Source organism: Lebetimonas natsushimae, from assembly GCF_002335445.1.
In the GTDB taxonomy this organism is placed as follows: domain Bacteria; phylum Campylobacterota; class Campylobacteria; order Campylobacterales; family Nautiliaceae; genus Lebetimonas; species Lebetimonas natsushimae.
Genome location: NZ_BDME01000007.1, coordinates 1 through 57671, shown reverse-complemented (window position 1 = coordinate 57671; position 57671 = coordinate 1). Strand labels below are relative to the sequence as shown.

Here is a 57671-nt window from a genome sequence, read left to right as displayed (position 1 = left end):
GTTAATCTGGCTAAAAGCTTAATTTTAAAAAGTGGATTTAAAGAGCTTATAGAAGTGCTTGAGAGAAAAAAATATTTGACTCATTTAGATAGCTTTTTAGATAAGGCAAGAGAAAAAAATATTAAAATGGAAGTTAAAAAACTTGCCACTACTTTTAGAGATGGGGGAATATACGAAGTAAAGATTAAAAAATGAAAAAAAGAGGCTTAATTGAAATGTTTACTGCCGCTTTTTTATGGGGCAGTACTCCTATTATGTCTATTCTCTCACACCTGCCAAGCGGTGTTTTTGTGTTTTTGAGGGTTATTTTTGCCTTTCCATTTTTATTATATTTTGCAATTAAAAAAACCGGATTTAAAGAGCTTTTAAAATTAAAACCTTTTTGGCCTGTGTTTCTCTCAGGTGTAATGCTTAGTCTTAACTGGATTTTTCTTTTTTGGGCGGTAAATTTTATAAGCATTTCAACTGTGATTGTTATGTATTATACGGGGCCTATTTTTACTATTATTTTGTCTGTAATTTTTTTAAGGGAGAAACTCACAAAAAACCTGATAATCGCAGTATTTTTGGCTTTTTTAGGAGTGCTTTTCAGTGTAAAAGGTGAAATTGAAATAAACAAGTATGTTTTAATTGCCATTTTTTCAGGGGTGTTTTACGGGCTTTTGGGATTTTTTTCTAAAATTGCCACAAAATATCACAAAGCTATTGATGTTACCGCCTGGCAGGTTTTTATATCCATTTTTTTAACATTTCCATTTTTATTTATAAATGATTTTAATCTTACTACTGAGGCAGTAATTGTTTCTGCTATTACCGGAATAGTTCATACAGCAATAGCGCTTTTTTTATGGTATGATTCACTTAATTATATAAAAGTTACAACCGCTTCAATTATTGCTTTTTCTGACTTGTTTTTTGCAATATTGCTTGCCTGGATTGTTTTGGGGCAGGTGCCAAATGTGTATCAAATTATCGGTGGGATTTTGGTATTTTTTGCCGGTGTTTTTATGAGTGTGGGGGAGATTAAAAAACCGGTACTCCGTAAGTTTGTTTTGGAGGAGGGGAAAGAGGGGTGAAGAGCTCTTTTTTGCCGTTTGGCAATATAAAAGTTTTAACTTTTTTTGGTTTTTTGAAATGACGAGTCAGTTCAGGGTGTATTTTTAAAAGATTTTGATAAAAATATTTAAATGCGGGTGCGCTTACCCTTCCCCCTGTCATTGATTTGCCTAAACTTGTATAATCGTCATTTCCAAACCAGACAAGTGTTTCACTGTCCGGTGTGAATCCGCAAAACCAAGCATCTGTATAATTATTGGTGGTTCCTGTTTTTCCTGCTATTTCAATACCGTTTATTCTTGCGTTTCTTCCTGTTCCCTTTTTAACAACATCTTTTAGGATATCTATCATCAAATATGCCTGATAATCCGGTTCGATATATTCATATTTAGGTTCCATTCTTATAACCATTTCATCTTTTGGCATAACTATTTTTTTTACGATATGTAAATAACTTTTTGTTCCGTAATTGCTAATAATTGTATAATTCTGGGCGAAATTCCACATAGGAATACCCACACTTCCTAGGGCTATACTTAAATTTTTTGGAAGGTTGTTAAATCCGAGGTTATAAAGTTCTTTTAAAACAGTATCAAGACCTATTGATAACACAAGATTAATGGTAGCAAGATTTCTTGAATGAACGAGGGCTTCTCTTAAAGTTATAAGTCCTAGGGTGTTTTTTTCATAGTTCTTTGGTTTCCAGTATTTGTCTTCTTCTGGTGTATCGGTTGGAATTTTAAAAGTTCTTTTGATGTCGGGAATAAGGCTTGCAGGATTATAACCGATGTTTAAGGCTATTTGATAAATAAAAGGCTTTATGGCGCTTCCAACACTTCTTTTAGACTGGGTTACCCTGTTGAATTTACTTTTTTTATAATCAACTCCCCCGATTAAAGCTAAAACTTCCCCGGTTTTTTGATTTATATTAATTAACGCTCCATTTAAATTTGATTTATTAAGCTCCGGGTTTAACTGTAATAGTCTTTTTTGATTTTGTAAAAGGGCTTTATTTGCTATTTTTTGATAATCTAAGTCAATTGTTAAATATATATCGTATCCTCTACTTAATAAATTGTGATATTGTTTTGAGAGTCTGTTTATTGCAGTATCTATCGCATATCCAACTAAATTTTTAATTTCAGGGGCTATCATGTATTTATAAACTTTTGGATGTGCTAAAATGGCTTGTTTGTATTCGTCCGCATTAATCCAGCCAAGAAGATACATTCTTTTGACAATGGAATTTGCCCTTTTTAAATTGAGTTCATAATGTTTGGTCGGATCGTAAAGGCTTGGACCTTTAGGAAGGGCTATAAGCATTGCTATTTCTTTTAGACTTAAATCTTTTAATTTTTTGTGAAAATATCCATAGGATGCTGTGGCTATTCCATAGTATCCGTGACCGAAATAAATCTGGTTTAGATATCTCTCAAGAATTTGTTCTTTGGTTAAAATATGTTCTACTTTCATGGAAATGATAATTTCTTTTAATTTTCTTTTTAGTGTTTTTTTTCTGTTTAAATAAATATTCCTGACTAACTGCTGTGTTATTGTGGAGGCTCCTTCAACTTTTTTCCCTGCTTTTATATCTTTTATGAGTGCCCTTAAAATGGCATTTATGTTTATCCCTTCATGTTCGAAAAAAGAAGTGTCTTCTGTGGCGATTAAAGTTTCTATCACTCTTCCCGGTATATCTTTATATTTTACATAGAAACGGTTTTGTTTTGAAAATCTCACATCAATAAGTTTGCCGTTTCTGTCATAAAATCTGGCTGAAATTGGAGGATTGTAATAAATGATTTTTGAAGCTACAAACCTTGTATCATTATATAAATAAAATAAATATCCAATTCCAGCTAAAATAATTAAGCTTAAAATCATTAAAAAAAAGGTAAAAATCTTTTTTATCATTTATCTCCTAAAAAATTTAAAGTTTTAGAAATTATATCAAGATTTACATTCGCTCTTAAAATAACCCTGTAAATTGGATTCTTAACTGTTGGGGGGCGAATAGCGCCAATTAAAATATTTTTTTCTAAAAGTTCTTTTTGTTTTTGAAGCAGTGTTTCATTGTCTTTTGCAGGAATTATTTTTATAAGCGAATCAGTGTTAAAAAGTTCTTTTCTTTTTTTGATTTTTTCTTTAAACAAATTCAGGTTATTTTCAATTTCTTCCAAACCGTAATATGCAATCAGTGAATCGACAGGGCTTAAGGCGGTTGTATAAATTACACTTCTTGCCTTATTAAGTAAAAATTCAATTACTTCTTTTTTTGCCAAAATATAAGCCCCGTAACTTCCAAGTGCTTTTCCTAAAGTTCCCATTTTTATGGTTTTGTTCGGATTTAAATTATATTCATCAGTAATTCCCATTAAATTATTTCCAATTACACCTACACTGTGGGCTTCGTCTATTATCAGGTGTCCTATTTCCTGGGCGTAATCTGTTATTTCTTTTTTTACCTTATCTCCCATCATAGAGTAAATCCCCTCAACCACTGTAAAAACTCTATTGTACTTTTTATAATCAACTGAGATTTTTTTTAAGTTTTCAAAATCATTATGTTTAAAAAATTTAACTTCGGCACCAGTTAGTTTGCTTCCGATTATTCCGCTTGCGTGGTATTCTTCATCCACATAAAAAATATCACCTTTTCTGCCAAGTTCAAACAAAGCCATATTTGCTAAAAATCCGCTGCCAAGAATTAAAGCCTCTTCAAAATTATTAAGATTTTTTAATTTGTCTTCAAGTAGTCTATGTGCCCTATGGTAGCCGTTTACAAGCATCGATGCTTTTGCTGAGTGTGATTTAAATTCTTTAGCTTTAGAGCAGGCTTTATCTAAAATTTTTTTATTTTCTGCAAGTCCCAGATAATCGTTACTTGCCAAATCTGTTATATTGTCAGGATAAAGATTCCTTTTACGGAGTCGGTTTTTTTTCTTTAAAATATTTAATTCTTTTTCATACATTTGTTGTTTTTCACTTTAAATTTTTAATTTAAAAATATTTTTCCATTTTTTGTTTTTTTTAGTTAAAATTTTATCAAAAAAGGCCATTAATGGATATAAGAAAAGAATTTTTAGATTTTTTTGAAAAAAAGGGACATAAGGTTTATCCGTCATCCCCGCTTGTGCCGGATGATCCGAGTTTGCTCTTTACAAATGCGGGAATGGTTCAGTTTAAACCTATTTTTACCGGGGAAAAACCAGCCCCTGAGCCTCCTAGGGCTTGTTCAAGCCAGCTTTGTATGAGGGCCGGCGGAAAACACAATGACTTGGAAAATGTAGGATATACAAACCGTCACCATACGCTTTTTGAAATGCTTGGAAACTTTTCTTTCGGGGATTATTTTAAAGAAGAGGCAATTGCATATGCATGGGAATTTGTGACAGAAGTTCTTAAACTTGATAAGGACAGACTCTGGATTACAATCCACGAAAGCGATGATGAGGCCGGGAAAATTTGGGAAAAGTATGTTAGTAAAGATAGAATTGTAAAAATGGGGGATAAGGACAATTTCTGGCAAATGGGAGATACAGGTCCATGCGGGCCATGCAGCGAGATACATTACGACCAGGGAGCCGATAAGTTTAATTCACCCGAAGATTATTTAGGAGGAGAAGGGGACAGATTTCTTGAAATCTGGAATTTGGTTTTTATGCAGTATAATAGAGATGAAAAAGGAAATTTAACGCCGCTTCCAAAACCAAGTATCGATACAGGAATGGGGCTTGAGAGAATAACTGCCATTAAAGAAGGGGTTACAAGCAACTATGAAACTTCTATTTTTAAACCCTTAATAAACAGGGTTGTAGAAATTACTGGAAAAGAATATTTTACAGATAAAAGAGGGGCATCTCACAGGGTTATAGCAGACCATATAAGAGCTGTTACTTTTCTTTTAGCCCAGGGTGTAAGATTTGACAGGGAAGGCAGGGGATACGTTTTAAGGAGGATTTTAAGAAGGGGCGTAAGACACGGTTATATGCTCGGAATGAAAGAACCTTTTATGTATAAAATCGTTGATACCCTTGTAAATCAAATGGGACATCAGTATCCATATCTGATTGAGAAAAAAGAAGCTGTAAAAGACGCTATGAAAATGGAAGAAGAGAGATTTTTTGCCACTATTGATAAAGGAATGGAGTTATTTAAAGAAGCACTTGCCAAAACAACAGGCGATATATTCAGCGGTGAAATTGCATTTAAACTTTATGATACATACGGATTTCCTCTTGATTTAACCCAGGATATGTTAAGGGAAGTTGGAAAAAGAGTGGATATTGAAACTTTTGAAAAACTTATGAACGAGCAAAAAGAAAGAGCTAGAGCTAATTGGAAAGGCAGCGGGGATAAAAAAATAAATCTTAAAGACCTAGAAAAATACGGGGCAAATAAATTTGTAGGATATGAAAAAACATCTCATAAAACAAAAATAAAAGCCCTTTTTGATGAAGAATTTAATGAAGTAAAAGAACTTAACGGTTCTGGCTGGGTGATGTTAGAAGAAACTCCTTTCTATGCAGAAAGCGGAGGGCAAATAGGAGATAAAGGTATTATTAAATGCGGCGATGAAATTTGTGCAAAAGTAGTGGATACTAAAAAATTTGATGAAAGAAACCTCTCAAAAGTGGAAGATGCAAAACTAAAAATAGGCGATGAGGTTGAGGCAATTGTTGATGAAATGAGACGTGAAATTGCAAAACACCACTCAGCTACCCACTTGCTTCACGCAGCACTTAGAAAAGTATTGGGAGAACATGTAACTCAGGCTGGAAGTTTGGTTGAAGCTAACAGGCTTAGATTTGACTTTACCCATCCAAAAGCGCTTACTAAAGAAGAACTTGATAAAATAGAAGAAATGGTAAATAATGTAATAGCAAGAGGAATTAAAGGCGAAGTAGCCGAAATGCCAATTGATGAGGCTAAAAAACTAGGGGCTATGGCTCTTTTTGGTGAAAAATATGGCGATATTGTAAGGGTGGTAAAATTTGGAGATTTTTCAGTTGAGCTTTGCGGTGGAATCCACGTAAAAAATACGGCTGAAATCGGAAGTTTTTATATAACAAAAGAAAGCGGGGTCAGTGCAGGTGTTAGAAGAATTGAGGCGGTTGCCGGGCTTAGTGCATATAAATATGCAAAAGGTTATAGAGACTTAGTGGAAGAAATTAAGGCAGAAAATAAAGCAAAAGATATAAAAACATTTATTGAAAAGCAAAAAGAGGAAATTAAAAAATTAAAAGAGGAAATTAAAACTCTTCAAAAAGCGGCGGTTAAAGAGATTAAACCGATAGAAAAAAACGGTATCAATTTTGTAATTGAAAGAATTGATAATGCAAATCTCAGGGAAATTGCAACAGACTTAAAAGGTAAAATTGATAATCTGGTTGCATTTTTGGCTGGAGTTAACAATGGTAAAGTTTCTATTGTGGCTGTAAGTAAAATACCTGAAATTAAAGCAGGTGAACTTATCAAAGAATTTGCTCCTATCGTTGGCGGGAAAGGCGGTGGAAAACCTGACTTTGCACAGGGCGGCGGAAAAGATGAAAGCAAAATAGATGAAATGATGAATAAAGTAAAAGAAAAATTTTTATAAAAGGAGAAAAAGGGGGATGAATTTATTAATAGTGGAAGATGATTTACCTTTGGCAAATGCCCTGAAAAAGGTTTTAGAAAAAAATAATTTTAGTGTAAATATAACTGGTGACGGAGAAGAGGCTTTTAATGAAATTTTAGAAAATGATTATGATGTTTATTTGCTTGATATAAATTTGCCGAAACTTGACGGGCATAAGTTATTAAAACTTATCAAGCATAAAAATCCTGATGCAATAGTGATTATGATAACAGCATCTGCTGAAATTGAAGATATAGAAAAAGCATATAATCATGGATGTAATGAATATATTAAAAAACCTTTTCATGCAAAGGAACTTTTAATTAGAATAAAGAATTTATTAAATAAACAAAAAGAAAATAATAATGATGATGAAATTATCATTGACAATCTAAGGTTTATAAAAAGTACAATGGATCTATTTATTGATGATAAACCAGTTGATCTTAGAAAAAAAGAAAGAAGACTTTTGTATATTTTAATTACCAATTTAAACAGAACTGTTCCTAAAGAAGAAATTATAAATTTTGTGTGGGAAGGTGAAAAAAAGGAAAATTATCCGTTAAGACAATTGGTTAGTTCATTAAAATCAAAATTAAACAATAAATATATTGTAAGTGTTGTTGGTATAGGGTATAAATTTGTTAAAGCATAAATTTTCTATTAATGAACTGCTTTTTTTCTTTTTCTTTTTCTTTTTTTTGATTATCAGTTTAATAGTGTATGCTCAATATTTTAAAGCAAAAGAAATTTTATTTAACAATTTTGTAAATAAACATAAAATAGAAGCTTTGACTATAAAAGACAAATTTAAAAACATATTTGATAAATCCCTTTATATTTATAAAATACATGAAAAAATAAATATAAAAAATACGTTTAGGTTAAATGGATTTTATAAAAACGGTAAATTTAATATACAAAAAGCTTCCAAAATTTTAAATTCCACTTTGGATATTGGAAAATATGAAATTTTTCAGATAGACAGAAATTATAAAATAATAAACGGTACATATACTCCCGATATTGGATATGATTTGGGAAAATTTCCGGCTTTTAGAAAAATTTTAGACGATGTTTTTAATGAAAAAAAGAAAATAGATATTTCACCTATTTATTTAGATGTTGCTTCTAAAAATCTGAAACAGTATTATTTAACACGTTCATATGATGGAAAATATTTACTTCAGCTGGCTTATGTTTTGGATATTTATCCCAAATTAAAAGAAATATATCATTTTGTAAAACCTGCAATTAAGGATTTAAAATTATATTTAGTTAGTAAATATTTAATTTATCCTGTCAATTTTGAAAAAAGATTTGATAAAAAATTACCTTTAAATAAAATATGGGCATTTTCAAAAAATTTTTTATTGTATTTCAGTGAAGATAAAGATATTGCCAAAAAAAGCAGTATAGAAATAATGGATTATATTATAAATATTTTTAAAAAGCATAATAATATTATTTATAAACTGGAAGATAACAGTTTAAAAATGTTTGTATTAGTTAACGGTATTGTTAACAATAAAGACAACAGGTTAATAATAGAGATGGATTTTGACTTGACAAGTTTAAAACAATCACAAAAAAAATTATTTGAAAATTTTTTGATAATTCTTATTTTGATTACATTTTTTATTTTGTTTTTTTATTTTTTTGCTAAAAAATATTTTATTAAAAATATCAATCTATTAGTTAATGCATTTAAGGAAAGAAAAAAATGCCAGATGAAAGATTCTTTTATTAAGGAATTGGCTGAATTAAAAAGCAATTATAATATGTTGTTTAAACAGTTAAACGACGAAATAAATAAAAATAGACAGCTTTTATATTTAAACAGACGTTTTATTGTAGATACCATTCATCAAATCAGAACCCCCCTTAATGTAATTTTGTTAAATATAGAATTATTAAGGGATTCCTGCAATGAGGAGGAAATTTTAGATGAAATAGATGCGGCTGTTTCTATGCTTAGCAATTCTTATGAGGATTTGGCATATATTTCTTCTAATAATGTTGTTGAATATAAACCTGAAAATATCGATGTTTCAGAAGTTTTAAAGGAGAGAATCGATTTTTTTGGCAGGATTGCAAAATCACATAATAAAAAATTTATCTGTGAGATTGATAATAATCTGTTTTTTATTATAAATAAAATAGAACTTGAAAGAATTATTGATAATAATATTTCAAATTCAATTAAATACTCAAAAGGCGAAGATATATTTATATCTTTAAAAAAAGAGAAAAATAAATATATATTGAAATTTGAAACACTAGGGGATAAGATAAAAGATTCAAAAAATATTTTTGAAAAAAATTACAGAGAGCATACTCATAAAAGAGGACTGGGGATCGGACTTAATATAGTAAAACAGATATGTGAAAAATATAATATTAAATATATGCATTATTATCAAAATTCAAAAAATGTTTTTGAATATCATTTTATGTTAAAATTTTAATTAAAAAGGTTTTTATGATTATACTCTGTTCTTCATCGAGCACCAGGGCTGAATTATTAAAAAAAACAGGGATTGAGTTTATTCAGAAAAGCTGTGATTTTGATGAAGAAAAACTTAATTTTACAGATCCTTACGAATTTGTAATAAATGCTAGCTGGGGAAAATTCAAAGAATGTGTTAAATGTTTTAATGATGAAATAATAACAGCCGATACTGTGGTAACTGACGGTAAGAATATTCTAAGAAAGGCAAAATCACGTGAGGATGCCAAAAAATTGCTTTTAGCGCAAAGCGGAAAAGAGATAAAAATTATAACTTCTATGTGGGTTAAAATCAACGGTAAGGTTTACGGAAGATGTGATGAGACTATATATGAGTTTTTTGAATTTGATGAATCAGATTTAGAAAAATATTTAGATTCAAATGAATGGCAGGGGAAAGCCGGAGCATGTATGGTGGAAGGGTTTTGCAAAAAATATATAAAAAATGTAAAAGGTTATGAATCTACAGCCATGGGATTGTGTATAGAAGAGTTGATTAATATTTTAAAGGAAGAAAAATGTATATAAAAGAAATTCAGGAATTTCAGAAAATCCGTAAAGAAGCCAGGGCATATTTTTGTTACTTAATGCAAAGAAACATACCAAACAGACTTCCAAATATCGGAGTGGATGTAGTGTATGAAGGTTTGCTTAGAATAATTAATGAGCTTCCCGAAGCAAATGTTGCATATATTCTTGATGCAAACGGCAAACAGATAAGTAAAATGATTACAAATAAAAATAAATTTAAAGAAATAAATATTGAATTAAACCAGTCAAACAGAACATATTTTTATAAAGCCGTAAAAGAGAAAAAATGTATTATAACAGACCCTTATCCAAGTCTGGTAGGGGGAGAAATTGTAATAAGCGCCGCGTATCCCGTTTTTAATGATAGGGGTGATTTACTGTATGTCGCTGTTATAGATATTCCACTTGAAAAAATTTTAAAATTTATCCACAAGGAAAGAGGCGACGTATGGTTTATTAATTTCAATAAAGTAATTTATGCCATTTTCAGTGCAGCTTTGTTTGCCATTGTGGTACTTCTTTTTTATTACGGGGTTAAAATGTTTTTTACTTATACCATCAGTAATATAGATGTTAAGAAAATGTTTGAGTCAACTATTTTAATTACCCTCTCTCTTGCTATTTTTGATTTGGTAAAAACTATTATGAGTGAAGAGGTCGTCGGAGAAAAAGAAGAACATCCTTTCGCCATACATAAAACAATGATTAAATTTTTGGGAAGTATTATTATAGCTTTGGCCATTGAAGGGCTTATGATGGTGTTCAAATCCGCAATGGTAGCACCTGAAAAATTAAAATATGCGGCTCTTTTACTTATATCCGTCACGTTGCTTTTATTTGCGCTTGCATATTATATGAAAAATGTAGGTAAAGATATAAAATAATGGAGAATGTATAATGGATAAAGGAAAATACAAAATCGGTATAGTCGATTATAATATGGGAAATTTAGCAAGTGTGAAAAACGCTTTTGATAAAATAGGAACAAAAGCCGAAATAGTCAGTGTTCCCGATAAGCTTAAAAATTATGATAAATTGATTTTTCCGGGAGTCGGTGCTTTTGGTGATGCAATGGAGCATTTAAAAACAACCGGAATGGATGAAGCGATAAAAGAGTATATAAATAGCGGAAAATATGTATTAGGCGTATGTCTTGGAATGCAGCTTTTGTTTGAGAGGAGTGAAGAATTCGGCGCACACGAAGGACTGGGAATTATTGAGGGTGAAGTTGTCAGATTTGATAAAGAAAAAGTGGGAGCGCATAAAATCCCTCATATGGGTTGGAATAAAATGTTTTTTAATAAAAAATCCCCTTTGTTTAATGATTTAGACAATCCTTATTTATATTTTGTACATTCGTATCATGTGGTATGTGATAATAAATATGTTATAGGAAAGACGATTTACGGTTATGAATTTGTAAGTGCGGTAAATAAAGATAATGTATTCGGTTTTCAGCCGCATCCGGAAAAAAGCCATAACGCGGGGCTTAAAATTTTAGAAAATTTTGTAAAGGTTTAAAATGATACTGTTTCCTGCTATTGATTTAAAAGACGGGAAAGCCGTAAGGCTTTATAAAGGTGATATGGAAAGTGCGAAGGTTTACAGTGAAAATCCGGTTGATATAGCAAAAGAATTTGAAGATATGGGAGCAGAGTGGCTTCATATGGTTGATTTAAACGGGGCTTTTAAAGGCAGCCCCCAAAATATAAAAGCAATTGAAAAAATTAGAAAAAACACATCTTTAAAAATTCAGCTTGGAGGCGGAATAAGAGATGAAGAAACTATAAAAAGATATTTGGATTTAGGTATAAACAGATTGATTTTGGGAAGTGTTGCAGCTAAGAATCCTGAATATGTAATAGATTTGGCAAAAAAATATCCTATAGCAGTTGGTATAGATGCAAAAGAGGGATATGTAGCAGTTAGCGGATGGGAAGAAAAAGAAAATATAAAAGCTGTTGATTTGGCAAAAAAATTTGAAAATTCTCAGATTGAGTGTATAATTGCGACAGATATAAGCAAAGACGGGACTTTGCAGGGGCTTAATCTTGATTTTGTTTTAGAAATTCAAAACGCATCTAAAAAAGATGTTATAGCAAGTGGCGGCGTTGCAAGCGAAAATGATATAATTAAGGCAAAAGAAAAAAATATATACGGAGTAATAATAGGTAAAGCTTTTTATGAAGGAAAAATAGATTTGAGAAAAATGTTTAAGGAGACAAAATGAAAATTTTAGTTGTAGATGATAGTTCAACTATGAGAAGAATTATTCAAAATACTTTGGCAAGACTTGGATATAAAGATATTGTCCAGGCGGCAGACGGAGTGGAAGCCTGGCAGGCTTTGCAGGAAAACCCTGATATAGGAGTTGTTATAACTGACTGGAATATGCCGAATATGAACGGACTCGAACTTGTAAAAAAAATCAGAGCAGAAGAAAAATATAAAAATATACCGATTATTATGGTAACTACCGAAGGCGGTAAAAAAGAAGTTATCACAGCTTTAAAGGCAGGGGTAAACAATTATATAGTAAAACCGTTTACTCCACAGGTATTAAAAGAAAAACTTGAAGCGGTACTAGGTAAAAATGAAGGATAAATATTTTGAATTAAGCGTTAAAACAGACGCTTTTAAAGATGAAATTGAAAATTTTTTGATAGAAAGATTTAATAACGGAATTGAAGAGAGAGATAATACACTTATTTTAAGAAGCGAAGAAAGTTTTGACGGGTTGATTAAAGAACTTAAAGATTATGTCAAAGTCTTAGAAGAAATTTTTAATACTAAAATTAATTTGGAAATAAATATTAAAAAAAAATCAAATATTGACTGGATAGAAAATTATAAAAAATCAATTAAGCCTATTGAAATTGATGAATTTTATATTCATCCAAGCTGGTATGAAAATAAACAAGGAAAAACAAATATTATTATTGACCCGGCCCTTGCTTTTGGCAGTGGGCATCACGAAACCACAAGAAGCTGTGTAAAAGCAATAAATAAATATGTAAAAAAAGATGATACTTTTTTGGATGTGGGATGCGGCAGCGGGATTTTATCCATTGTGGCCGCTAAAAAAGGTGCTATTGTTGATCTTTGCGATACAGATGAACTGGCCGTAAAATCAGCAAAGGAAAACTTTGAATTAAATAATGTGAAGTATAATGATATCTGGGTGGGAAGTGCAGGAGATACTGATAAAAAATATGATGTGGTAGTGGCAAACATTATTGCGGATATTTTAATTTTTATTGCAAATGATATAAAAACAAAAGTTAATGGTTATTTAATTCTTTCTGGTATAATTGATAAATATAAAAATAAAGTATTAGAAAAATACAAAGAATTTGTATTGGTTGAAGAAATACCGGAAAATGAATGGGTGACTTTAATTTTAAAAAAATAAAAAAGGTTATGAATGGGAAAAAATAATAAAAAAAATGATGACAATTTTTTTAATAAAAATCCGTTATTATTATTTATAATATTTGCAATTGTTATAATACTTGTCTTTAGAAGTATAGCTCCAAGCGCCGAAAGCAGTATAAATACCTTTGTTTCAGGGAAACCTGCCGTAATGAGCCTTACCTATTCCGATATAAAGAAACTTGCAAAAGAAAAACAGCTTACCTATGTGGCAATTGGGAAAACATATATAAAAGCTAAAATGAAAGACGGAACTATTGTGACAGTTCCAAAAGTTCCAAACGATCCTACATTAATAAAAACTTTAGATGAAAATGACATTCCATACGGAGCTCTTCCTGAACCAAATAACTGGCTCAGTGATTTGATATTTGGATGGATTATACCTATATTTATTTTCTTTGCGATATGGATGTTTTTGGCAAGCCGTATGCAAAAAGGAATGGGCGGTGTTTTTGGTGTCGGAAGTGCAAAAGGACTTATAAAAAGTGAAAAACCAAATGTTACATTTGATGATGTGGCAGGAAATGATGAGGCAAAAGAAGAAGTTAAAGAAATAGTTGATTTTCTAAAAAATCCGGACAGATATATTTCTCTTGGGGCAAAAATTCCAAAAGGTGTTTTGCTTGTAGGACCTCCGGGGACGGGTAAAACACTACTTGCAAAAGCGGTTGCAGGAGAAGCCGATGTGCCTTTTTTTGCAGTAAACGGAAGCAGTTTTATAGAAATGTTTGTAGGTGTGGGTGCTGCAAGAGTCAGGGATTTATTTAACCAGGCTAAAAAAGAAGCGCCAAGTATTATTTTTATTGACGAAATTGATGCTATTGGAAAAAGCAGAGCAGCTGCCGGACAGTTTGGCGGAAATGATGAAAGGGAACAAACCTTAAATCAGCTGCTTGCAGAAATGGACGGTTTTGATTCAAATGAACCGGTAATTGTTTTAGCCGCCACAAACAGACCTGAAATTTTAGACCCGGCTCTTCTTAGACCGGGAAGGTTTGACAGGCAGGTATTGGTTGACAAACCTGATTTTAAAGGCAGGGTTGAAATTTTAAAAGTACATGTTAAAAAAATAAAAGCCGGTAAAGATGTGGATTTGGAGGAAATTGCAAGAATGACCGCAGGACTTGCCGGGGCAGACCTTGCCAATATAGTTAATGAAGCCGCACTTCTTGCAGGTAGAAAAGGTAAAAAGGAAGTAAACCAGGAAGAATTTGTAGAAGCAGTTGAGAGACAGATAGCTGGACTTGAGAAAAGAAGCAGAAGACTTAATGAAGAAGATAAAAAAACAGTTGCTTATCATGAAAGCGGACATGCAGTAATTGCAGAAGTTACGCCAAAAGCCAGAAAAGTTAAAAAAGTATCGATTGTACCGCGCGGACTTGCAGCGCTTGGATATACTTTGAATTTGCCTCAGGAAGATAAATATTTAATGAAAAAAAGCGAACTGATTGCCGAAGTTGATACATTGCTTGGAGGAAGGGCTGCCGAAGAGATTTTTATAGGTGAAATTTCAACCGGGGCAAGCAATGATCTTGAAAGAGCCACCGACATAATAAAATCAATGGTTATGATTTATGGTATGAGTGACGTAGCGGGACTTATGGTTTTAGAAAAACAGACAAGTAGATTTTTAGGCGGAGGTTTTGGGCAAGCAAAAGAATATTCAGAAAAAATGCAGGAAGAAATAGATAATTTTGTAAAAGAGATGTTGGCCCAGAGGTATCATCATGTTAAAAATCTTTTAAAGAAATATGCCGAAGTAATTGAACAGATGGTAAAAGAACTATATGAAAAAGAGGTGATTGAAGGAAGCAGGGTAAGAGAACTTATTGCCGAATTTGATAAAAAAGAGGACGAGAATGAAAATGAAAACACGCAAAACAGAGATAATTCTTAAAGAGGGTTATCCTTTTATTATTCCAAGTGGGGTTTTATTTTTAATAAGTTTATTATTTAAATTTAGTTTGTTTTGGCAGATAATATTTTTTGTTGTTTTTGCTTTTTTTATCTATTTTTTCAGAAATCCTGAAAGAGTACCTGAAGAAGAAGGAGAAAATGTAATTATTTCTCCTACGGACGGGGAAATTATTGAAATTATTGAGTGTAGGGCCCCAATTTTGAATAAAGATATGGTTAAAATTTCCATAAGACTCTCACTTTTTGACGTGCATATCCAAAGAAGCCCGATTGAGGGTGAAATGAGTGCAAGAGAGTATATTCACGGGATGTTTTTAAATTTATCAAATGAAAAAGCAAGCACTTTAAATGAACAAAACAGGGTTTTATTTGAAGGAAAAGATAAAGTTGTGGTGAATCAGATAGCCGGATTTTTAACAAGAAGAATTGTAATGTTCAGGGATTTGGGAAAAATAAAATTGGCTGAGCGTTACGGAATGATAATGTTTGGAAGTCAGGTTGATTTGTATTTACCAAAAAATTCTATAATTAAAGTTACTGAATTTCAAAAAGTTAAAGCAGGGGAAAGTTTAATAGGATATTTTAATGAAAATTAAATTAGCTTATATCTTACCAAATTTTTTTACGGCACTTAGTGCGTTTTTTGGTGTTATGAGTATAATAGCTTCGTCTCAGGGAAAATTTGAAAAAGCATTTATTTATATAATTTTATCTTTAATTGCAGACGGACTTGACGGCAGGGTAGCAAGACTTACAAATACTACTTCAAAATTCGGGGTAGAGTTTGATTCATTGGCAGATATTGTGGCATTTGGGATGGCGCCTGCTATGATGCTTTTTTTCGCCATAGGTCATAACTATGGGAGGTTCGGAGCACTTGTAAGCGGGCTTTTTGTGGTATTTGGCGCAATAAGACTTGCAAGGTTTAATGTGACAACCGCCATTAACGACCCAAGGTATTTTATAGGACTTCCGATTCCGACAGCAGCAGTTGTGCTTAGCAGCTGGATAATGCTTGATATAAAATATCAGAGCCATTTTGATTTATTTATTTTAATCGGAGCGGTAATTTTAGGTATTTTAATGGTCAGTAATTTCAGATATCCTAGTTTTAAGAAAATAGATTTTAATAAAAATCTGGCAATGAAAATTTTAATTTTAATAATTTTAGCGGCGTCATTTTTATATCTCTTTCCTACAGAGGCAATAGCTCTTTATTTAACTATTTATACTTTTTATGGTATATACAGGGCGGTAAAAGGATATATGAAGATAAAAAAAACTAAAGGATAATTTTTTTCCATTGAAAAAATTTTTAAAATATGATAAAATTTTATAAAAATAATTATTATATAAAGGATGTGTAATGGAAATGGTAAAAATTTTTGATACTACTTTAAGAGACGGGGAACAATCTCCTGGAGCGTCAATGACAATTGAAGAAAAAATAAAAGTGGCTAAACAGCTTGAAAAATTAAACGTAGATATTATTGAAGCTGGATTTGCCGCTGCAAGTCCGGGAGATTTTGAAGCGATCAACAGTATTGCAAAAGAAATTACCAATTCTACAGTCTGTTCACTTGCAAGGGCTCTTGATAAAGATATTGAAGCTGCGGCAAAAGCGATTGAACCGGCTCCGCTTAAAAGAATACATACATTTATAGCCACAAGCCCTATTCATATGGAATATAAACTTAAAATGACACCTGATGAAGTTATAAAAAGAGCTGTTAAAGCGGTTGAATATGCAAGAAGTTTTGTTGATGATGTTGAGTTTTCATGTGAAGATGCCGGAAGAAGTGAAATGAGTTTTTTAAAAGAGATAATCTCAGCCGTTATTGAAGCGGGAGCTACTACAATTAATATTCCGGATACTGTAGGATACAGATTCCCAACAGAAATGGGGGCAATGATTAAAGAATTGGTTGAATATTTTCCAAAAAATATTACTTTTTCAGTCCACTGTCACAATGACTTGGGACTTGCCACTGCAAATTCATTGTATTCTATTTTAAATGGGGCAAGACAGGTTGAATGTACCATTAACGGACTTGGAGAGAGGGCAGGTAACGCTGCTTTGGAAGAAATTGTAATGGCTATAAAAGTAAGACGCGATTTGTTTGATGGAATTGATACAAGAATCAATACAAAAGAAATTTATCCAACAAGCCGCCTTGTTTCAAGTGTAACAGGAATAGAACCGCAGCCAAATAAAGCAATTGTGGGAAGAAACGCATTTGCGCATGAAAGCGGAATTCATCAAGACGGTGTGCTAAAACATAAAGAAACATATGAAATTATGAGGGCTGAAGATATTGGGCTTGATGTAAAAGATACGATTGTTTTAGGAAAACACAGCGGAAGACATGCGTTTAAGAAAAAACTTGAAGCACTTGGTTTTACAAATATAAGCGATGAAGAATTAAACGAAGCGTTTATGAAATTTAAAAAATTAGCTGATAAGAAGAAAGAAATTTATGATGAAGATATTTTGGCAATTATAAATGATTCATCAGATAAAACACCTAAAACATATGAATTGATTTCACTTCAGCTTAGTGACTGCAGTGATGGAATGCCGAGCGCCGCTGCTAAAATTAAATTTGAGGATAAAATTTATATGGATGCGGCAATTGGCGAAGGAACTATTGATGCAGTATTTAAGGTAATTGATAGAATCAGCGGAATTAGCGGAAGACTAATGGATTATAAGGTTGAGGCTGTGAGTGAGGGAAAAGATGCTTTGGCAAAAGTTATGGTAAAAGTTGTATTTGATGAAAATAAACCGGCTGTTATGGGACACGGACTCAGCATTGATACAATGGTTGCAAGTGCCAGAGCGTATATAAACGCTCTTAACAACTATTTGCATATGAAAGATTTGCTTTCTAAAAAAATAAGTTACAAAGACAGCATTTAAACAATGTAAAATTAAAAGTGAGGGAAAAAGTTGAAAAAAATAGCCATTCTTGGTAAACCGAATGTTGGGAAAAGTTCCCTTTTCAACAGGATTTTAAGAAAAAGGGATGCGGTAATCAGTGAAAAAGCTGGGACTACCCGTGATATTAAAAAAAGGATAGTAACGCTTGATGATGAACTTGAAGATATTGTCTTAATCGATACAGGTGGGCTTGAAGAGAGGGATGAGCTTTTTGAGAAAGTAAAAGAAAAAGCCCTGAATATTGCAAAAGAATCTGATTTAATACTTTATATGGTAGATGCAAAAACAATTCCCGATGAGGAAGAGATAAAATATGTAAGGACTTTGCAAAAACTTAATAAACCTATTATTTTAGTGGTTAATAAAGCGGATAATGATAAACTTAAAGAAAATATGTATAATTTTTACGAACTTGGAATCAGTGAAATTTATCCGATTTCAGTATCTCACAACAGGGGTGTGGGGAAACTGATTGAGAGAATTAAAAATTTTGTGCCAAAAAAACAGGTTTTTGAAGTGAGTGAATTTGAACAGGATATTCCGCTAGAAGATTTATTAAGTGAAGAAAATGAAAATTTAGAAGATATTAAAGAGATAAAAGTGGCGATTATAGGTAGGGTAAATGTGGGTAAAAGTTCTCTTCTTAATGCATTGGTCGGGGAAGAGAGGGCAATAGTTAGTGATATTGACGGAACTACGATTGATCCGATTGATGAGAGTATATATTTTAAAGGTTATCATATAACTTTTGTAGATACTGCGGGAATTAGAAGAAGAAGTAAAATTAAAGATGTTGAAAAATATGCACTGCTTAGAACTGAAAAAGTGTTAAAAGAAGCGGATATTGCGGTTTTGGTATTGGATAGTAAAGAGGGAATAGTAGAGCTTGACGAAAAAATAGGCGGACTTATTCAAAAATATAAAACCGGTGCAATTATTGTTGCCAATAAGTGGGATCAAGCGAAGATGGATTATAAAAAATTTGAGAGCGAGGTTAGGGACAGATTTAAATACCTTGATTTTGCACCATTTATGGTAATAAGTGCAAAAACAAAAAGAAATATTGATAAATTAAAAGAAAAACTTCTTTATGTATATCAAAATTATTCAAAAAGAATTCCAACTTCGCTTCTTAATGAATGGATAAAAGAAGCAACTATCAGGCATCATCTGCCAACAGACATTAGAGGCAGGGAAACCAAAATATATTATGCTACACAGTTTAAAACAAAACCTCCTACAATCGCGCTTATTATGAATAAGCCAAATTTACATTTCTCATATGAAAGATATCTGATAAACTTTTTAAGAAAAAAGGAAGATTTTACAGGTACACCTATAGTTTTAATTCCAAAAGAAAAAGGGAAAAATGAAAAAGATTAGTTTAAGTTTGATTTGTGCGGGTTTAGTTACATTTGCAAATGCTGATATTTTAAGTATAAGTGCAGGTGTTGGATACGCTCAGCAAAAAATTGACGGATATGTTAAAAAAAATGATGTAATAAATTATTTTAACAACTCTTCTGCCCAGAGTGACGGAAATGAAAAAACGGGGGATTTGGGACTTGATAATAAAAACAATCCTTATTTTTGGGTTAAAATCATTCATCCTGTTTCTATTTTGCCAAATATTAAATTTCAATATACAAAATACCATTCAACAGGTCACAGCAGTTGGATTGCAGGAGGGGTCAAAATATTCGGGGATGTAAATATTCCCACCGGGCTTACAAACGCCAGTTCTAAAATGGATATAAATTCTTATGATTTGACTCTCTTTTATGAGTTCAGACCTGTCGTTGCCGATATAGAAGCCGGAGTGGGTATTGATATATGGCAGGGTAATACTAAAATTGACGGTGAAAATGCCAAGATTGTAGGTGGAAATATTGTTAAAACCGGGGGAAGCACTCACATAAACGGAGACTGGACAGTGCCTCTTCCGTATTTATATGCAAATGTTGAAACTGCTGATATATTAGGGTTTTCTGTCCTTGGAAATGTAAAATGGGCAAAAGCCGGAGATAATCATCATTATGATTATTTAGCCGGAATTAAATATAAATTTGATAAAATTCCTTTGTTTTTAAAAACAGGGTACAGATACAAAGAAGTTTACGGAGTAGACGGAGACAATAAAACAAAATTAAAATATAAAGGCTTTTTTGCCGAAATAGGAGCGGAGTTTTGAGAATAGTTAGTGGAATGAGACCGACAGGAAAACTGCATTTAGGTCATTTTATCGGAGTTATTAAAAACTGGATAAATTTACAGGATAAATATGACACTTTTTATTTTGTGGCGGACTGGCATGCACTTTCTACCAAATATGATGAGGGGCTTGATTTAAACGAATTGAGTGTTGAACTTGTAAAAGAGTGGATAGCCTGTGGAATTGATCCGGAAAAAACAACCCTTTTTAGACAAAGTGATATAAAAGAGCATGCTGAGCTTTATTTGGTATTAAATATGATTACGCCTGTTAGCTGGCTTGAAAGAAACCCGACATATAAAGATGCCTTGCAACAGATAGAATATAAAGATAAAAACAATGCAGGATTTTTAACTTATCCTGTGCTTCAGACAGCAGATATTATTCTTTATGATGCAAATTTGGTTCCGATTGGAGAAGACCAAAAGCCGCATCTTGAAATTGCAAGGGAAATTGTAAGAAGATTTCATTATCTTTTTAAAAAAGAAATTTTTACTGAACCAAAAGAACTTCTTACAGAAATTCCTAGACTTCCCGGACTTGATGGTAGGAAAATGTCAAAAAGTTTCAATAATGCGATTTATCTGGATGATGATGAAAATACAATATGGGCTAAAGTCAGACAGGCAAAAACAGATCCCGCAAGAATTAAAAAAACAGACCCGGGACATCCGGAAGTCTGCATAGTTTTTGATTATCACAAAGCATTCAATCCCGATGAGATTGAAGAGATTGAAAAAGAATGTAGGGCCGGAAATATCGGATGTGTTGAATGTAAAAAAAGATGTGCCGCTAAAATAAATGAATTGTTAACTCCGATTAGAGAAAAAAAGGCGTCTTTAAAGACAAGCGAAATTTTAGATATAATTAATGAAGGAAACAAAAAAGCAAAAAATATTGCTTCTAAAAAAATGGAAAAAGTTAATAGTATAATTTTTTAAAGGAGAAATATGAAATCTAAAAAATTTGCATGCGGTGAAAGACTTCAAAGATTTTTAATGGCATTTATGATGCTTTTAATTTTAGGGTTGCTTGCAAAAGGTTACACTTTAGCGGCTTTAATATTGCTTGCTTTTGTGGCAATTATGCTAGCGATTTATGGACTTTTTGATTTTTGTCCTTCAACATGGATACTCAACAAAATTTTTGGAAGCTGTTATTGCGAATGTAAGGAAGAAAAAAATGAAAATTAGTTATAAAGACGCAGGAGTAGATATAGACGCAGGAAATAGTTTTGTAGAAAAAATAAAACCTTTTGTAAAAGAAACTTTTAATGAAAATGTAGTCGGTAATATTGGAAGTTTTGCGGGGGCATTCAGACTGCCGCTTGGATATAAAAAGCCTGTTTTGCTTGGAGCGACTGACGGGGTAGGAACAAAATTAAAACTTGCAATTGATGCCAAAAAGTTTGATACAGTCGGGATTGATTTGGTTGCAATGTGTGTAAATGATTTAATATGTAATTTTGGAACACCTCTATTTTTTTTAGATTACTATGCAACTGCAAAACTGGAAGTAGACGAGGCAGCCGATGTTGTAAAAGGAATAGCCGAGGGGTGTAAACAGGCCGAATGTGCTTTAATAGGAGGGGAAACTGCCGAAATGCCCGGAATGTACCGTGAGGGTGATTTTGATTTGGCCGGATTTGCCGTCGGTATTGCGGAAGAGGATGAACTGAATCCTAAAGTAAAAGAGGGTGATGTTTTATTGGCTTTGCCAAGCAGCGGAATTCACTCCAACGGATATTCACTTGTAAGAAAACTTTTTTTTGAAAAACTGAATATGAAATTTGATGATAAAATAGAAGATAAGAAATTAATAGATATATTACTTACCCCTACAAGAATTTATGTAAAAGAATTTAAAAAATTCAAGCCTTTTCTTCATGCCTTAGCCCATATTACAGGCGGAGGAATAATTGAAAATCTTCCAAGGGTATTGCCTGAAGATTTAGAGGCCGTTGTTTATAAAGATAAAATAAAAGTACTTCCTATTTTTGAATTTATGAGTAAATATGTTGATGAAAATGAAATGTTTAGAACATTTAATATGGGTGTTGGAATGATTTTTGCAGTAAGCGGGGAAAATGTTGATGAAATTTTGAAAAACAGCGATGCTTACGTTATTGGAGAAATAAAAAAAGGTAAAAAAGGAGTAAACTTAAAATGAATCCCTCCCGTTTTATCTCAAATTTAGCCGTTAAAATGGCTACTATGTCTTTTCCTAAATTTATACAGTGTTTTATAAATAAAATGTATGTTAAATTTTATAAAATTAATATGGAAGATTACGAACCTTCAAATCCGTGTGAATACAGAACATTGAATGAACTTTTCATAAGACACAAAAAATATATCGAATTTTACGAAGATGATGATATTGTCGTCAGTCCAAGTGATAGTGAAGTTATTGCGCATGATGAAATAAAAGAAAACAGGGTCTATCAAATAAAAGGGAAAGAGTATTCTTTAAATGAATTAATCCCTTATGAAACTTTTTTAAATGAAGGTTATTTTATTAATTTATACCTCTCACCTAGTGATTATCACCGCTTTCATATACCTATTGATATGGAAATAGTAAGGGTTACATATATTCCGGGAAATCTTTATCCCGTAAAACCTTCATTTTTAGAAAAAGAACTTGTATTTCCTAAAAATAAAAGAATTGTATTAAGATGCAGGGATAATAAAGACAGATACTTTTATATTGTATTGGTTGGGGCTATGATTGTGGGAAAAATTGTTTTAAATTTTGATGAAAGATTCCAAAAAGATTATGACAAAATTTTTGATATTGAATATGAAAAGCCGATAAAACTTAAAAAAGGTGATGAGCTTGGAAGATTTGAGTTTGGAAGTTCTATTTTGCTTTTCTTTGGAAAAGATCATTTCAAATATCTAAATCAAAAAGATTATGTGGAAGTCGGAGACATTCTTGGGGAAATATATTAAAAGTGAAAAGTTAAAAATGAAAAGTGTAAAAATTTGGGTTATTTTTATTTTACTTTTTTCTCCTCTTTATGCTGTGGATAAACAAAAACTGCTTGACTGTTATGAAATATTTGATCAAAAAAAAGCCGAACTTGAAGCTGAAGCTGAAAAAATACTTGAACAGCGTGAGGCATTGGAATCTCTTAAAAATACATATATGACACTTATAAAGAAAAAAGAGGCAAAACTTAAAGCAAAAGAAAAAGAAATAAACGCTACTTTGGCAAAAATTGAAAATGATAAACAAAAAATACAAAATTTAATTGCTGAGAATAAAAAAATTTTACAGGAAATTAAACAGGCCAAAATGGATAAGGTAACTCAGAGTTTTGCAAAGATGAGACCTAAAAATGCTGCAAGTGTTTTATCGAATATGAAAGATAAAGATGCTCTTGATATTTTAGAAAAACTTCCTCCAAAAATTGTGGCTAAAATCTTTGCTAAGATGGACCCAATCAAAGCTGCAAAACTTACTGAAATGATGCAAAAGGTGGATACTAATGAAAGCACAGGTTCTCCTTAATACTGCAGGGGCTAAGCATTTAATTGCAAAAGCTCTTACAAAATATATTGATTTAAAAAAAAGAATTTATATTGCATACGGGAGCACAAATGATTATCTTCTTTATCATTTGGGGATAAAAACTAAAAAATTATATGCCGCAGGATGTAATGTTGGTGGTAAATTTAATGTAACTACCGATAGGGATGAACCTATTGTTTTAGAAAATAAAAAATTAACTGATATAGCTGAATTTGATATTACTGCTAATGATTATTTTATAAAAGGTGCGAATGCCCTTTGGTATGAAAATAGTAAAAAATGTGCAGCTGTATGTGCGGCAGATAAAAACGGTGGAACGTATGGGAATTTTTATGTAAAAGCCGCAAGCAGGGGTGCCAGGGTTATAATTCCGGTAGGACATGAAAAACTTATCCCTTTTTTTAAAGAGACTTCTCAAAATGTTGATTTTGCAACCGGCTCTAAATTTGCAATGCTAAGATTCTTTTACGGGGAAGTTTTTACCGAAATAGAGGCGTTTAAAATACTTTTTGGTTTGAAAGCGAATGTAGTTTGTGCAGGAGGAATTTTTGATTCAAAAGGGGCTGTAGGGTTTGAGATAGATGGAATTAATGTAAAAGAAGCTATAGAGTTTATAGAAAAATATAACAATTTATTTTTAGAAGAATCTAAAGAGGTTAACTTTCAGTTTTAAAGCTTCTTTTTTGATATAATTTTAAAAAAAGGTTTAGTATGCTAATAAAAGAAGCTCAAGTGCCTTTTCTTTCAAGAAAAATTGCATATGATCTGCTTAATTCCGGTTTTGTAACATTTCCAAAAGGTATTGATAACGCAATTTCTGAAATTGAAGATATTATAATGGATGATGTTTTGTGGGAGAGGGAAATTGAAGATAAAGCAAGGGAAATACTTGCTAAACAGGAAGAAGAAAATGAATTTTTGTTTTATGATGTGGATAGAAGAGAAGTTTTTAAACTTATTAAAAAAGAAATAGCAAATGAAGAAGGTTTTAATTTAAAAAGAGATGAAAGAATAGATGATTTGTCACATTTTCTTGTAAAAGAACTATGGGATAAAGAATTTATAGATTATGATGTAAGAGACGGAAAAATAAAAAATATAATTTTTAATTCTATTATGGAATTTTTAAACAGGGAAAGAGAAGCAAGAGATGAGGTATACAGAAAACTGGAAAATTATAAAAGACCTTTAATTCCTGGAACTGAAGAGTGGGAGCTTGTGTTTAACAGATTATATGAACAGGAGCTTAAAAAAAGAGGACTCATATAAATGTATAGTAAAAAATGTAAAATGGATATAAAAAGGTAATAAAATGAAAGTTACTGTTTTACTTGAAAATGGAATGAGTTTTGAGGCAAAAGGTTTTGGAGCTGGGGGTACAAAAGTAGGTGAGATTGTATTTAATACTTCAATGACAGGTTATCAGGAAATTATTACAGACCCAAGCTATGCCGGGCAGTTTGTAGTTTTTACAATGCCAGAAATTGGAAATGTTGGGGTAAATAAAGATGATAACGAAAGTAATAAAGCATGGCTTAAGGGAATAATTGTCAGAGAATATGTAAATACTTGGTCAAATTTCAGGGGTGAGAAAAGTTTGGATGAATTTTTAAAAGAGCAAAATGTTTTAGGAATCAGTGAAATTGATACAAGATTTTTAACTAAACTTATAAGATCTGAGGGGGCTATGATGATGATAGCCTCAAGTGAAATTCATGACACTGAAAAATTAAAAGAAATTTTAAATTCTACTCCAAGGATTGAAGAAATTGATTATATTAAAGAAGTAACTACCCAAAAACCATATATTCACCCACACGGTGCCTGGAATGATAAAGAATTTAAATATAACCCTAAAAAAACAGATAAAAAAATTGCAGTGCTTGATTTTGGGGTAAAAAGAAATATTTTAAATGAATTGACAGAGGCCGGAATGGAATGTCTGGTATTGCCGGCTTCAACTAAAGCTGAAGAAATTATTGAAATGTATAAAAACGGGGATATTCAGGGTGTGTTTTTGAGTAACGGACCAGGCGATCCTTTGATTTTAAAAGATATTCATAAAGAAATTCAAAAACTTTTAAAAGAAAAAATTCCGATGTTTGGAATTTGTCTTGGGCATCAGCTTTTAAGCATATCCCACGGATATCCTACGTTTAAATTAAAATTTGGTCATCACGGGGGAAACCATCCTGTTAAAAATTATATAGGGAAAAAACCGGTGGTTGAAATTACCGCTCAGAATCATAATTACAACGTACCGGAGAATATAGAAGAAATAGCAGAAATTACACATAAAAATCTTTTTGATGGTTCTATTGAGGGAGTCAAATATAAAAACGAACCGGTTTTTTCAGTTCAGCATCACCCAGAAGCTTCCCCTGGACCACATGATAGTAAATATATATTTAAGGAATTTTATAATATGTTATGAAAAATTTAACATTTATACATAAACTCCTTTTAGGAATTTTTGCACTTTTTTTATTGTTTTCTGCCTGTGTTATTTTAATAGCGACTTTTACTACATCTCCTCTTTTGTCTTTTACTGTTTTTGTAGTTTTAATATATATTGTTTATTATTTAGGACTTAGATATTTTTTGGATTAGCTCTCTAGTAATTTATTGAATACTTTCAGAGTGGCTTTTACATCTTCAAGGGCATTGTGATAATTTATATTTTTTTTACCGAAAAAGAACGCTATCGCCTCTTCAAGACGCGGCATTTTCTTTTTCTCAAGCACCACTACATCGGCGGCATAATACATCGTATCAAAAATAGGGATATCAATTACATTTGGAAAATGGTTGATTCTTTCAAGCTCTCTTTTTAATACACCGAAATCATATAATACGTTGTGACCTACAACCATATCCAGGGAATTGAAAATATTTAAAATTTCATCTTTTTTTTCTTTAAAGGTGGGTTTATTTTTAAGTTCTTCCTGAGAAATTTTATGAACACTGAAAGCCTCTTCTGAAATTTTAGCCTCCGGATTTAGCAGTTCATAAATTTCTTTTGTTGATAAATCCTCCATATCCTGAATAACAACTGCATACGAAATAATATAACCCGTTATGTCTGTTGTTTCAGTGTCAAATACCCCGACTTTACGTATTTTTCCTTCTTTTGGGGTGTTTTTTAAATCCTGAATATAATAACTTAAAAAATCTTTGCTTGAAAATGCTTTTTGTCTTGGAAAGGGTTTAAATCTTTGCATTTTATTTTCTTCTTCTAAAACCACAGAAATCAGATAATCTTCATAATTTCTAAAAATAATATTTTCTTTTATATCCTCTTTTAAACATTTCATAAGATATGATTTATCTTTTTTTAGTTTTTCAATTGCCCGTTTTCTTGTTTTTTTATTAAAGACACTGGCACGTCTGAGTGTTTCTATTTTTGGAGGTAAACTCAATTTATCCCTTTTTTTATCAAAATTATATCACTTTTAATTTTTTATTTTTCACTTTTAACTTTATAAATTAGGGTATAATTACATATAAAAAAGGTTTTTTATGCCAAAAAGAGAAGATATAAAAACTATTTTGCTTATAGGCTCAGGGCCTATAATTATAGGACAGGCGTGTGAATTTGACTATTCAGGCGTTCAGGCTGCAAAAACTCTTAAATCTCTGGGATATAGAGTGGTTCTTGTTAATTCAAATCCTGCTACAATAATGACTGATCCTGAATTTGCGGATGCTACTTACATAGAACCGATTACCCCGGAAGTTGTGGCTAAAATTATTCAAAAAGAAAATGTTGATGCAATTTTGCCTACAATGGGTGGACAGACTGCCCTAAATGTTGCGATGGAAATGTATGAAAAAGGAATGCTAGAAAATATTGAATTTTTAGGGGCAAACCCGGAAGCTATTAAAAAAGGCGAAGACAGGGAAGAATTTAAAAAAGCTATTGAAAGATTAGGACTTGATTTAGCAAGAAGTGAAACTGCCCACACTCTTGATGAGGCTGTTGCAATAGCAAAAGAAATAGGTTTTCCTTTAATTGTAAGGGCTGCTTATACCCTTGGAGGGCTTGGAAGCGGAATTGCTTATAATATGGAAGAATTTAAAGAACTTGCAAAAATTGGTCTTGAAGCAAGTCCTATCAGTGAAATTGAAATTCTTGAATCGCTTCTTGGCTGGAAAGAATATGAAATGGAGGTTATCAGGGATAGAAATGATAACTGTATAATAGTGTGTTCAATTGAAAATGTTGACCCCATGGGAGTTCATACAGGGGATTCCATTACTATAGCCCCGGCTCTGACTCTTACCGATAAAGAATATCAAAAAATGAGAGATGCCTCTTTTGCAATTCTTAGAGAAATCGGGGTGGATACAGGTGGAAGCAATGTTCAATTTGCCGTAAATCCCCAAAACGGCAGAATGGTTGTAATTGAAATGAATCCAAGGGTTTCAAGAAGCTCAGCCCTTGCAAGTAAGGCTACAGGTTACCCTATTGCAAAAGTGGCAACCCTGCTTGCAGTGGGATTTACTCTTGATGAAATTAAAAATGATATTACAGGGACTGCTGCCAGTTTTGAACCGGTAATTGATTATATTGTTACAAAAATTCCTCGTTTTACTTTTGAAAAATTCCCTGCCGCAGACTCAACCCTTACCACTTCAATGAAGAGTGTCGGTGAGGTAATGGCGATTGGGAGGACTTTTAAAGAGTCTATTCAAAAAGCGCTTTATTCACTTGAAACAGGACTTGACGGGTTTGAGAGAATGGAATGTGATGAAGAGGAACTCATTAAAAAAATCCGAATTCCAAATGAAAACAGAATTTTATATGTTACAGAGGCTTTGAGACGTGGAAAAAGTGTTGATGAAATTTATGAAATTTGTAAAATTGACAAATGGTTTTTAAATCAGATAAAAGAGATAGTTGAGCTTGAAAAAGAGATAACTCCTGAAATTTTGGAAAATGAAGAGCTTTTAAGAAAAGCCAAAACATACGGATTTAGTGACAGAATGATCGCAAAACTTATAGGAAAAAATGAAGAAGATGTATACAGAGCGAGAAAAAAATTTGGAATTGAAATTGATTATAATGAAGTGGATACATGTGCGGCTGAATTTGATACGACTACAAGTTATTTATATTCGAGTGTAAATGTTACAAAAAATGTTCCTCTTAGAAAACCTGATTTCAATGATAAAAAAGTATTAATCCTTGGAGGTGGACCAAACAGGATTGGTCAGGGGATTGAATTTGATTACTGCTGTGTGCATGCTGCATTTGCGCTAAATGATTTGGGTGTTAAAACAATAATGTATAACTGCAACCCTGAAACTGTTTCGACAGACTATGATACAAGCGATGTATTGTATTTTGAACCTATTACGTTTGAGAGGGTTAGAAATGTGGTAGAGCTTGAAAATCCTGATGGCGTGATTGTTCAGTTTGGAGGGCAGACCCCGCTTAAACTTGCAAAACCGCTTACAAAAATTAATGCAAAAATTATAGGGACTTCGGCTGAGGTTATTGATGAAGCGGAAGACAGGGAAAAATTTTCAGAATTTATTAAAAGGCTAGGGCTTAACCAGCCTGAAAACGGGACAGCATTTACTAATAAAGAGGCATTTGAAATAGCAAACAGAATCGGTTACCCGGTGCTTGTTAGACCAAGTTATGTATTGGGCGGAAGGGCTATGAGGATAGTTTATAATGATAATGAACTTGCTGAATATATGAATGAAGCGGTGAAAGTCAGTGAAGATTCTCCTGTTTTAATTGATAAATTTTTAGACCGGGCAATTGAGCTTGATGTTGATGCGATAAGCGATACAAAAGATGTGTATATCGGTGGGATAATGCAGCATATTGAAGAAGCCGGAATTCACAGCGGGGACAGTGCGTGTTCTCTGCCGACAGTCAGTATAAGTAAAGAAAAAATAAAAGAGATTGAAAATGCCACAAAAGAGATTGCGTTAAATCTTGGAGTAAAAGGTTTGCTTAATATTCAGTATGCGCTTCATCATGATAAACTTTATTTAATTGAAGTAAATCCAAGGGCAAGCAGAACAGTGCCTTTTGTTTCAAAAGCAACAGGACTTCCTCTTGCAAAAGTGGCAACAAGGGTTATGTGGAATTTGGCATATAGTCCGGACATTAATAATGGAAAAGTATTGGTAGAAGCGCTTAGTTTTTACGATAAATTTAATGTGGTGACATATGACGGAAATGTATATAAACCAAAAGTTCATTCACATATTGCAATTAAAGAAGCAGTATTTCCGTTTAATAAACTGCCTGGGGCTGATTTGATACTCGGGCCTGAGATGAAATCGACAGGTGAAGTTATGGGAATAAGCTCAACATTTGGTGAGAGTTTTGCGAAATCCCAGCTTGCTGTTAAATTTAATCTGCCAAAAAACGGAAAAGTGTTTATTTCTCTAACTGATTTGGATAAAGAATTTGCTCCAAAACTTGCAAGTGAACTTAAAAAGTTAGGTTTTGAAATAGTTGCAACAAGCGGGACATATAAAGTTATAAATGAAGCCGGAATTGAAGTGGAAAGAGTGTTAAAAATTAGTGAAGGTAGACCGAATATTGTAGATATGATTAAAAACGAAGAAATTGCCCTTGTTATCAACACAAGTGACAATAAAGCAAGCAAAGATGATGCAAAAATAATCAGACGCGAAGTGTTAAACAACGGAATTCCTTATTTTACAACCATTGCTGCAGCGTTTGCTGCCGTTGAAGCAATAGAATTTTTACAGACAAATGACATAAAAGTGGAGTCACTTCAAAATTATTTTAAAAAATAAAATTTCTTTCTTTTTTCTCTTGACAAGCAAAAAAAATTTACTTATAATTTCAATCCACAAAGAGATGCCGGCGTAGCTCAGTTGGCTAGAGCAGCTGATTTGTAATCAGCAGGTCGGGGGTTCGAGTCCCTTCGCCGGCTCCATTCAGCGTTTGACCAGTTTAAGAGGTGGGGTTCCCGAGTGGCCAAAGGGGACGGGCTGTAAACCCGTTGGCGTTCGCCTTCGAAGGTTCGAATCCTTCCCCCACCACCATTTAGTCATGAATATGCGGGCGTAGCTCAGTTGGCTAGAGCGTCAGCCTTCCAAGCTGAGGGTCGCGGGTTCGAGTCCCGTCGCCCGCTCCAGTCATGACAAACTGGGAGCTGAGCAAACTACTAAAAGTGTTGTCTGCTCATAAACTCCCAAAAATAATTTGTATTTGTAAAATACAAAACATTGCTAGCAGTGTTTTTGCCCATATAGCTCAGTGGCAGAGCACTTCCTTGGTAAGGAAGAGGTCGCCGGTTCAATCCCGGCTATGGGCTCCAGCAAGGCCTTGTTGGAGTTCATAAATGAGCTAAATAAAATTTTAATATGGAGGAAAGAAATGGCAAAAGAAAAATTTGTAAGAAATAAACCACACGTAAATATTGGTACAATCGGTCACGTAGACCACGGTAAAACTACTTTAACAGCAGCAATTACTGGTGTGTTAGCACAAAAAGGTTTTGCTGAAATGAAAGATTATGACAACATTGACAACGCACCAGAAGAAAGACAAAGAGGTATTACTATTAATACATCTCACGTTGAATATGAAACTGAAAAAAGACACTATGCTCACGTTGACTGTCCAGGACACGCAGACTACGTTAAAAACATGATTACTGGTGCTGCTCAAATGGACGGAGCAATCTTAGTTGTTGCAGCAACTGATGGTCCTATGCCACAAACAAGAGAACACATTCTACTTTCAAGACAAGTTGGTGTTCCGGCAATCGTTGTATTCTTAAATAAAATGGATATGGTTGACGATGAAGAACTTCTTGAACTTGTTGAAATGGAAGTTAGAGAACTTCTAAGCGAATATGAATTTGACGGTGACAATGCACCTGTTATCGCTGGTTCAGCTCTTAAAGCACTTGAAGAAGTAAAAGCTGGACAACTTGGTGAATGGTCAGAAAAAATTATGGAACTTATGAATGCAGTTGATGAATACATTCCAACACCAGAAAGAGATACTGATAAAGATTTCTTAATGCCAATTGAAGACGTATTCTCAATTTCAGGAAGAGGTACAGTTGTAACAGGTAGAGTTGAAAGAGGAACATTAAAATTAGGTGATGATGTAGATATCGTAGGATTCAAACCAACAAGAACTACAAAAGTTACTGGTATTGAAATGTTCAGAAAAGAAATGGATGAAGCTCAAGCTGGTGACAACATCGGGGTACTTTTAAGAGGTATCGGAAAAGACGAAGTAGAAAGAGGTATGGTTCTTGCAAAACCAGGAAGTATTACTCCTCACCACAAATTTGAAGCAGAAGTTTATGCATTAACTAAAGAAGAAGGTGGAAGACATAAACCATTCTTTAACGGATATAGACCACAATTCTACATCAGAACAACTGACGTAACTGGTACTATTGAATTACCAGAAGGTGTAGAAATGGTTATGCCTGGTGATAACGTAAAATTAACTGTAGAATTAATTGCTCCAATTGCACTTGAAGAAGGTACAAGATTCGCTATCAGAGAAGGTGGTAGAACTGTAGGTGCTGGAGTTGTTACAAAAATTATCGAATAAGGGTTTTTCCCCCTTATTTATTAAAGGATAATGATGAGAGAAATTATTCATCTAAAATGTACTGAGTGTGGTAGATTTAATTACCATACAACAAAAGAAAAAAGAAAGCATCCAGAAAAATTTGAAATTAGAAAATATTGTAAATGGTGTAATAAACACACTGTTCATAAAGAGTCTAAACTTTAATTTTAACTCTCGCAAAAATGTAGATTTTTGTGGGACTTAATTCGGGGCTTTGCCCTTTCTTTTAAGCTCTTAAAAAAGAGTTTAAATGAGCGGGCGTAGCTCAGTTGGCTAGAGCGTCAGCCTTCCAAGCTGAGGGTCGCGGGTTCGAGTCCCGTCGCCCGCTCCAGTTTAGGGCAGTAGCTCCAATGGTAGAGCGGCGGTCTCCAAAACCGCTTGTTGGGGGTTCGAGTCCCTCCTGCCCTGCCATTACCAATTTTTGGAAGAGGTATAAAAAATTGAAAATGGAAAAAGAAAAATGAAAAGTGAAAAAACTAAAAAAAATTCTTTTGATGTTAAAAGTTTAATTAAATATTTAAAAGAAGCAAAAGTTGAACTTGATAAAGTTATATTTCCAACAGCTAATGAAGTAAAACAATCATTTATTTCTGTAGTTACAGTGGTAACGGTAGTAACTGCGTTTTTGGGAATTGTTGATTTGATAATGAGTGGAATTTTAAAAGCTGTATTATAAGGAACATTATGGAATGGTATGCATTACAAGTATATTCTGGTAGTGAACTTGCTGTAAAAAAAGCAATTGAAAATTTAAAAAAAGAAGAACATCTTGAAGATAAAATAGGTCAAGTAATTGTTCCGACTGAAGAAGTTTTAGAAGTAAAAAACGGACAAAAAAAAGTTTATGAAAGAAGCATTTATCCAGGATATGTGTTTTTAGAAGCAAATTTAGATACAGCGTTGTGGCATAAAATACAATCTCTTCCAAAAGTTGGTAGATTCATTGGTGAATCTAAAAAACCAACGCCCCTTAAAAAAGAAGATGTTGAGCTAATTTTAGAAAAAGCAAAACAAAAAAGTGCACCTAAACCAAAAGTTTCTTTTGAAGAAGGTGAAATTGTAAGAATAAACGAAGGTCCATTTGCGAATTTCACAGGAGAAGTTGAAGACTTCGATTATGAAAAAGGAATGCTAAAACTAAACGTAACTATTTTTGGTAGAAGTACTCCTGTTGAAATTCATTACACTAAAGTTGAAAAAATCGTATAAAGGATAGGCAATGGCTAAAAAAGTAGTTGATGTATTGAAACTTCAAATTCCAGCAGGAAAAGCAAATCCATCACCTCCAGTAGGACCGGCACTTGGTCAAAGAGGTGTAAATATTATGGAATTTTGTAAAGCTTTTAATGAAAAAACAAAAGATATGATGGGATACAATATTCCAGTTGTAATTACAGTTTATGCAGATAGAAGCTTTACATTTATTACAAAACAACCGCCTGTTACAGACTTTTTGAAAAAAGCGGCAGGAATTCAAAAGGGTAGTTCTAACCCATTGAAAGATAAAGTTGGAAAAATAACAAAAGCTCAGCTTAGAGAAATTGCTGAGAAAAAAATGCCGGATTTAAATACCGACGATATTGAAGCGGCTATGAAAACAATTGCGGGAAGTGCAAAATCTATGGGAATAGAAATAGTTGATTAAGACCACTGTGTGTGGAAGTAAGAAATTTACGAGGAGTGAATATGGCAAAAAAACATGGTAAAAGATATTTAGAGCTTCTGAAAAAAATAGATAAAGATGTATATTCATTAAAAGAAGCTGCTGAGAAAGTAAAAGATTTAAAATCTGCTAAATTTGACGAAACAGTTGAATTGGCACTAAAACTTGGTGTTGACCCAAGACATGCAGATCAAATGATCAGAGGAAGTGTTGTATTACCTCATGGAACAGGTAAAAACGTCAAAGTTGCAGTGGTTGCAAATCCAGCAAAAATTGATGAAGCAAAAGAAGCTGGTGCTGATTATGTTGGTGATGAAGTATTAGAAATGATTGAAAATGGAAATTTAGATTTTGATATTTTAATTGCTACACCTGATATGATGGGAAAACTTGGTAAATTCGGAAGAATCTTAGGACCAAAAGGTCTTATGCCAAACCCTAAAACAGGGACAGTTACAATGGATATAGCCCAGGCTGTAAAAAATGCTAAAGCGGGGCAAGTAAACTTTAGGGTTGATAAAAAAGGTAATATGCACGTTGGTATCGGAAAATCTAGCTTTTCACCTGAAGCTATATATGAGAATGCAAAAGCTTTTGTTGAAAAAATTAATAAAATGAAACCGGCAAGTGCAAAAGGTAGATATATTCAAAATGCTGCACTAAGCCTTACAATGAGTCCAAGTTTAAAACTAGATGTAAACGAATTAGCAGAATATAAATAGGCTTTGGCCTAAGTCCATGTGACTTAGAAAGCAGGTGGGTAATCCTTAATATCCTGCCGAGTCTAAGTGAAAGGAGCTTTATGAAAAAAGAATTAAAAAAACAAATAGTTGAGGAACTCAGCCAAGAATTTACAAAAGATGTAAGTGTCTTTTATGCTGACTATAAAGGACAAACTGTTCAAAATCTTGAAGAATTAAGAAAAGCAGTAAGAGAAGCAGAAGGTAAAGCAAGAGTAATTAAAAATACACTTGCAAAAATAGCTTTTGCAAACAACGGTGTTGAAGTTGATTTTGAAGAAAACAATATTTTTATTTGGGGTGAAGACCAAATAACTTTAGCAAAAATTATTACTAAACATGCTAGCAAATATAAAGATACATTTAAAATCAAAGGTGCAGTAGTTGAAGGTGAAGTTAAAGATACAGCATATGTTGAAGAAGTAAGTAAACTTCCAACAAAAGAAGAATTACTTGGAATGGTTGCATTTATGATGAAAGCTCCTATTGCAAAATTTGCATGGGGATTAAATAAATTAATAGAAAAAAAATCTGAACAATAAAAATAAGAATAAAAAAATAAAGGAGAGATAATGGCTTGTACATTTGAACAAATTTTAGAAACAATTGAAAATTTAACTGTAAAAGAATTAAATGAATTAGTAAAACTTTTTGAAGAAAAATTCGAAGTTAGTGCACAACCAACTGTTGTAGCTGGTGCTGGTGCTGCTGGTGGTGAAGCTGCTGAAGAAAAAAGTGAATTTGATATAATCTTAAAAGCACCTGGTGCTAAAAAAATCAATGTAATTAAAGTTGTAAGACAAATTACTGGTGCAGGACTAAAAGAAGCTAAAGAAATGGTAGATAATACTCCATCAACTATTAAAGAAGGTGTATCAAAAGAAGAAGCTGAAGAAATTAAAAAACAACTTGAAGAAGCAGGAGCAGAAGTAGAAGTTAAATAATTCTTGCTTTTTTTCTTTTTTTTTGATATAGTTCCTATTTGTTAAAACCCCTACTAAAATCTGCGCAGGAGAGCCAATGTTAAATGAATTAAAATCAGCCAATAGGTTAAGATTAGACTTTTCAAAAGTACCTCAAATTGTTGATATTCCAAATTTACTACATTTACAACAAAATTCTTTTAAAGATTTCATAAATTTACAAGAACCGGAAAAAAGTGGTATAAATCGTGTATTTAAATCGATGTTTCCTATTACCGACACTCAAAATAGGGTAACGCTTGAGTACGTTGGAATAGAGTTTAAAAAACCTAAATATACAGTTAGAGAATGTATGGAAAAAGGTCTTACATATTCTATTCCTATTAGAATAAAAATAAGACTTATTGTACATGAAAAAGATGAAAAAACCGGTGATGTTATAGGTATTAAAGATATAAAAGAACAAACTCTGTTTATTAGAGATATACCTTTAATGACTGAGAGGACAAGTTTTATAATAAACGGTGTTGAGAGGGTAATAGTTAACCAGTTACACAGAAGCCCTGGTGTTATCTTCAAACAGGAAGAAGCTCAAAATTCAAATAAACTGCTTTATTCTGCTCAAATTATTCCAGATAGAGGGAGCTGGGTATATTTTGAATATGATGTAAAAGATGTTTTATATGTTAGAGTTAATAAAAGAAGAAAAGTACCGGTTACTATACTTCTTAGGGCGATGGATTATTCAAAAGAAGATATTTTAAAAATGTTTTATCCTATATTGGATATTAAAATTAAAAACAATATGTTTTTAATGCCAAGTTCTCAGCTTGAACCTGGAAAACTTGATTATGATTTAAAAGATGAGAACGGAAATATTTTATTAGCTGCAGGTAAAAGATTAAGCGATAGAAAACTTAAAAAAATCCAGGAAGAATACGAATATGTTGAATATCCACTAGAACTTCTTATGGATAGACACCTTGCTGAACCTATTTATGATCCAGTTACAGGAGAAGTGCTTTTTGATACTTTAACTATTCTTAATGATGTTAAACTTAAAAAAATTCTTGAATCTCAAATTACTGAATTTAAAATTGTAAATGATTTAGCCCCTGGTGTTGATGATGGCATACTTAGAGCATTTCATCAGGATATAGAAACACTTAAAATTCTTAAACAGACTGAAGGTGTTGAAAACGAAAACGATTTGGCAAGAATCAGACTTTATAAAGTTATGAGACCTGGAGAGCCTGCCACTGTTCAGACTGCAAAAGAACTTTTTGATAAACTATTTTTTGACCCTGAAAGATACGACTTAAGTAAAGTTGGTCGTATGAAAATGAACCATAAATTGGGTCTTAATATTCCTGATGATGTCACAGTTTTAACATATCAGGACATTATTAAAACAATTCAATATTTAATAGGTGTTAAAAATGGTATCGGTCAGATAGATGACAGAGATCATTTAGGAAACAGAAGAATAAGAAGTATAGGTGAGCTTCTTGCAAAAAGACTGCAAGAAGGTCTTGCTAAAATGCAAAAGACAATTAAAGATAAAATGACTACAATTACAAATGTAAATGATTTAATGCCTATGGATTTAGTTAATACCAAGCTTATTACAACAACCATACTTGATTTCTTTGCAACAGGGCAGTTATCTCAGTTTATGGACCAAACAAACCCTCTTAGTGAAGTTGCTCATAAAAGAAGACTCTCAGCCCTTGGTGAAGGTGGTGTTACAAGAGAGAGAGCCGGATTTGAAATCCGTGACGTTCATCCAAGCCATTATGGAAGAATTTGTCCTATTGAAACACCCGAGGGTCAAAACATAGGACTTGTAAACACTTTATCAATTTATGCAAAAGTTAATGAATACGGATTTATTGAAGCTCCGTACAGAGTAGTAAAAGATGGAAAAGTTACAGATGAAATTGTATATCTTACTGCAACTCAGGAAGAAGAAAAAGTAATAGCACCGGCCAGTGTAAAAATTGATGAAGAAACCGGTGAAATTATAGGGGATTTGGTAGAAGCCAGAAAAGACGGTGAAATTATCTTGGTTGATAAAAAAGAAGTTGATTTATATGATTTAAACCCTAAAATGATTATAGGTGTTGGGGCTAGTTTAATTCCATTCCTTGAACATGACGACGCAAACAGGGCATTAATGGGTTCTAACATGCAGCGTCAGGGTGTGCCTCTACTTAGAAGTGAAGCTCCAATTGTCGGTACCGGAATTGAAAAATACGTTGCACGTGATGCTTGGCAGATTGTAAAAGCGAAAAGAGGCGGAAAAGTAATCAAAGTTGATGCAACAAATATTTATATTTTAGGTGAGGATGAAAACGGTGCATACATTGACCATTACGGACTTGAAAAATATCTAAGAACTAACCAAAATACATGTTTTGACCAAAGACCTATTGTAAAAGAGGGTGATATTGTAAAAGCGGGTGATGTTATTGCAGACGGACCTAATATGGATAACGGTGAGATTGCACTTGGTAAAAACGTAATGGTTGCATTTATGCCTTGGAACGGATACAACTACGAAGATGCTATTGTTTTAAATGAAAGATTAATTAAAAATGATACATATACCTCTGTTCATATTTATGAAGAAGTTTGCGAGGTAAGGGAACTTAAACACGGACTTGAGGAACTTACAACCGATATTCCGGGAGTAAAACCTGAACATTTAACACATCTTGATGAAAGTGGAATTGTAAAAGTTGGAACTTATGTAAAACCAGGAATGATTTTGGTTGGAAAAGTATCTCCTAAAGGTGATACTAAACCGACACCTGAAGAGAGATTGTTAAAATCAATTTTTGGTGACAAGTCAGGTCATGTAGTAAATTCATCTCTTTATGCACCCGCTAGTATGGAAGGTGTGGTTATTGATGTCAAAGTTTACACTAAAAAAGGGTATGAGCTTGATGAAAGAGCTAGAAAAGCACATGAAGAAGAAAAAGCTAAAATAGAAGAAATTTACAAAAACAAACTTTCAATAATTGATAAAGAGGAAGTTTTAGCCCTTGCAACACTTTTAAGTAATAAAGAATTAATAAAAGATGTTGAATTAAACGGAAAAAATTATAAAGCAGGCGAAAAATTGCCAAAAGAAGAACTTTTAAATATTAATAAATTTTTACTTTTAAGTTTAGTTGAATATTATGATGAAGACACTAAAAAAGAATTTGAAAATATTACAAACAAATATCTAAAAGAAAAAGATAACATCAGAAAAGATTATGATGAAAAAATTGAAATACTTGAGCGCGATGATATTCTGCCAAACGGTGTAGCTAAAATGGTAAAAGTTTATATTGCCAATAAAAGAAAAATAAAAGTCGGTGATAAAATGGCGGGTAGGCATGGTAACAAAGGTATTGTAAGTATCATTGTACCTGAAGAAGATATGCCGTATATGGAAGATGGAAGAACTGTTGATGTTGTTTTAAATCCTCTAGGGGTTCCATCACGTATGAATATTGGGCAGATTTTAGAAGTTCATTTAGGACTTGTTGGTAAAAAACTTGGTGAACAACTTCAAAAAATGCTTGATGAAAAAAGAGCCGATATGGCTAAACAACTTAGAGATAAAATGAAACAAATTGTTGAAGTGGCGCATTTTGGAGAACATTACAAAAACTTCCTTGAAAGTCTAACTGATGAAGAATTATTAAAATATGCAAGAGACTGGGCTAAGGGAGTTAAGTTCTCAACTCCAGTTTTTGAGGGTGTTACAGATGAAGAATTTAAAAAACTTTTTGAAATGGCCGGAATTCCGGAAGATGGAAAAATGCAGCTATATGACGGAAAAACAGGTGAACCTATTAAAGAGAGGGTTAATGTCGGATATATGTATATGATGAAACTGCATCACTTGGTTGATGATAAAGTTCATGCAAGAAGTATAGGACCATACAGTTTAATTACCCAACAGCCAGTCGGGGGTAAAGCACTGTTCGGTGGACAAAGATTCGGGGAAATGGAAGTTTGGGCACTTGAAGCATACGGTGCCGCATATAACCTAAAAGAGATGTTAACTACTAAATCAGATGATGTGGAAGGTAGAAACAAAGCTTATAGAGCCTTGACAAAAGGTGAAAATGTTCCAATTGAGGGACTTAGTGAAACTTTCTTTGTTTTAAGTAAAGAGCTTCGTGCACTTGGACTTGATTTAGAGTTTTATAAAAAGGAAGAAGATGAAGAAATTTAAATATGTAAAACTTGATTGGGACGAAGAAAATAGACCACAAGACATTGATGCAGTTCAGGTGAAAATTGCATCACCTGAGGAGATTCTTTCTTGGTCTCACGGTGAAGTTAAAAAGCCGGAAACAATCAATTACAGAACTTTAAAACCGGAAAGAGACGGTCTGTTTTGTGCAAAAATTTTTGGTCCTATTAATGATTATGAATGTCTTTGCGGAAAATATAAAAAAATGCGCTATAAAGGTATTGTATGTGAAAAATGTGGTGTAAAAGTAACAACTTCTAAAGTTAGACGTGAAAGATTCGGTCACATTGAACTTGTTACACCTGTAGCGCATATTTGGTATGTATCTAACCTTCCAAGTAGAATTGGTACATTACTTGATATTAAAATGAAAGACCTTGAGAGAGTACTTTATTATGAAGCATATGTAGTATACGAACCGGGCGATGCTCCTGTTAAAAAAGGCGATGTCTTAGTAGAAGAAGAATACAGAAAACTAGTTGAAATATATGGAGATTCCGGTTTTCATGCAGAAATGGGTGCTGAAATTATCAGAAGAATGCTAGAAGAACTAGATCTTCCTGATATGTATTATTCTCTAAAAGAAGAGCTTAAATCAACAAGAAGCGAAGCCAGAAAAAAAGAAATTGTTAAAAAATTAAAAATTGTTGAAGGGTTTTTAAATTCAGACAACAGACCTGAGTGGATGATTATGACTGTTATTCCTGTTCTTCCACCAGATCTTAGACCACTTGTGGCACTTGATGGTGGAAAATTTGCAGTTGCCGATGTAAATGATTTATATAGAAGAGTAATTCACAGAAATCAAAGATTAAAAAGACTTCTTGAACTTGATGCACCTGAAATTATTATTAGAAACGAAAAAAGAATGCTTCAAGAAGCGGTTGATGCCCTTTTTGATAACGGTAGACGTGGTAATACAATAAAAGGCGCTAATAAAAGACCTCTTAAATCACTTAGTGATATTATTAAAGGAAAAACAGGGAGATTTAGACAAAATCTTCTTGGTAAAAGGGTTGACTATTCAGGAAGAAGTGTTATTGTAGTTGGACCAAATCTTAGAATGGACCAATGCGGTCTTCCTAAAAAAATGGCGCTTGAGCTATTTAAGCCTCATATTATCGGAAAACTTGAAGAAAAAGGTTATGCAACTACGATTAAACAGGCAAAAAGACATATTGAAGAGAAAACACCTGAGGTTTGGGAATGTCTGCAAGAAGTGGTTGACCAGTATCCGGTATTATTAAACAGGGCACCAACTCTGCATAAACTTTCAATTCAGGCATTCCATCCGGTATTAATTGACGGAAATGCCATTCAACTTCATCCATTGGTTTGTGCGGCATTTAACGCAGACTTTGACGGTGACCAAATGGCTGTTCACGTACCGCTTAGCCAGGAAGCCATAGCTGAGGCTAAAATTTTAATGCTAAGTAGTATGAATATCTTGCTTCCTGCATCTGGTAAAGCTATTGCCGTACCTAGTCAGGATATGGTTCTTGGAATTTATTATTTATCTTTAATGAAAAACAAAGTAAAAGGTGAACACAAATTATTTTCAAATCCTGAAGAAGTTCTTATGGCTCTTGATGAAGGGGCAGTTGATTTACACGCAAAAGTGAAAGTTAAAGTTAAAAATGAGATTATTGACACAACACCTGGTAGAATGATTTTACATTCAATTGCACCTGATTTTGTACCTGTTGAGATGTATAATAAAATTATGAAGAAAAAAGACATTTCAAATCTTGTAGATTATGTTTATAAAAAAGGCGGACTTAAAGTTACTGCCCAGTTTCTAGATAATTTAAAAGATCTTGGATTTAAATATGCTGCAAAAGTAGGGGTATCTATTTCTGCTGCCGATATTGTGGTTCCGGAAGAAAAACAAGAAATTGTAAATGAAGCTCTTAAAAAAGTCAGGGAAGTTCAAGACCAATATAAAAAAGGTCTTTTAACCGATCAGGAAAGATACAATAAAATTATCGATATATGGACAAAAGCAAACAACGATATTGCCGATAAATTGATGGAACTTATGAAAAAAGACAAAGACGGATTTAATTCAATTTATATGATGGCAGACTCAGGAGCAAGAGGTAGTGCAAGTCAGATTAAACAGCTAGCAGGTATGAGGGGTCTTATGGCAAAACCTAACGGAGAAATTATTGAAACTCCGATTATTTCAAACTTTAAAGAAGGTCTAAACGTACTTGAATTTTTCCTATCAACCCACGGAGCCAGAAAAGGTCTTGCCGATACAGCACTAAAAACTGCGAGTGCAGGATATTTGACAAGAAAACTTGTTGACGTTTCTCAAAACTTCAGGGTTACTATGGAAGACTGTGGAACACATGAAGGAATTGAAGTTACTGATATTACTGATGGTTCTACTTTGGTTGAATCTTTGGAAGAAAGAATTTACGGAAGAGTATTAGCTGATGATGTATACGACCCGATTACAAATGAAGTTTTATTTACAGAAGGTACTTTAATTACAGAAGAAGAAGCAAAAGAGATTGTAAGAAAAGGTGTTAAATCAGTTAAAGTTAGAAGTGCTCTGACTTGTAAGGCTAAAAAAGGTATATGTGCTAAATGTTACGGAATGAATTTGGCTGAGAGAAAACTTGTAAAAGTTGGTGAGGCTGTAGGTATTCTTGCTGCTCAGTCAATCGGTGAGCCTGGTACTCAGCTTACACTAAGAACATTCCATACCGGTGGTATTGCAGGTTCTACTCAGGAAGAAAGAGAAATTGTTGCTAAAAAACACGGATATATCAGATATTATAATATTGAAACTTATGACAGAAATGGTAAAAAAATTGTTGCAAACAGAAGAAATGCGGCAGTACTTTTAGTAGAGCCAAAATTAAAAGCTCCTTGTGACGGAATTGTTACAATTGAATCTCAACACGAAGAAGTTATTGTTGAAGTTAAATGTGATGATGGAAGCATTAAAAGATATTCACTTAGAAAAAATGATATTGTAAAAGGTACTGAACTAGCCGGAATTGCAGGTAAAACAGAAGGGAAACTTTATATTCCTTACAAAAATCAAAAAGTTGAAAAAGATGATGCCATTGTAGAGGTTATTAAAGAAGCATGGTATGTTCCTCAGAGAATTCCTTACGGTGCTGAGCTTAAAGTAGAAGATAATGAACCGGTTCCAATGCCTGTAATTGCAGATGTTGAAGGTACAATTAAGTATTACAAACTAACAGGTGATCATCTTGAAAGGGTATATGACCTTAAAGCCGGACAGGAAATCGGACTTGATAATGAGTATAAAGGACTTTTTGCCGTAATTGTTGATGAAAATGACAGAGAAGCTGACAGATATTATATTGTAAGAGGAAGCAAAATCCTTAAGGATGACAATGCTCATGTAAAAGCAGGAGAAGTTATTGCTGAACCGGTAAGCGGTGAAAATAAAGTAATTGCGGAATGGGATCCGTTTGCTAATCCAATCTTAGCCGAAGCTGATGGTGTAATTAAATTTGAAGATGTAATTGATGGATTTACCGTAACTACTCAAATTGACGAATTAACAGGTGAGAGCAGAATTATAGTAAAAGAGTATCTGCCAAAAGGATATCAGCCAAGAATTCTTCTTGCGGCGAAAGACAGAGTGTATGAATATGTACTTGAACCAAAAACAGTTATTCACGTTCAAGAAGGTGCTGAGGTTAAACAAGGTGATATCTTAGCTAAAACACCAAAAGCGGTAGCAAAATCTGCGGACATTACAGGAGGTCTTCCAAGAGTTAACGAACTGTTTGAAGCGAGGCGTCCTAAATCACCTGCAATTATCAGTGAAATTGATGGTACTGTTAAATTTGGAAAAAGTGTTAGAGGAAAACAAAGAATTGTTGTTGAAGGCGAAGCTAGCGTAAAAGAATATTTAGTGCCGGCTGACAGACAGATATTAGTTCATGAGGGCGATTTTGTTCATGCAGGTGAGAGACTTACAGACGGACAGGTTTCAAGTTATGATATTCTGAATATTTTAGGTGAAAAAGCGCTTCAACAATATATTGTAAGTGAAGTTCAAAAAGTTTACAGACTTCAGGGTGTTAACATTAACGATAAACATATTGAACTTATTATCAATCAAATGTTAAGACAGGTGAAAATTGTAGATAGTGGTGATACTAAATTCATTGAAGGTGATTTGGTAAGTAGAAAAATGTTTAATGAAGAAAATGAAAGAATTAAAAAATTCGGTGGTGAACCTGCCATTGCGGAACCGGTCCTTGTAGGTATAACAAGAGCGGCCATTCAATCAGACAGTTTCATAAGTGCCGCATCATTCCAGGAAACAACAAGGGTTCTAACAGAAGCTAGTATTCAAGGTAAGTTTGATTATCTTGAAGACTTTAAAGAAAATATTGTTCTAGGAAGAGTTGTGCCTGTTGGTACAGGAATGTTTTATCACAAAGAAAGAGATGTTAAAATAGAAGGAGAAGAATAATTTTCTCCTTTTTTGCTATAATAAGCAAAAAGGAGAAAAGTTGAAAAAGGTTTTAATTTCTTTTTTCTCTGTTATTTTAGTTCTGGTAGCATTTGTAATATTCTTATTTACACCTCCTGGAAATGCACTTTTAAAACCGATTGTTGAAAGTCAAATTAATTCAAATTCTCCTGTAAAAATATCTTTGGAAAAATTTAGAGTAGGTTTTGGTACTCTTGATATAAAAGCCGATTTTTTAAATAATTCATCTGCTGTTATAAAAGGTATTTATTCACTCTTTTCCCAAAATTTTGATATTGATTATAAAATTCATATTGATAATTTGAATGATTTAAAAAATATTGTTAATTATCCACTAAGAGGCAGTGTAAATACAAGCGGGAATATCAAAGGAGATTTGCAAGATATAAAAATTAAGGGTGTTACAGATTTTGCCAGGAGTAACAGTGATTATTTTATAGAAATTAAAAATAAAGCAGTTTTAAAAATTTTGGCAAATATTAAAAATCTGGATTTGGCAAATCTGCTTTATATAGTAAATAAACCTAAATTTATAAATGGGAAATTAAATTCAAATATTGTATTAAACAGTATTGATATAAATAATTTAGACGGTAATATAAAAACTTATATTAAAAATGCTGTAGTTAACAGAAGTTTATTAAAAAGAGAATATAATTTAACTTTGCCAAAAACAGTTATAAATTTAGATTCGAATGTTAATTTAAAAGGTAAAAAAATAGATTTTTTTGCCAATTTAATTTCAAATCTGGCAAAAGTAAATGTAAACGGTTTGTTTGAAAACAATTATTTAAATACAAAATATAAAATAAATATTGGAAATTTATCAGTTTTGACCCCGGTTATCAATCAAAGAATAAGAGGGACATTTAAAACAAATGGTAACGTAAAAGGGAAAACTGATAATTTAATAATCAGCGGTATTGCTTATTTGGCAGATGGTAAAATCAGTTACAAAACTGCATTGAATAAAAAAATATTCTCTTATAATATAAATAAACTTAAAATATCACAACTACTTTATATGTTATATCAGCCAAGATATAGTTACGGAGTAATTAATTCAAACGGTAAATTAAGTTTTGATAAAAAGATAAACGGAATTGTAAATTTAAATGTTTCAGGTAAAACAGATAAGTATGTCTTATATAAAGAATTTAATTTTACAAATGCCGCAATTTCTTATAATTTAAAATCAGATATTATTATTAAAAATTCTGTTGCTTTTATAAAAAGTAAATTAAATTCAAATGTGGCGAATGTTAATTTGCCTGATTCCAAATATGATATCAGTAAAAATGTTTTTGCAAGCAGTTATATAGTAAATATTCCCAATTTGGATAAACTTTATTTTGCCACCCATAAGCATTTAAAAGGTAAAATTAGAGTAGTTGGTAAAATTAAAAAAGACAAGGATTTATTAGTTACAGGGAACTCTAAAACTTTAGGCGGAGTTGTCGATTATAAACTTTTTAATAATGATTTTTATTTAAATGCTAAAAGTTTATATGTTGTAAAACTTATGGATATGCTGATTTATCCTCAAATTTTTGACTCAACAGCAAATATTGATTTGAAATACAATCTTTTAAATAAAAAAGGTATTTTAAATGCCTTTTTATTAGACGGTCATTTCTTACCTAACAAACTTAGCTTTTTAATTAATTCTTTGGCTCATTTTGATTTAACAAAAGAGATTTATAAAAAAACGATAATACATTCAGTAATAAATGATAAAAAATTAACTACAGATTTGGATATGACAAGTAGACTCACACATATATCTTCAAAAAAAGCATTTATAGATTTGGAAAAAGAGTATGTTGATGCAAAAATCTTGTTAGAAATTATGAAAAGACCTATTTATGTTAAATTAAAAGGTAAATTAACAAGTCCTAATATAAAAATAGATGCTAAAGAGTTTTTAAAATCTGAAATAAAAAACAGGGTGAAAAAGGAAATAAAAAAACAGATTGAAAAAAATCTACCTATAAATAATCTATTTAAATTTTAATTTCCTTTTTTTAAGTAAATAATAATTAAAAAAATTAAATTTTTGTTTATTATTTTGGTATAATTCCACACTAAAAAACTAATAAAAGGAAGAGAATGCCTACTATAAACCAATTAGTTAGAAAAGGTAGAAAAAAAGTTATTAAAAAATCAAAATCACCAGCACTTGTAAGCTGTCCTCAAAGAAGAGGGGTTTGTACAAGAGTATATACAACTACTCCTAAAAAACCAAACTCAGCTTTAAGAAAAGTTGCAAAAGTTAGACTAACTTCTGGATACGAAGTAATTAGTTATATTCCAGGTGAAGGTCACAACCTACAAGAACACAGCATCGTGCTTGTAAGAGGTGGTAGGGTAAAAGACTTACCAGGGGTTAAATATCACATCGTAAGAGGTGCCCTAGATACAGCTGGAGTTAAAGGAAGAGTTCATTCTAGAAGTAAATACGGTACTAAAAAAGCTGAAGCTGGTAAAAAATAATAATTTTTATTTAGTGTAGCATTAGGTCAATTTGCATTTTGGTTATAGTAGGAGGATTTTTTTAATGGAAAATGTAGAATGTATAATGGATAATAAAAAATTTTCAATTATCCATTTTCAATTATCCATTGATTTTAGCCTCCTCACTGCCAAAGATGGTAGAGTAAGTTCCCTGAAATTGGGAAAATAAAACTGAAGAGAAGGAGATTTTATGAGAAGAAGAAGAGCGCCAAAAAGACCGGTAATGCCGGATCCGGTATTTAATAGCGAAGTAGTTACTAAATTTATTAACAAAGTTATGTGGGATGGTAAAAAAACATTAGCAGAAAGAATTGTATACGGTGCCATTGAAAAACTTGATACCAAAGAAGAAGGTACCAAAGGAATTGATATATTCTTTAAAGCTATTGAAAATGTAAAACCGCTTTTAGAAGTTAGAAGTAGAAGGGTTGGTGGGGCTACTTATCAAGTTCCAATGGAAGTAAGACCTGAAAGACAACAAACTCTTGCAATCAGATGGATTGTTGATGCTGCAAGAGCTAGAAATGAAAGAACAATGGTAGACAGACTTGCAAATGAACTTTGGGATGCCGCAAACGAAAGAGGAGCAGCATTTAAGAAAAGAGAAGATACTCATAGAATGGCAGAAGCTAACAAAGCATTTGCTCATTACAGATGGTAAAATTAGGAAATTTCTAAAATGGATATTTTCCCCTTTTTTCCTCTTATTTTAAAAACTACAAATTCTGATATAATTTCAAAAAATTTAAGGAGATAAAATGCCAAGACAAACGCCTATTGAAAAGGTAAGAAATATAGGTATTGCTGCGCATATTGACGCAGGAAAAACTACTACAACTGAGAGAATTTTATATTATACAGGTGTTAGCCACAAAATCGGTGAAGTGCACGAGGGTGCAGCTACTATGGACTGGATGGAACAGGAAAAAGAAAGAGGTATTACAATTACTTCAGCTGCAACTACATGTTTCTGGAAAGACCATCAAATTAATATTATTGACACTCCGGGACACGTTGACTTTACAATTGAAGTTGAAAGAAGTATGAGGGTACTTGATGGTGCTATTGCAGTATTTTGTGCTGTTGGTGGTGTTCAGCCTCAGAGTGAAACTGTTTGGAGACAGGCAAATAAATATCATGTACCAAGAATTGCATTTGTAAATAAAATGGACAGAATTGGTGCTGATTTTTACAATGTTGAAAAACAAATCAGAGAGAGACTAAAAGCAAATCCGGTTCCAATTCAAATTCCAATCGGTGCGGAAGAAAATTTCAAAGGTGTTGTAGATTTAGTTCAAATGAAAGCTCTTGTATGGGAAGATGAAGCGGCTCTTGGAAGTAAATATGAAATAGAAGATATTCCTGCTGAACTCATGGACAAGGCTGAAGAATACAGAGAAAAATTAATTGAATCAGTTGCTGAAACTGATGAAGAATTAATGGAAAAATATTTTGCAGGTGAAGAACTTACTGTTGATGAAATTAAAGCGGCTATTAAAAAAGCAACACTTAATCTTGAAATTGTTCCAATGTTATGCGGTACTGCATTTAAAAACAAAGGTGTTCAACCATTACTTGATGCAGTAATTGATTATTTGCCTGCACCTACTGAAGTTACTTGGATTAAAGGTATTGATCCTAAAACTGGTGAAGAAATCAGTGTAAACCCAGGTGATGACCAACCATTCAGCGGACTTGCATTTAAAATTATGACTGACCCATTTGTTGGTAAACTTACATTTACAAGATTTTATTCAGGTGTAATTAAAGCAGGAAGTTATGTATTAAACTCAACTAAAAATAAAAAAGAAAGAGTTGGTAGACTTCTTAGAATGCATGCAAACAAAAGAGAAGAAGTCAGTGAATTTTACAGCGGTGAAATCGGAGCAATCGTAGGTCTTAAATATACATTAACTGGGGATACTTTATGTGATGAAAATAGACCGATTATTCTAGAAAAAATGGAATTCCCAGACCCGGTTATCTCTGTGGCAGTTGAGCCTAAAACAAAAGCTGACCAGGAAAAAATGGCTATTGCTCTTCAAAAACTAGCTGAAGAAGACCCAAGCTTTAGAGTAACAACTGATGAAGAAAGCGGACAGACTATTATTTCTGGTATGGGAGAGTTGCACCTTGAAATTATTGTAGACAGACTTAAAAGAGAATTTAAAGTTGAATGTAATACAGGTAAACCTCAGGTTGCATACAGAGAAACTATTAAATCTCAGGTAGAACAAGAATACAAATATGCAAAACAATCAGGTGGTAGAGGTCAATACGGACATGTGTTCATAAGACTAATCCCACAAGAACCTGGAAAAGGTTATGAATTTGTTGATTTGATTAAAGGTGGAGTAATTCCAAGAGAATATATTCCAGCAGTTGACAAAGGGATTCAAGAAGCGGCTCAAGGCGGTGTGTTAGCTGGATTCCCAGTGGTTGACTTTAAAGTGGAACTATTTGATGGTAGTTACCATGAAGTTGACTCAAGTGAAATGGCGTTTAAACTAGCAGGTTCAATGGCATTTAAAGAGGGTGCTAAAAAAGCAAACCCTGTTATACTTGAGCCAATTATGAAAGTTGAAATCGAAGTTCCGGAAGAATATATGGGTGATGTTATCGGTGATGTTAACAGAAGAAGAGGTCAGGTAAACTCTATGGAAGACAGTCATGGAATTAAAAAAATTACTGCATATATTCCGCTTGCAGAAATGTTTGGATATTCAACTGACCTTAGAAGTATGACTCAGGGTAGGGGAACTTATGTAATGCAATTTGACCATTATGAAGAAGTACCACAAAACGTAGCAGCAGAAATCATTAAAGAAAGACAAGGTTAATCCTTTGTCTTTTTTTTTAAAAACCGTTATATAAAAAAATATATAAGGAAAAAAGATGTATTATACAAAAGAAGATATTGCAAGGCTTATAAGCGAGGATATGCCTTATTTTGATTTAACTTCAAAACTTCTAAATATTGAAAATCCTGGAAAAATTTCCTTTTATACGAGAAAAGATACAGTTGTTAGCGGTAATAAATTAGTATCGATGCTTGCTGATGAGTTAAATTTAAAAGTAACATTTAGAGAAAAAGATTCAAGATTTATTACTGCTGGTAATAAAATATTTGAAGCAGAAGGGGAAAATGTTTTAATTTTATGGAAAGTTGCTCAAAATATTTATGAATATGCCCTAAGTGTAGCAACATATACATATGAAATGACACAAAAAGCCAGAGTGCATAATCCAAATATTGAAATTTTAACAACCCGAAAAATAATTCCTTTTACTAAAAAAATAGCCCTGAATGCTGTAATAGATGGAGGAGGTTTGCCTCATAGGATTACAACTAGTGAAACTGTTTTAGTATTTGATAATTACATTAAACTTTTTGGTGGATGGGAAAAATTTTTTAAAGAATTTCCTAAACTCAAACAAAGATCAATAGAAAAAAAATGGGTTATTGAAGCAGATAATTTAGAAATGGCTAAAAAACTTATAGATATAGAAGTGGATGTTGTTCAGCTTGATAAAGTTGATGTTGAAACAACTAAAAAAATAGTGGAACTTGCGCATCAAAAAAATATAAAAGTAATAAGCGCAGGTGGAATAAATATTAATAATGTGCAAGATTATGCAAAAGCAGGAGTTGATTCAATAGTTACAACAGCCCCTTATTTTGCAAAAGGGGCTGATGTGAAGGTGGTTATAGAGAATTTTTAAGTTCTTTTACCCACCCTTCCATTACTTCGTTTGCAATTAAAGCAGGTGCTTCAAGAAATGCTATTTCAAATTTGTCTTCATATTCAGTAACACCTATACTTCTTGGTCTAACTGCTGCTATTTTTCCGTTTAGTATTTTATTTCCAAAACAGAATATTATTATTTTACAATCTTTTATTCCCTCTGCAATTTCTCCGTTTTGCAGATTTTTTGTGTGATTATAATGGTCAAATTCTCCAATATATGTACAAATCGGATGTGAATCTATTTTATTTTTAAAAAATTTGATTATTTCATTAGTTGTTTTATAATGAGTTTCATTTTTATCTATATCTAATATAAAAACCGGATATTTTTCCTGCAAAATCATTTGTTGCATGTTATCTCCTTAAATTTTTCGCAACTTTATCTTAATAAGTTTAAATTATTGTTAATATAAGTAAAAATTATATATTTTTGATGTATAATTATAAAAAAAAGGTTTTTTAGTTGAATAGAAGAGATTTTTTATTAACTTCATCAGCTTTACTGTTTCCAAATTTAGTTTTTGCCAAATCAAATCATCATATTATTTTACCAACAAAACCTTTTGAATATTTCCATAAAAAAGGCAATGGTAAAAGAATTTTAATAATAGGCGGAATTCACGGTAATGAAATGGGGGCTTATAAAGCCGCCGATTTATTGGTTGAAATGGATATAAAAGCTGATGTTTTGATTATTCCGAGAAGTAATTTTACTTCTATTTTGGCAAACGTAAGAGGTTATAACGGAGATATGAACAGAAAATTTGATTATATCTCAAAAAACGACCCGGATTATTATTATGTTGAACTTTTAAAAGAGGCGATACTTGATTTTAAACCGGATTTATTGATTTCTATGCATGACGGATATGGATTTAGTTCAAGGAATCATCATGCTTGGGGCCAAAGTATTGTAATAGATGAGAATAAATATAAAAATTTTGACCTTTTAAAAGAAGCTTTATATATAAAAAACAATGCGAATAAATATCTTAAATGGCCAGTTTCTCTTATCAATACAAAAACATTCAGCGGAAACACGCACAAAGAGCAGAAAAAAGCACTTACAGGCTGGTGTTTGAAACATAATATAAAAGCGTTTTGTATAGAAGCTTCCAAACAGCTTCCTTCATTAAAAGACAAAATTTATACACATTTTGTAATGCTTAGGGAGTTTTTTAGATTGTATGACATTAAATCTGATATTGATCATTATATAAACAATTTAAATATAAAAAATGTTATACCGGAAGTTACATTGAAAATAAACAATAAAATATATAAAATTAATAAAAATACAGAAATTAAATTATCGGATATTTCAGATATTAAGGTAGTTGATATTCAAGGAGATAGGGGAAGTTTTGTAATTCCAAGAGGAGTTAATTTAAACTGGAGAAAATTTTATTTTAAAAATTTAACTTTAGAAGTAAAAAATGATTTTGAAACAAAATATAAAATTTTTTTAAGGAGCTAATATGGCATATGAAATAATAATAGATAATGATAATAAAAAAATTGAACTCCATTCGGATTTATGTGATAGATTTATTGAAATAAAAACAAGTTTTGATAACGATTATGAATATGTTAATTTTCATTTATTTGACGAAGTGGAAAATTTTTTAAAAAAGCAAGAATATGAAGATTATGAAATAATAGAATGTGAAGAATGTAATCCGAGGGAAAACAGAGATAAATTAGACGAAGAATATGACGATTTTTATGAAGAATTTCCAGAAGATGATGAAGATAATCCAACTTGCTGTCCTTTTTAGGTATAATTTCATAAAAAGGAGATAAAATGTTTAAAGAATGTTGTCCAGAATTAATTCCGGTTATGGAAAAATTAGCAGCTGAAAATCCACATATTGATGCATTAATTAAAAGACACGCTGAACTTAATCAATTAATAGATGATGTTGAAGCCGGCAGAGAACATATGGAAGAAATCGAACTTGATAAACTTAAAAAAGAAAAATTACATATTAAAGATGAAGTTTATCAGGCAGTATTAGAATATAAAAAAGCTCATACTCTTTGAGCTTTTTGTTTTTTATAAATTATTTGGTGACAGTCACTAAAAAAAAACTAGTTGACAAGAACAATAATTTTTATTAAAATACGTTATATAAAAAAATATATAGCGAAAAAAAAGAGAAAAAGTATGAAATTTTTAATAAGTTTATTTTTTACTGTTTTTTTATTTGCAAATGAAATTTTTGTAGCTTCTGCTACCGGCAATGCTTATGCTATGCCTGAAATAATTAAAGAATATAATAAAATTTATCCAAATGATAATGTTCATTTAATCTTTGCTAGCAGTGGAAAATTAACAGCTCAAATAATGCATGGGGCTAAATATGATATATTTTTAGCTGCAAATATGAAATATCCTCTTTTTTTGTATAAAAAAGGAATTGTTTTAACAAAACCAAAAATTTATGCATATGGGACAATAGTTCTTTTTAGTAGAAAACCAATCAATGGAAATTATAAAGATATTATTTTAAATGCCACTTCTATTGCAATTGCAAATCCCAAAACAGCCCCTTATGGAAAGGCAGCTGTAGAATTTTTAAAAAATACTGGTTTATATGATAAAGTTAAAGATAAACTCATATATGCCGAAACTGTTTCAGCTGCGTTTAATTATTCTCTGCATTCTACTGATATCGGAATAATTGCAAAATCTCTATTGTTTTCTCCTAATACAAAAAAATATAAAAACTGGATAAATTTGCCGAATGGTTATACTCCTATTAATCAGGGAGTGGTTTTATTAAATAAAAAGGCTGAAAATTTTTATAATTTTTTATTTTCAGATGAAGCTAAAAAAATTTTTAAAAAATATGGATACATTGTCAAATAAAAAATGTAAAATGGATAGTGTAAAATGAATAAAATAAAAGCAGAATTGGTTGAAATAAAAAACAAAGATGATGTTAATTTATTAATATTTAAGTGTAAAGGCAATTTTATAAAAGTTATTACACTTGAGATTAATTTTGATATTGATGAAGCTAATCTTTTTTTTAAACCTACAATGGTTTCAATCTCAAAAGAAAAATGCAAAACAAGTATTGAAAATAATTTAAAAGCCAAAATTTTAAGTATAGAAAAAGGAGAAATTTTTTCCAATATTTATTGTAAATATAATGATGAAGAAATAGAAGTTATAATTTTAAATGAATCTGTTAATAAACTTAATTTAAATATAAATGATGAGGTTTATCTGATGATAAAAGCAAGTGATATAGGAGTTAGTGTTGATTGATTTCACGCCTTTTTTTCTTTCATTTAAACTGGCTTTTTTTGTAACTGTTATATTGCTTTGTATAGGTGTTCCTTTTGCTTATTTTCTTTCAAACACAAGATCAAAAATAAAACCTGTTTTAGAAGCTGTGAGTGCCCTGCCGATTGTATTGCCTCCATCTGTGCTTGGGTTTTATATGTTGATTTTACTTTCCCCTGATTCAATTATAGGAGAAACTGTATATAAACTTTTTAATGTAAAACTTGTATTTACTTTTGAAGGGTTGATTGTGGCAAGTTCTCTTTATTCTTTTCCTTTTATGATTCAGCCTCTGCAAAACGGGTTTGAGAATATAGATAAAAGGCTTATAGAAGCTAGTTTCCTGAGCGGAAAAGGTAAAATCAGAACTCTTTTTAAAGTAATTTTGCCAAATATGAAAAGTTCAATTCTTACGGCAATTATAATAACTTTTGCGCATACAATCGGGGAGTTTGGAGTTGTTTTAATGGTTGGAGGTTCGATTCCAGGTAAAACAGAAGTAGCAAGTGTTGCAATTTATGATTATGTGGAAATGATGGATTATAAATCTGCCCATTTTTACAGTGCCATTATGCTTATAATCAGTTTTTTGGTTTTGCTTTTTGTTTATATTTTTAATGAAAGAGAAAAGAAAAAATATGAATTATTTTAAAATAAATAAAAAACTTCACGGAAGTTTGGGAGATATGGTCTTAAATGTTGAATTTTCCCTTGAAAAAGGGGATTTTTTAGCAATAATGGGAGAGAGCGGCAGTGGAAAGACCACTCTTTTAAGAATCATAGCAGGACTAGAAAAGAGTAACAGTAAAATTATTGTAGATAATGAAATTTGGCAGGATGAAAAAAATTTTTTACCTCCCCAGAAAAGAAAAATAGGATTCGTTTTTCAGGATTATGCCCTGTTTCCCAATATGAACGTAATAGAAAATTTACTTTATGTTCAAAAAGATAAAAAATTAGCAGAATTTTTGCTTGAAATTACTAATTTAAAAGAACTTAAAAACAGATTTCCAAATACATTAAGCGGTGGTCAAAAACAAAGGGTCGCACTTGCAAGGGCTTTAATGAGAAAACCTAAAATTCTTTTAATGGACGAGCCTTTTTCCGCACTTGATCCGTCTATGAGGGAGAGTCTGCAAAAAGAAATTTTTCTTTTACATAAAGAGTTTAATTTAACAACAATTATGGTCTCCCACTCTCCTAGTGAAATCTATAAACTTTCAAATAAGGTGATAGAAATAAAACAGGGAAAAATAATTAAAAATTCAAATACAAAAGAAGTATTATTAAAACACAGCGGATCGGCAAAATTTGCATTTGAAGCTAAAATATTGGATTTAAAAAAAAGCGATATTATAAATATTGCTATTATTTCCATTGGAAATCAGATTAGTGAAATAGTGATTACAAATAAAGAGGCAAAAAATTTAAAAATAGGGGACAGTGTAATAGTATCTACCAAAGCTTTTCATCCAAATATTAAAAAAATTAAATAAAAGTATTGACAAAAAAATTTTTTTTATTTATAATTTCAATCCACAAAGCGGAGTGTAGCGCAGTTTGGTTAGCGCACCTGGTTTGGGACCAGGGGGTCGGGGGTTCGAGTCCCTCCACTCCGACCACTCATTACAAGTGAGATGCTTTCGAGCTGCCCACTTGTGGTGGGTGTAGCTCAGGTGGTTAGAGCACCAGGTTGTGGCCCTGGGGGTCGCCGGTTCGAGTCCGGTCATCCACCCCATTGTTCTATCCAGTTAAGCGTCCGTAGCTCAACTGGATAGAGCAACGGACTTCGGATCCGTAGGTTGTAGGTTCGAGTCCTACCGGACGCACCAAAAAGCTTCTCAGATATGCGCCCTTAGCTCAGCTGGATAGAGCAACGGCCTTCTAAGCCGTAGGTCGCAGGTTCGAGTCCTGCAGGGCGTACCACTTTTAAACAGCTTCTAATATATGCGGGAGTGGCGGAACTGGCAGACGCGCTAGACTTAGGATCTAGTGCCGCAAGGCGTGGAGGTTCGAGTCCTCTCTCCCGCACCATTGATTTAATCTTTTATAAAATTGCTAAATTAAGTTTAGTATTATAATTAATTATTATAAATGGCTTTATGTTTTTTTGGTAATTCTAAAATTAAGTTTTTAGGCATATATTTTATTTCTTTTCTATCTATGTTAAAAATTTCTATTTTATTTTTATTGTAGTAAATTTTGGTATTTTTATTTTTTGGTATGGTAGCAATTATTTTTTTTATTTCATCATTAAGATTTACTTTATAATTTGTAGGTTTAATTTTTATATTAAAATTTTTTAGCATATTATTAAAACTTTTAAGTAATTTATTAGCTCTATCTTTAAAAAGAATATTGTAAAAATCTAATTTTTCAGGGTTTCTAAAAAGTTTATTTATTCTATAAACACCTTTAATTGGCGGTGTTTGAACACAATTGACATAATTGTTTTTAAAAATATTTCTTTTACCTTGGATGCTGAAGGCTTTGCCTCCTCTAATACATCCTATAGTATTATCCATAAAAGTATCGTTATTAGTATGATTTCCTCTAATACCAGTAGCATTGGGATTAGTTGCGGTTGTACCGTTAGCATAAAGCGTATTAGCTATAAAATCTATGTTATCAGCTTTATTTAAAGAAGCACCTTTACCATTAAATAAAATAAGATTGTATTTTATAAGATATCTTCCATAGTAAAGACCTTTTTTTGCTCCTTTTTTTACAACATCGTCACGTTGTTGAATTAGAATGCTTTCACCTTCATCTATAACCAATTTTACAAAACCTTTTTGAAAAACATGGGAAATAATTCTGCTTTCATTTGAAAAAATTAAATTATTAGATATATCTATTTTTCTTTTATTGGTACCATCGAATTGAATAATGTTTTTTACAACCAAACCGCCTGTTCCTCCAGTACTCCACCAAGCATTATTATAAATGATATTGTGATATATTTTTATATAATCACTATGACCTGTAACTTTAATGCCGGCTCCCGGATAGCAGCCAATTGCATTATTTTTTATAGTTATATGATGCCCTTTTATTAAAAGACCTGTAATTTTATATTTTTTAGGCGGATTCCACCATGATGATATTACATTTTTATATTTTATTTTTTCAGCATATCCTTTAAAATTTAATCCTTTTATTAATAAATAATTGCCTTTTATAATCCAATTGCTTCGAATAGTTACTTCATCTCCCGGATAAGGGGCTATTGTAATATAAGCTTTTGAATTTCCTTTGCATTTAATAATTGGAAAATGGATATTATATATGCCATTGTGAAAATATATTACATCTCCTCCTGAAGCTTCTTTACAAATTTTGGTAAGTTTTGAAACTGAAGAATTATCAATAATGAATATTCTAGCTTGAGCTGTAGATATAAACAAAAATATAAATATAATTATTATAAAGTTTTTTTTATTCATAATTTACTTTTTTATTTATAAATCGGATTTTATTAAATTAACAATAGTCTTAATATAGTTTAAAATTTTTGTTTTATTATTTTTTTACTATAAATATTAATTTTTTGTTAATTTCAAATTTTTTCAGAAAAAACAGGAAAGAGTACTTGACAGGGGGGAGAAAATATAATATACTTTCATTCCCAAAACGCAAGAGAGCGTGATGGAGATGATTGAGAGCTTAGAGATAAGTAGCAGGCC

General features: G+C 32.1%; 54 protein-coding genes and 11 tRNA genes (1 of these 65 running past the window's edge). 60 read left to right on the top strand and 5 right to left on the bottom strand.

All coding sequences use genetic code 11. The features are described 5' to 3' along the window. A protein-coding gene (locus LNAT_RS08400) for a helix-turn-helix domain-containing protein (RefSeq protein WP_096260161.1) crosses the window boundary here: on the top strand, nucleotides 1-195 show its end. It extends 819 nt beyond the left edge of the window; only the last 195 of its 1014 coding nucleotides appear in the window; the start codon falls outside the window, past its left edge; it ends in the stop codon at nucleotides 193-195. Continuing rightward, entirely contained in the window at nucleotides 192-1076 is an 885-nt protein-coding gene (locus LNAT_RS08395) for a DMT family transporter (RefSeq protein ID WP_096260160.1), read from the top strand. Before LNAT_RS08400 ends, LNAT_RS08395 begins: the two co-directional genes overlap by 4 nt. Here LNAT_RS08395 and LNAT_RS08390 read toward each other — a convergent pair. Both LNAT_RS08390 and LNAT_RS08385 read right to left on the bottom strand, forming a co-directional pair. Beyond that, the gene (locus LNAT_RS08390) at nucleotides 1024-2970 is read right to left on the bottom strand and encodes a transglycosylase domain-containing protein (RefSeq protein WP_096260159.1); all 1947 of its coding nucleotides are present in this window, start codon (nucleotides 2968-2970) and stop codon (nucleotides 1024-1026) included. The genes LNAT_RS08395 and LNAT_RS08390 overlap by 53 nt on opposite strands. Next, nucleotides 2967-4028, bottom strand: coding sequence for an aminotransferase class I/II-fold pyridoxal phosphate-dependent enzyme (locus LNAT_RS08385; RefSeq protein WP_096260158.1), 1062 nt, complete (start codon nucleotides 4026-4028; stop codon nucleotides 2967-2969). Before LNAT_RS08385 ends, LNAT_RS08390 begins: the two co-directional genes overlap by 4 nt. An 89-nt stretch (nucleotides 4029-4117) precedes the next feature. Between LNAT_RS08385 and alaS the strand changes: the two genes are divergently transcribed. The 24 genes from alaS (at nucleotide 4118) to LNAT_RS08265 (ending at nucleotide 26368) form a co-directional block, all read left to right on the top strand. After that, complete coding sequence (alaS, locus tag LNAT_RS08380; protein WP_096260157.1) at nucleotides 4118-6655, top strand: alanine--tRNA ligase; 2538 nt, start codon at nucleotides 4118-4120, stop codon at nucleotides 6653-6655. A gap of 16 nt (nucleotides 6656-6671) precedes the next feature. Then, nucleotides 6672-7331, top strand: coding sequence for a response regulator transcription factor (locus LNAT_RS08375; RefSeq protein ID WP_096260156.1), 660 nt, complete (start codon nucleotides 6672-6674; stop codon nucleotides 7329-7331). Continuing rightward, nucleotides 7318-9144 carry a sensor histidine kinase gene (locus LNAT_RS08370; RefSeq protein ID WP_096260155.1) on the top strand — a complete coding sequence of 609 codons (1827 nt, stop codon included), beginning with the start codon at nucleotides 7318-7320 and terminating at the stop codon, nucleotides 9142-9144. The genes LNAT_RS08375 and LNAT_RS08370 overlap by 14 nt, the downstream gene beginning before the upstream one ends. A gap of 14 nt (nucleotides 9145-9158) precedes the next feature. Continuing rightward, the gene (maf, locus tag LNAT_RS08365) at nucleotides 9159-9713 is read left to right on the top strand and encodes a septum formation inhibitor Maf (RefSeq protein ID WP_096260154.1); all 555 of its coding nucleotides are present in this window, start codon (nucleotides 9159-9161) and stop codon (nucleotides 9711-9713) included. Beyond that, entirely contained in the window at nucleotides 9704-10600 is an 897-nt protein-coding gene (locus LNAT_RS08360) for a PDC sensor domain-containing protein (protein ID WP_096260153.1), read from the top strand. The genes maf and LNAT_RS08360 overlap by 10 nt, the downstream gene beginning before the upstream one ends. 13 nt (nucleotides 10601-10613) lie before the next feature. Next, nucleotides 10614-11237, top strand: a complete 624-nt coding sequence (hisH, locus tag LNAT_RS08355) for an imidazole glycerol phosphate synthase subunit HisH (protein ID WP_096260152.1) — start codon at nucleotides 10614-10616, stop codon at nucleotides 11235-11237. Between the two features lies 1 nt (nucleotide 11238). After that, the gene (hisA, locus tag LNAT_RS08350) at nucleotides 11239-11946 is read left to right on the top strand and encodes a 1-(5-phosphoribosyl)-5-[(5-phosphoribosylamino)methylideneamino]imidazole-4-carboxamide isomerase (RefSeq protein ID WP_096260151.1); all 708 of its coding nucleotides are present in this window, start codon (nucleotides 11239-11241) and stop codon (nucleotides 11944-11946) included. After that, on the top strand, nucleotides 11943-12320 hold the full coding sequence (locus LNAT_RS08345; RefSeq protein ID WP_096260150.1) for a chemotaxis response regulator CheY: 378 nt from the start codon (nucleotides 11943-11945) through the stop codon (nucleotides 12318-12320). Before hisA ends, LNAT_RS08345 begins: the two co-directional genes overlap by 4 nt. Continuing rightward, complete coding sequence (locus tag LNAT_RS08340) at nucleotides 12310-13128, top strand: 50S ribosomal protein L11 methyltransferase (RefSeq protein WP_096260149.1); 819 nt, start codon at nucleotides 12310-12312, stop codon at nucleotides 13126-13128. The genes LNAT_RS08345 and LNAT_RS08340 overlap by 11 nt, the downstream gene beginning before the upstream one ends. 12 nt (nucleotides 13129-13140) lie before the next feature. Beyond that, nucleotides 13141-15048: an ATP-dependent zinc metalloprotease FtsH gene (ftsH, locus tag LNAT_RS08335; RefSeq protein WP_096260148.1), complete on the top strand. Its 1908-nt coding sequence runs from the start codon at nucleotides 13141-13143 to the stop codon at nucleotides 15046-15048. Continuing rightward, a complete protein-coding gene (locus LNAT_RS08330; protein ID WP_238594023.1) occupies nucleotides 15011-15664 on the top strand; it encodes a phosphatidylserine decarboxylase in 654 nt (217 codons plus the stop codon). The genes ftsH and LNAT_RS08330 overlap by 38 nt, the downstream gene beginning before the upstream one ends. Continuing rightward, nucleotides 15654-16361, top strand: coding sequence for a CDP-diacylglycerol--serine O-phosphatidyltransferase (gene pssA / locus LNAT_RS08325; protein ID WP_096260147.1), 708 nt, complete (start codon nucleotides 15654-15656; stop codon nucleotides 16359-16361). Before LNAT_RS08330 ends, pssA begins: the two co-directional genes overlap by 11 nt. A 73-nt stretch (nucleotides 16362-16434) precedes the next feature. Continuing rightward, nucleotides 16435-17988, top strand: a complete 1554-nt coding sequence (locus LNAT_RS08320; protein ID WP_096260146.1) for a 2-isopropylmalate synthase — start codon at nucleotides 16435-16437, stop codon at nucleotides 17986-17988. Between the two features lie 30 nt (nucleotides 17989-18018). Then, the gene (der, locus tag LNAT_RS08315; protein WP_096260145.1) at nucleotides 18019-19392 is read left to right on the top strand and encodes a ribosome biogenesis GTPase Der; all 1374 of its coding nucleotides are present in this window, start codon (nucleotides 18019-18021) and stop codon (nucleotides 19390-19392) included. Then, on the top strand, nucleotides 19379-20200 hold the full coding sequence (locus LNAT_RS08310) for a TIGR04219 family outer membrane beta-barrel protein (protein ID WP_096260144.1): 822 nt from the start codon (nucleotides 19379-19381) through the stop codon (nucleotides 20198-20200). The genes der and LNAT_RS08310 overlap by 14 nt, the downstream gene beginning before the upstream one ends. Continuing rightward, entirely contained in the window at nucleotides 20197-21162 is a 966-nt protein-coding gene (gene trpS / locus LNAT_RS08305) for a tryptophan--tRNA ligase (protein ID WP_096260143.1), read from the top strand. The genes LNAT_RS08310 and trpS overlap by 4 nt, the downstream gene beginning before the upstream one ends. A gap of 9 nt (nucleotides 21163-21171) precedes the next feature. Further along, nucleotides 21172-21414, top strand: a complete 243-nt coding sequence (locus tag LNAT_RS08300) for a YgaP-like transmembrane domain (RefSeq protein ID WP_096260142.1) — start codon at nucleotides 21172-21174, stop codon at nucleotides 21412-21414. Further along, the gene (gene purM / locus LNAT_RS08295; RefSeq protein ID WP_096260141.1) at nucleotides 21404-22390 is read left to right on the top strand and encodes a phosphoribosylformylglycinamidine cyclo-ligase; all 987 of its coding nucleotides are present in this window, start codon (nucleotides 21404-21406) and stop codon (nucleotides 22388-22390) included. Before LNAT_RS08300 ends, purM begins: the two co-directional genes overlap by 11 nt. After that, complete coding sequence (locus LNAT_RS08290) at nucleotides 22387-23175, top strand: phosphatidylserine decarboxylase (protein ID WP_096260140.1); 789 nt, start codon at nucleotides 22387-22389, stop codon at nucleotides 23173-23175. The genes purM and LNAT_RS08290 overlap by 4 nt, the downstream gene beginning before the upstream one ends. 16 nt (nucleotides 23176-23191) lie before the next feature. Next, nucleotides 23192-23737 carry a MotE family protein gene (locus tag LNAT_RS08285; RefSeq protein ID WP_096260217.1) on the top strand — a complete coding sequence of 182 codons (546 nt, stop codon included), beginning with the start codon at nucleotides 23192-23194 and terminating at the stop codon, nucleotides 23735-23737. Then, nucleotides 23715-24431 carry a hypothetical protein gene (locus LNAT_RS08280; protein WP_096260139.1) on the top strand — a complete coding sequence of 239 codons (717 nt, stop codon included), beginning with the start codon at nucleotides 23715-23717 and terminating at the stop codon, nucleotides 24429-24431. The genes LNAT_RS08285 and LNAT_RS08280 overlap by 23 nt, the downstream gene beginning before the upstream one ends. A 38-nt stretch (nucleotides 24432-24469) precedes the next feature. Then, complete coding sequence (locus LNAT_RS08275; RefSeq protein ID WP_096260138.1) at nucleotides 24470-25027, top strand: DUF507 family protein; 558 nt, start codon at nucleotides 24470-24472, stop codon at nucleotides 25025-25027. A 43-nt stretch (nucleotides 25028-25070) separates the two neighbouring features. Next, nucleotides 25071-26192 (top strand): glutamine-hydrolyzing carbamoyl-phosphate synthase small subunit, encoded by a 1122-nt coding sequence (gene carA, locus LNAT_RS08270; protein WP_096260137.1) that lies wholly within the window; start codon nucleotides 25071-25073, stop codon nucleotides 26190-26192. Further along, entirely contained in the window at nucleotides 26189-26368 is a 180-nt protein-coding gene (locus LNAT_RS08265) for a hypothetical protein (RefSeq protein WP_096260136.1), read from the top strand. The genes carA and LNAT_RS08265 overlap by 4 nt, the downstream gene beginning before the upstream one ends. On the opposite strand, the gene LNAT_RS08260 is transcribed toward LNAT_RS08265, so the two are convergent. Beyond that, nucleotides 26365-27177 carry a 3'-5' exonuclease gene (locus LNAT_RS08260; RefSeq protein ID WP_096260135.1) on the bottom strand — a complete coding sequence of 271 codons (813 nt, stop codon included), beginning with the start codon at nucleotides 27175-27177 and terminating at the stop codon, nucleotides 26365-26367. The genes LNAT_RS08265 and LNAT_RS08260 overlap by 4 nt on opposite strands. Nucleotides 27178-27277: 100 nt before the next feature. Here LNAT_RS08260 and carB point away from each other — a divergent pair, with 100 nt between their 5' ends. From carB to modD, 22 genes are all read left to right on the top strand, one after another. Next, nucleotides 27278-30547 carry a carbamoyl-phosphate synthase large subunit gene (gene carB / locus LNAT_RS08255; protein WP_096260134.1) on the top strand — a complete coding sequence of 1090 codons (3270 nt, stop codon included), beginning with the start codon at nucleotides 27278-27280 and terminating at the stop codon, nucleotides 30545-30547. 66 nt (nucleotides 30548-30613) lie between these two features. Next, a tRNA-Thr gene (locus LNAT_RS08250) sits at nucleotides 30614-30690 on the top strand. 23 nt (nucleotides 30691-30713) lie between these two features. Continuing rightward, nucleotides 30714-30799: transfer RNA gene (locus tag LNAT_RS08245), tRNA-Tyr, on the top strand. Between the two features lie 15 nt (nucleotides 30800-30814). Continuing rightward, nucleotides 30815-30891 (top strand) — tRNA-Gly (locus LNAT_RS08240). 108 nt (nucleotides 30892-30999) lie between these two features. After that, nucleotides 31000-31074, top strand: a tRNA-Thr gene (locus LNAT_RS08235). A gap of 59 nt (nucleotides 31075-31133) precedes the next feature. Then, nucleotides 31134-32333: an elongation factor Tu gene (gene tuf, locus LNAT_RS08230; protein ID WP_096260216.1), complete on the top strand. Its 1200-nt coding sequence runs from the start codon at nucleotides 31134-31136 to the stop codon at nucleotides 32331-32333. A gap of 33 nt (nucleotides 32334-32366) precedes the next feature. Continuing rightward, nucleotides 32367-32519: a 50S ribosomal protein L33 gene (gene rpmG, locus LNAT_RS08225; protein ID WP_096260133.1), complete on the top strand. Its 153-nt coding sequence runs from the start codon at nucleotides 32367-32369 to the stop codon at nucleotides 32517-32519. Between the two features lie 89 nt (nucleotides 32520-32608). Continuing rightward, nucleotides 32609-32685 (top strand) — tRNA-Gly (locus LNAT_RS08220). Nucleotides 32686-32689: 4 nt separating this feature from the next. Next, nucleotides 32690-32765 (top strand) — tRNA-Trp (locus tag LNAT_RS08215). Between the two features lie 49 nt (nucleotides 32766-32814). Continuing rightward, the gene (gene secE / locus LNAT_RS08210) at nucleotides 32815-33030 is read left to right on the top strand and encodes a preprotein translocase subunit SecE (RefSeq protein ID WP_096260132.1); all 216 of its coding nucleotides are present in this window, start codon (nucleotides 32815-32817) and stop codon (nucleotides 33028-33030) included. A gap of 8 nt (nucleotides 33031-33038) precedes the next feature. Further along, nucleotides 33039-33563, top strand: a complete 525-nt coding sequence (nusG, locus tag LNAT_RS08205) for a transcription termination/antitermination protein NusG (protein WP_096260131.1) — start codon at nucleotides 33039-33041, stop codon at nucleotides 33561-33563. A 10-nt stretch (nucleotides 33564-33573) separates the two neighbouring features. After that, nucleotides 33574-33999: a 50S ribosomal protein L11 gene (rplK, locus tag LNAT_RS08200; protein ID WP_096260130.1), complete on the top strand. Its 426-nt coding sequence runs from the start codon at nucleotides 33574-33576 to the stop codon at nucleotides 33997-33999. Nucleotides 34000-34040: 41 nt separating this feature from the next. After that, complete coding sequence (gene rplA / locus LNAT_RS08195) at nucleotides 34041-34739, top strand: 50S ribosomal protein L1 (protein ID WP_096260129.1); 699 nt, start codon at nucleotides 34041-34043, stop codon at nucleotides 34737-34739. Nucleotides 34740-34819: 80 nt separating this feature from the next. Continuing rightward, nucleotides 34820-35299: a 50S ribosomal protein L10 gene (gene rplJ, locus LNAT_RS08190; protein WP_096260128.1), complete on the top strand. Its 480-nt coding sequence runs from the start codon at nucleotides 34820-34822 to the stop codon at nucleotides 35297-35299. Between the two features lie 30 nt (nucleotides 35300-35329). After that, nucleotides 35330-35701, top strand: a complete 372-nt coding sequence (gene rplL, locus LNAT_RS08185; protein WP_096260127.1) for a 50S ribosomal protein L7/L12 — start codon at nucleotides 35330-35332, stop codon at nucleotides 35699-35701. A 76-nt stretch (nucleotides 35702-35777) separates the two neighbouring features. Next, complete coding sequence (rpoB, locus tag LNAT_RS08180) at nucleotides 35778-39914, top strand: DNA-directed RNA polymerase subunit beta (RefSeq protein ID WP_096260126.1); 4137 nt, start codon at nucleotides 35778-35780, stop codon at nucleotides 39912-39914. Further along, nucleotides 39901-44406, top strand: a complete 4506-nt coding sequence (rpoC, locus tag LNAT_RS08175; RefSeq protein ID WP_096260125.1) for a DNA-directed RNA polymerase subunit beta' — start codon at nucleotides 39901-39903, stop codon at nucleotides 44404-44406. The genes rpoB and rpoC overlap by 14 nt, the downstream gene beginning before the upstream one ends. A 40-nt stretch (nucleotides 44407-44446) precedes the next feature. Next, nucleotides 44447-46441: a translocation/assembly module TamB domain-containing protein gene (locus tag LNAT_RS08170; protein WP_096260124.1), complete on the top strand. Its 1995-nt coding sequence runs from the start codon at nucleotides 44447-44449 to the stop codon at nucleotides 46439-46441. Between the two features lie 95 nt (nucleotides 46442-46536). Continuing rightward, nucleotides 46537-46920 carry a 30S ribosomal protein S12 gene (gene rpsL, locus LNAT_RS08165; protein WP_096260123.1) on the top strand — a complete coding sequence of 128 codons (384 nt, stop codon included), beginning with the start codon at nucleotides 46537-46539 and terminating at the stop codon, nucleotides 46918-46920. 211 nt (nucleotides 46921-47131) lie between these two features. Beyond that, nucleotides 47132-47602 (top strand): 30S ribosomal protein S7, encoded by a 471-nt coding sequence (rpsG, locus tag LNAT_RS08160; protein WP_096260122.1) that lies wholly within the window; start codon nucleotides 47132-47134, stop codon nucleotides 47600-47602. A gap of 97 nt (nucleotides 47603-47699) precedes the next feature. Further along, the gene (gene fusA, locus LNAT_RS08155) at nucleotides 47700-49781 is read left to right on the top strand and encodes an elongation factor G (protein WP_096260121.1); all 2082 of its coding nucleotides are present in this window, start codon (nucleotides 47700-47702) and stop codon (nucleotides 49779-49781) included. A gap of 55 nt (nucleotides 49782-49836) precedes the next feature. Beyond that, on the top strand, nucleotides 49837-50664 hold the full coding sequence (gene modD, locus LNAT_RS08150; protein ID WP_096260120.1) for a ModD protein: 828 nt from the start codon (nucleotides 49837-49839) through the stop codon (nucleotides 50662-50664). Here modD and LNAT_RS08145 read toward each other — a convergent pair. After that, a complete protein-coding gene (locus LNAT_RS08145; RefSeq protein WP_096260119.1) occupies nucleotides 50648-51043 on the bottom strand; it encodes a DUF6858 family protein in 396 nt (131 codons plus the stop codon). The genes modD and LNAT_RS08145 overlap by 17 nt on opposite strands. Before the next feature lie 110 nt (nucleotides 51044-51153). Here LNAT_RS08145 and LNAT_RS08140 point away from each other — a divergent pair, with 110 nt between their 5' ends. The 12 genes from LNAT_RS08140 (at nucleotide 51154) to LNAT_RS08085 (ending at nucleotide 56019) form a co-directional block, all read left to right on the top strand. Beyond that, on the top strand, nucleotides 51154-52167 hold the full coding sequence (locus tag LNAT_RS08140) for a M99 family carboxypeptidase catalytic domain-containing protein (RefSeq protein ID WP_238594022.1): 1014 nt from the start codon (nucleotides 51154-51156) through the stop codon (nucleotides 52165-52167). A 1-nt stretch (nucleotide 52168) separates the two neighbouring features. Next, on the top strand, nucleotides 52169-52468 hold the full coding sequence (locus tag LNAT_RS08135) for a hypothetical protein (RefSeq protein ID WP_096260118.1): 300 nt from the start codon (nucleotides 52169-52171) through the stop codon (nucleotides 52466-52468). Between the two features lie 26 nt (nucleotides 52469-52494). Beyond that, entirely contained in the window at nucleotides 52495-52734 is a 240-nt protein-coding gene (locus LNAT_RS08130; RefSeq protein ID WP_096260117.1) for an HP1242/YdcH family protein, read from the top strand. 123 nt (nucleotides 52735-52857) lie between these two features. Then, a complete protein-coding gene (gene modA / locus LNAT_RS08125) occupies nucleotides 52858-53562 on the top strand; it encodes a molybdate ABC transporter substrate-binding protein (protein ID WP_096260116.1) in 705 nt (234 codons plus the stop codon). A gap of 24 nt (nucleotides 53563-53586) precedes the next feature. Beyond that, nucleotides 53587-53967, top strand: coding sequence for a TOBE domain-containing protein (locus tag LNAT_RS08120; protein ID WP_096260115.1), 381 nt, complete (start codon nucleotides 53587-53589; stop codon nucleotides 53965-53967). Then, nucleotides 53963-54637: a molybdate ABC transporter permease subunit gene (gene modB, locus LNAT_RS08115; RefSeq protein ID WP_420795374.1), complete on the top strand. Its 675-nt coding sequence runs from the start codon at nucleotides 53963-53965 to the stop codon at nucleotides 54635-54637. The genes LNAT_RS08120 and modB overlap by 5 nt, the downstream gene beginning before the upstream one ends. Continuing rightward, a complete protein-coding gene (locus tag LNAT_RS08110; RefSeq protein WP_096260113.1) occupies nucleotides 54624-55481 on the top strand; it encodes an ABC transporter ATP-binding protein in 858 nt (285 codons plus the stop codon). The genes modB and LNAT_RS08110 overlap by 14 nt, the downstream gene beginning before the upstream one ends. A 48-nt stretch (nucleotides 55482-55529) precedes the next feature. Next, nucleotides 55530-55607: transfer RNA gene (locus LNAT_RS08105), tRNA-Pro, on the top strand. Between the two features lie 39 nt (nucleotides 55608-55646). Beyond that, a tRNA-His gene (locus LNAT_RS08100) sits at nucleotides 55647-55723 on the top strand. Between the two features lie 17 nt (nucleotides 55724-55740). Then, nucleotides 55741-55817, top strand: a tRNA-Arg gene (locus tag LNAT_RS08095). A gap of 17 nt (nucleotides 55818-55834) precedes the next feature. Next, nucleotides 55835-55911: transfer RNA gene (locus LNAT_RS08090), tRNA-Arg, on the top strand. A gap of 23 nt (nucleotides 55912-55934) precedes the next feature. Next, nucleotides 55935-56019: transfer RNA gene (locus tag LNAT_RS08085), tRNA-Leu, on the top strand. 47 nt (nucleotides 56020-56066) lie between these two features. On the opposite strand, the gene LNAT_RS08080 is transcribed toward LNAT_RS08085, so the two are convergent. Further along, on the bottom strand, nucleotides 56067-57431 hold the full coding sequence (locus LNAT_RS08080; RefSeq protein ID WP_096260112.1) for a polysaccharide lyase domain-containing protein: 1365 nt from the start codon (nucleotides 57429-57431) through the stop codon (nucleotides 56067-56069). Nucleotides 57432-57671: the final 240 nt, after the last annotated feature.

Coding starts and splice junctions, on each gene's coding strand:
- rpsG (WP_096260122.1), top strand. CDS start 47,132: ATGAGAAGAAGAAGAGCGCCAAAAAGACCGGTAATGCCGGATCCGGTA.
- LNAT_RS08340 (WP_096260149.1), top strand. CDS start 12,310: ATGAAGGATAAATATTTTGAATTAAGCGTTAAAACAGACGCTTTTAAA.
- purM (WP_096260141.1), top strand. CDS start 21,404: ATGAAAATTAGTTATAAAGACGCAGGAGTAGATATAGACGCAGGAAAT.
- modD (WP_096260120.1), top strand. CDS start 49,837: ATGTATTATACAAAAGAAGATATTGCAAGGCTTATAAGCGAGGATATG.
- LNAT_RS08395 (WP_096260160.1), top strand. CDS start 192: ATGAAAAAAAGAGGCTTAATTGAAATGTTTACTGCCGCTTTTTTATGG.
- LNAT_RS08145 (WP_096260119.1), bottom strand. CDS start 51,043: ATGCAACAAATGATTTTGCAGGAAAAATATCCGGTTTTTATATTAGAT.
- carA (WP_096260137.1), top strand. CDS start 25,071: ATGAAAGTTACTGTTTTACTTGAAAATGGAATGAGTTTTGAGGCAAAA.
- fusA (WP_096260121.1), top strand. CDS start 47,700: ATGCCAAGACAAACGCCTATTGAAAAGGTAAGAAATATAGGTATTGCT.
- rpsL (WP_096260123.1), top strand. CDS start 46,537: ATGCCTACTATAAACCAATTAGTTAGAAAAGGTAGAAAAAAAGTTATT.
- LNAT_RS08345 (WP_096260150.1), top strand. CDS start 11,943: ATGAAAATTTTAGTTGTAGATGATAGTTCAACTATGAGAAGAATTATT.
- rplJ (WP_096260128.1), top strand. CDS start 34,820: ATGAAAAAAGAATTAAAAAAACAAATAGTTGAGGAACTCAGCCAAGAA.
- hisA (WP_096260151.1), top strand. CDS start 11,239: ATGATACTGTTTCCTGCTATTGATTTAAAAGACGGGAAAGCCGTAAGG.
- LNAT_RS08320 (WP_096260146.1), top strand. CDS start 16,435: ATGGAAATGGTAAAAATTTTTGATACTACTTTAAGAGACGGGGAACAA.
- LNAT_RS08280 (WP_096260139.1), top strand. CDS start 23,715: ATGAAAGCACAGGTTCTCCTTAATACTGCAGGGGCTAAGCATTTAATT.
- LNAT_RS08310 (WP_096260144.1), top strand. CDS start 19,379: ATGAAAAAGATTAGTTTAAGTTTGATTTGTGCGGGTTTAGTTACATTT.
- rpmG (WP_096260133.1), top strand. CDS start 32,367: ATGAGAGAAATTATTCATCTAAAATGTACTGAGTGTGGTAGATTTAAT.
- secE (WP_096260132.1), top strand. CDS start 32,815: ATGAAAAGTGAAAAAACTAAAAAAAATTCTTTTGATGTTAAAAGTTTA.
- LNAT_RS08290 (WP_096260140.1), top strand. CDS start 22,387: ATGAATCCCTCCCGTTTTATCTCAAATTTAGCCGTTAAAATGGCTACT.
- rpoB (WP_096260126.1), top strand. CDS start 35,778: ATGTTAAATGAATTAAAATCAGCCAATAGGTTAAGATTAGACTTTTCA.
- LNAT_RS08275 (WP_096260138.1), top strand. CDS start 24,470: ATGCTAATAAAAGAAGCTCAAGTGCCTTTTCTTTCAAGAAAAATTGCA.
- alaS (WP_096260157.1), top strand. CDS start 4,118: ATGGATATAAGAAAAGAATTTTTAGATTTTTTTGAAAAAAAGGGACAT.
- LNAT_RS08120 (WP_096260115.1), top strand. CDS start 53,587: ATGAATAAAATAAAAGCAGAATTGGTTGAAATAAAAAACAAAGATGAT.
- LNAT_RS08330 (WP_238594023.1), top strand. CDS start 15,011: ATGAAAATGAAAACACGCAAAACAGAGATAATTCTTAAAGAGGGTTAT.
- hisH (WP_096260152.1), top strand. CDS start 10,614: ATGGATAAAGGAAAATACAAAATCGGTATAGTCGATTATAATATGGGA.
- ftsH (WP_096260148.1), top strand. CDS start 13,141: ATGGGAAAAAATAATAAAAAAAATGATGACAATTTTTTTAATAAAAAT.
- tuf (WP_096260216.1), top strand. CDS start 31,134: ATGGCAAAAGAAAAATTTGTAAGAAATAAACCACACGTAAATATTGGT.
- LNAT_RS08080 (WP_096260112.1), bottom strand. CDS start 57,431: ATGAATAAAAAAAACTTTATAATAATTATATTTATATTTTTGTTTATA.
- LNAT_RS08360 (WP_096260153.1), top strand. CDS start 9,704: ATGTATATAAAAGAAATTCAGGAATTTCAGAAAATCCGTAAAGAAGCC.
- LNAT_RS08130 (WP_096260117.1), top strand. CDS start 52,495: ATGTTTAAAGAATGTTGTCCAGAATTAATTCCGGTTATGGAAAAATTA.
- LNAT_RS08135 (WP_096260118.1), top strand. CDS start 52,169: ATGGCATATGAAATAATAATAGATAATGATAATAAAAAAATTGAACTC.
- rpoC (WP_096260125.1), top strand. CDS start 39,901: ATGAAGAAATTTAAATATGTAAAACTTGATTGGGACGAAGAAAATAGA.
- LNAT_RS08285 (WP_096260217.1), top strand. CDS start 23,192: ATGAAAAGTGTAAAAATTTGGGTTATTTTTATTTTACTTTTTTCTCCT.
- rplL (WP_096260127.1), top strand. CDS start 35,330: ATGGCTTGTACATTTGAACAAATTTTAGAAACAATTGAAAATTTAACT.
- LNAT_RS08385 (WP_096260158.1), bottom strand. CDS start 4,028: ATGTATGAAAAAGAATTAAATATTTTAAAGAAAAAAAACCGACTCCGT.
- LNAT_RS08375 (WP_096260156.1), top strand. CDS start 6,672: ATGAATTTATTAATAGTGGAAGATGATTTACCTTTGGCAAATGCCCTG.
- rplK (WP_096260130.1), top strand. CDS start 33,574: ATGGCTAAAAAAGTAGTTGATGTATTGAAACTTCAAATTCCAGCAGGA.
- LNAT_RS08300 (WP_096260142.1), top strand. CDS start 21,172: ATGAAATCTAAAAAATTTGCATGCGGTGAAAGACTTCAAAGATTTTTA.
- LNAT_RS08265 (WP_096260136.1), top strand. CDS start 26,189: ATGAAAAATTTAACATTTATACATAAACTCCTTTTAGGAATTTTTGCA.
- rplA (WP_096260129.1), top strand. CDS start 34,041: ATGGCAAAAAAACATGGTAAAAGATATTTAGAGCTTCTGAAAAAAATA.
- LNAT_RS08390 (WP_096260159.1), bottom strand. CDS start 2,970: ATGATAAAAAAGATTTTTACCTTTTTTTTAATGATTTTAAGCTTAATT.
- carB (WP_096260134.1), top strand. CDS start 27,278: ATGCCAAAAAGAGAAGATATAAAAACTATTTTGCTTATAGGCTCAGGG.
- pssA (WP_096260147.1), top strand. CDS start 15,654: ATGAAAATTAAATTAGCTTATATCTTACCAAATTTTTTTACGGCACTT.
- nusG (WP_096260131.1), top strand. CDS start 33,039: ATGGAATGGTATGCATTACAAGTATATTCTGGTAGTGAACTTGCTGTA.
- maf (WP_096260154.1), top strand. CDS start 9,159: ATGATTATACTCTGTTCTTCATCGAGCACCAGGGCTGAATTATTAAAA.
- modA (WP_096260116.1), top strand. CDS start 52,858: ATGAAATTTTTAATAAGTTTATTTTTTACTGTTTTTTTATTTGCAAAT.
- LNAT_RS08110 (WP_096260113.1), top strand. CDS start 54,624: ATGAATTATTTTAAAATAAATAAAAAACTTCACGGAAGTTTGGGAGAT.